The organism is Flavobacterium covae (assembly GCF_001534645.1).
Taxonomy (GTDB): domain Bacteria; phylum Bacteroidota; class Bacteroidia; order Flavobacteriales; family Flavobacteriaceae; genus Flavobacterium; species Flavobacterium covae.
The window spans coordinates 1,723,426-1,781,096 of sequence record NZ_CP013992.1; the positions used below are offsets into that span (position 1 = coordinate 1,723,426).

Sequence of the window (57,671 nt, forward strand, 5' to 3'; positions counted from 1 at the left end):
ACTGGCTACAGCTATCTTAAACAGCAATGAGAACATCCAAAAAGACTTGGTAAAACAAGCTTTAGATATAGCTAAATTATCACAAGGTTTATTAAAGGGTGAAGAATTGACTGCTTTTGTAAAAAGAAGTTTTGAATCTTTAAAATAAAAATACCAAAATAAAAGCCTGATTTTCATCAGGCTTTTAAAAAGTAATTTTATTTATTTTCTTTTCACATTAACAGCTGATAATCCTTTAGCTGTACGCTCAACTTCAAAAACCACTACATCGTTTTCTCTTACGCGTTGTGTTAAACCTGTAGTATGAACAAAAATTTCTTGTCCATCATTAGAAGTAATAAATCCAAAACCTTTTGTTTCGTTAAAAAACTTTACTGTACCTTCTTGCATTTCTATTTATATTTAATTAATAATTATCAAATGTGTAGCCCTAAATCCTTTTGGGGTTGTTTCTTTTTTAAAACTTACTCTTACGTTCTTTTTAAATTTAGTATTAGAAGCCTCAAAATGAAACAATAAATTATCCCTTGTTTCATCCTCCGTAATAAAACCAAAACCTGTATCTTTTATAAAAGTAATAAGACCTGTAGAAAAATCTTTTCTTATCTCGTTAGTATTCTTATTTGTATTTTCAGTATTCTTATCTGTTTCAACAGTTTGTAAATGAGGTGGAACAGACGTTAACTTTCCATTTTTATCCACATATACAAACATTTCCTCTAGGGATTTTCCTTTATTATTATTGACTTTACGCTCGTTTCTTCTAAGCGCTTTATCTTGTTGTTTTTTTACTTTTTTCTTATTATTTTCTTTTTTAGAATAAGAATCTGCCATATATATCTCGATTTACTTGTATCATTAACTATTAATTAACCAAATCAAAATAATTATAGTATTAAACCTTACTATGTAAATCATGATTTGTAATTAAAAAATAGATTTTAAAAAAATGGCAGCTGGAGAGTAATCACTGAGGAAGTCTAAAAAAACTACTTGAACAGAAAATCAAAAAGCAGTAACCTTTAAATTAAAGGGCAAATGTACATCAATTTATTGATAAATAATGTTTTATTTATCTTTTGTTATCATTTTTTATTTTTCTCATAAAAACATCTCTAAAACAATATTATTGATCTTCATTTTATTAAAAATATATTTTATAATAATTATTTTAAAAAAATCAACTCTATTAAAATTTTCGATTTCACTCAAAATAAATAGTTCCATATATTTTTATGTTTTTATAAGTATAAAAATCATTAGGTATTTTAGTAAATTTGACAAAATCTATTCTACGTCAGAGTAGATCATTAGGCTGATACTACCAAATATGAAACAATTAATTACTTTTAAACGAAAGATATTGTCTTTTTATTTTAACTTTAAAAATTTATACGCTGATGATTTCCTTCTTTTTTTATAGTATATAGAAATTTTATTCGTCCTAATTTATATTTATCATCCTATTTTCCTTTCTCTACTACATCTGTAAAGAAACTATTATTTATATGATTGCTTTGCCACATATTCTATATTTTCGATAACATAAGTGTCATTTTTTAATAATACGCCTTGGATATATAGATTTTATATTTTTTACAAAAAATTAACCTCATTTTATATAATAAACAGAAAAAGAATTAACATGACCCTATCAATTGAAACTCCTGCATTACTATTTTCAGCTAGTTCATTAATTTTATTAGCATACACGAATCGTTTTCTAACCATCGCTCAAATTATTAGAAGTTTAAAAAAGAATTATGAAGAAGTTCATCGCAAATCTATTCTTCTTGAAATTAAAAATCTAAATGATCGCTTAACGCTAATCCGTTTTATGCAGTTAATGGGAGTACTTTGTTTATTTTTATCTGTTTTTGCTATGCTGCTATTATTTTTTGATTTACAATATATAGCTATCTATTTTTTTGGATTTAGTTTATTTAGTCTGTTAGTTTCTTTAGGTATTTCTTTTTGGGAAATCAGTATTTCTGTTCATGCTTTAAGACTTCATTTAAGTGATTTAGAAGATTTTTCGAAAAAGCATTAATTTTTTTGATCTAAAATTTTTATAACGAAAGACATTAATACCATTTAAACTTAAAATTTGTCTTTTTATTTATTTTAATTACAAAAAGAGGCTGTTCGAAAAAAATCAAAACAGCCTCTTTTAATACTATTGATAATCTAAGTGTATTTTAATTTCCTATTATATTTCCATTATCTTCTTTCTTTTCTTTGTTTAACATATTAGGATCTTCTTTTGCTATTTTATTTTTGGTAGGAATCTTGTAGTTTAGGGTTAATCCTATTCTACGTGTATCATTTTTATTAGACATATAAAGTGCGGTATTTAAAGCATTGAATGATGACTTATTTAAATTAAATATATCATCAACATTTACTGAAACAGTCAAGTGATTGGATAAAAACTTTTTAGAAAATGTCATATCTAAACTATGATTAAAAGGTCTTTGTGCTACAAAATAAAAATAATTACCTCCTTTTGTAATATGGCTATAATTCGTTACCCATTTTATATCTCCTGGCAATACGACTTGAGACATGATATTAAAAATCCAAAATGCTTTTGTATCAACATTTGGAATATCATGTTTTTGTCTACCTGCATAAATAAACATGAAATTAATTTTATCTGGATTAAAATTAAATTTAGCTGTTTCTTTTAGTCCTTTTGTAAATAACATATAAGGAATGGGTAATCCAAAATTAAATGTATGAATTTTTATTGAAGGTATATTTTCATTTGTACTAACCATTCTGTTTCCATTTAGATACATTCTCTGAGTTACTTGATTAAGTCCTTCGCTGATATTGTATCCTATGAAAGCATATTCAAAAGCTGATAATTTAAATTCAAAATTATTAAAAAGTGTAGGTTGTAATTGTGGGTTTCCTAAATACCCTACATTGGGGTTTTGATAATTTGTATTATTAGGATTAAGAGAGGAGGTACTTGGTAAGGTTATTTTTTTATTATAACTACCTGATAGAATTATGCTGTTAGCTAAACTGTATTGAATACTTCCATTAGGAAATAATCTATATTGTTTAAAAGGATTCAAGGCTTGTGTTTCTGTTTTTCCAGAAATATCATAATTTTCTCCTCTTAGCCCTAAAGTAAATTCAAATTTTCTATATTTAGTCTGTAGTTCTATATAGGTAGAAGCTGTCATCCTTTTGTACTCTAAATTATTAATATTTTTATTAAATGTATTAAAATAGAGTTCTTCGTATAGAGTTCCTATGCTAATTTTTCCTTCTTGTAATAGTTTTACAGATTGAGTATAATCTATTTTAAAATTGTAAAGGCGTTGATCAGATCCGTTACTCAATGTATTTAGGTTTAAACTTCTTGAAAATAAATCAAAATCATTTGTGACACTATTAAAATTAAATTTAAAATCTAATTTTTTATCGGAATCTAAAAACCGCATTTGATATGCTGCTACTGCATCTTGACGTAGTGTTAGTGTTTTACTGTCATCTATTGTAGAAAAAAAGGTTGAATTAGGCAGCAACCCCTTGGCTTCTGTTGTACTAGAATTAGTATTAGAATAAATATCATAATTTAATAATAATCTATTTTTACCTATATCAAATGTAAGTCCTGTTTTAGCAAACAGTGTTCGTAAAATACGATCTGAATCGCTGGAGGTTAATAGTGTAGACTGATCGCCTTCTTTTTTAAGCACTTCAGACCACATACCTCGTTCGGCATAATTTTGTCCAAAGTTTAGCTGCCATCCAAAAAATTTGTTTTTAGCACTTAAAAGTATGCTATTATTAGTACGCCAACGATTTTTATCATAGGAAGTAAAATTACTGCTATTAGTATAGGTAGCGGTTAGGTAGTTCTTTGCTTTTTTATTGGTAACGATGTTTAGTATAGCACCACCAGAGGTAGCAGGAAACTCAGCTCCTGGATTTGTTATAACTTCTATTTTTTCAACTGAATTAGCAGGTAGTCCTTCTAGGAAGGCATTTAATTCGTTTGTCGAAATATTGAGTGGTCTTCCATCTAAGAATACATCTAATTGTTTTCCTTGATACATCATACCTGCTAAATCGGAGGCTACCAAACCGGGTAGTTTTTTTATTCCTTCTAGGACTGATCCTGAATTTAGATGAGCTTGACTTGCAAATTCAAAAATGGTTCTATCTGCTTTTTGTTCAATTGCTTTTTTTTCTTTAACAATTGCCACTTCTTTTAATTCGTTTGTTTTTTCTTTATTTTCTTGTGAATACGTAGCAAACGACAAAAAAGATAATAACAAAAGGGTGAATTTAGTTTTTTTCATGTAATGTGTAAATCATTTATTCTAATAGACCTCTTGTTTTGCTATTTGTTACAGATTTTAACTTTTATTTTAACAAATTTAAAATTTGCATCTTTTAATCTCCGTAGGTTACTAATAAATTGTAAAGCTTATCTATATCAAATGGTTTAAAGATGATGCCTGAGAAGTATTTCTTAAAATTTTGATCTGCATCTGCTAATATATCCGCTGTGAGTGCAAAAATAGGCGTTTGAATATTTAAATTTGGGGTCATTTTTATTTCTTTAGAAACTTCAAAGCCGTTCATTTCGGGCATGTGTATATCCATTAAAATAAAATCAAATTTTTGATATTTCACTATTTCAATTGCTTTTTTTCCTCCATCTACATATTGAATTTCCATGCTCCATTTTCTTAATAATTTAGAGAGTAGCATCCCATTCATTTTCGTATCATCTACGATTAGTACTTTTTTACCTATTAATTGTTGTTTATCATTTACTTTTATTATGATTTCTTCTGATTTTTCTAATTCAAGTTCAAAATAAAAGGAGGTTCCTTTATATAATTTACTTTCTACGGTTATGGTGCTTTTATGTAATTCTATCAAACGTTTTACGATTGCTAATCCTAAGCCTGTTCCTCCATGTTTTCGGGTTAAATATGGTTTTAGTTGTGAAAAGCTATCAAATATACGTGGTAAATTTTCTTGTGATATTCCTTCTCCTGTATCTGTGATTTTAAATGAAATTAGATCTTTTTGTTCTCCACAATCTACTATCTTTATTTCTAGTTGTACGCTTCCTTTATCTGTAAATTTTATAGCGTTGTTTATCAAGTTGTTTAAAATTTGCGTTAGCTTCGTAGGATCTATCAGATAATAATTAGATATATTTACTGTTGAGATGTATTTTAACTCAATATTTTTAGCATTTGCAAAACGTTCAAACACTTCAACTGTGTTTTGGCATAAAAAGTTGATATTGGTTGATACTAATTCTAACTTTACATTTTGTCCATCTAGTCTATTGAAGTCCAAAACATCATTTACGACACTAATTAAATTGTCAGATGCAAATTTTAAATTTCTTATAATCTTTTTACCTTCATTTACGATTTTATCATCTAATAATACTAGTGAAGCTACAATGGCATTTAATGGTGTCCTTATTTCATGACTCATTATAGATAAAAACTCTTGTTTTCTTTTATAATTTTCTAGTTCATCTAAATTTTTCTTTTCTAATATTTTTTGTTTTTCTCTTTGCAAAATGGCTTCGTTTTCTATTTTTTCCATTCTTGCTATTAACTCATAACTTTCAATTACTTTTAATGTTTGAGTATTAATAACTCTTTCTTTTTCTGAAAGGTGATTTTCAAAATAATGTAACGCTTTTTCATAATCTCCTAAACTTTTATATATAAGATAAATTATACGATTTAATTTTATTGTACACATTGAAAACTGTAATGATTCTCCTAAAAGTAATCCTTCTTGTGCAAATTGAAGAGCTTTATCTACTTGTTGCGTTTCAAAATAAAGGGCTGCTAACTTTGTCATAGTCATAACAACTCCTGTATTTTCCCCCATTTTTTTATGAATATCTAAAGATTTATTATATAGTTCTTTAGCTTTAGTATATTCTTTACAGAAATGGTATACTTTTCCTTTTCCGTATAGTGCATAAGCCATCCCTCTCATATCATCAGTCTGGCTCTTAAGTTCTATGGATTTATTAATAATTTGTTTTGCAAAATGAATTTTTCCTTTTTTAGTCAAAATTCCAGAAAGATTATTGTAGACATTCGATTCTAAGTTAAGATCTTTAATCTTTTTAGCGTTTCGAATTGCACTTTTATAAACTTTAAAAGCACTGGTGGCATCTCCTATACATTCAAAAATAGTTCCTAATGATTTTTCCGCACGAGATTGATTATAATAATCATTATATTTTTTATAAATTTTTAAAGCATCACTAAAATGAATGAGACCTAAATGATATTGATTTGTTTTATAGTAAACTCCAGCTAAACCATACTTAGCATCAGCTACTCCTCTTTCGTCTCCTAATTCATTAAAAATTTCTATAGCCCTTTCAGAATATTGTTTTGCTTTTTGCATTTCACCAACTATCATGTGATACAAAGCTAGTTGGCTATAACTTTTTCCTATAAGAGTTTTATCATTAATAAACAAAGAAGCCTTTAAAGCTTGATTTGCTATTATTATACTTTTTGTAAGATTATTAATCCTAATAGAATAAGCTTCTACCAGCTTTTGTTCTATAGTATTAACTGTATTTAGCATAAATTCCCCAATTATTCATACATTACAAATAAACAGAAACTTTTTTATAAAACGTTCATTAAACCTTTTAATTTTTTTTTAGTCATATACAAACGAACTTACAAATTTAATTCCTATGAGAAAATTTCTTTTTATCTATTTAACCTGTCTCTTTTTGACTCCAGAACATGCTCAAAATTCAGAGGTAAACGAAACAAGTCCAGAAAATTTTAGTTTAGAAGGTGCTTTAGCTATCTTTAAAACTTCTAGTTCGTTAGAGGAATTTGAAAAAGCTATAAACGAAGAAAACAACAACGTAAACAATCTTGATTTAAATGATGACGGTACTATTGATTATATTACTGTAGAAGATTTAATCGAGGGTTCAGATCATGTTATCATTCTAAGTGCATTAGTAGGTAATTCTGACAAACAAGATATTGCAACTTTAAATATTGAGAAAGTAGGTGATGAAGAGGCCTATATTCAAATCATCGGAAATGAAGATTTATTTGATAAAAATACAGTTGTAGAGCCTTATAATGTGTCTGAAAAAATAATTGATGATAAGGGACCTTCCATTTTAGATCTAGTTCCAACTCGAATAACCGTTAATGTTTGGTCATGGCCTTGCATTCGATTTATTTATGCTCCAGGATATCATATTTGGGTATCACCTGTACGTTGGTCAATATATCCGCGTTGGTGGAAACCTTGGCGTCCGATGAATCATTCTGTATTTATTACACACATCCATAAACACAGATTTCATTTTCATAGAACAAGATCCCATATTATTAAGCCACATAGAGGATATCTTTCTAGAAAAAAAGCTAGAGCTTCCTTTATAAAACCAAGAAGAGCGGAACATCATAATATTAGAGAAAAAAGACACAGAAGATAATTTTTTTTCTTTATTTCAAATATGTGTTCAAATAGTTTAGAGTTTGTATTGTTGACTCAGAAAGACCTTTTTCATCTAGTTGTCTTTCTACTAAATAAGCTTCAAAGGCACATTCAGAAGTAACCTCACTTTTGTAAAAAAATAAAACAATGACCCATTTTGATTTACAAATTTGGGTCATTTTTGTTTTTTAAAGGATTCAAATGTTTAAAAATAGGTTTTTGGGTCGCAACACGACGCACGTTCCCCTATGATGCTGGTCTTACATTTTTTTTATGCTACTAAAGTTTGCTGTTGTAGATAAATCCGTCTCCCTATTTCTAATGCATTGGCTGTGTGAATGCCAAAGAAAATCCAAAGGATCTCACTTTTTTGGGTTTTGGCTTTGATTTTCTTGAGATGGTAATGTTCCTTCTCCTTGCCAAAACTTCCTTCTAGTCGAGTAGCTCGTTCTTTCTTGATGTGTTGCGCTAAAATTTTGCGTTGTTCTTCATTTTTTCCAGCTTTTCCTTTACGTACAAAATCGGTTTGGATAGTATTGGTAGACGTGAAGGTTCGATTTTTATTGGTAGCATAAATGGCATCGGCTCCAAGTATTTTTACTTTTGTTTTAGTTAAATTCTGAGCGCAAAAAACACTGCTTTGCAGACGAGTTCCTTCGTTGAAAGCTCGATATTGAATGTGTTCGATGAAGTTAATGCCATCGATTTGAATTTTGTTTACTTTGGCTCCAAATTCAACTTGCTTTACTTCTTTCCCGCGAACAATTGGGCGGATATAACTTTTGCTAATACTTACAATCCTGTCTGGAACACTTTTACCAGTTTTAAATATCTGAATTTGTTGTTTGTATACTTGTTTGATAATCAGGCGCTGTTTGCTATATTTTGTAGTGGCTTCAAACGGATTTTGTGCTTCAATACGGCTAAGTTCGCCATTGAGTTTGTATAATAATTTAAGTAAACCTCGGGTAACTTTTGTGCGATGTTTTGATTGTTTTTTTCTCTTTTTTGAATATTGATTGTATCGCTTACACCAATCTAAATATTTAGTTCTTGGTAGTTTTATTTTAAACAAATGACACAAAGCTTCCATTTGCTTATAATTCCACTGTACACACTCCCAAAGCAATTTCTGGTTCGTAGGAAAGCGCACTTCACTCTCGTAACAAGTAGCATCCGTAAGCATTTTATCTAAATCTCCCATATAAGGAATCCAGTTCTTAGCTAGTACTTCTTGAGCTTTGCCAATGGTTAAAGTCTTGGATAGCTCCATTCTGATTTGACTCACGATTTTAAAGTTTTTCAAAGGTTTATCAATCGGAATCAGAATATCACAAAAAAATTGCATAAAGATATTTCCATTGAGAAGTTCAATCAACTTTTTATCCGAACAACCGTAGTAGTTTTTAAGCATCATCAGAGCAATTTTGCCTTTAGGACTAAAATAACAATGAGTCCCTTTTTGAGAATCTTTCAGTTTGAAGGCTTGAGCAAGCTCTGAAAAAGGCATCGAAAGATAAATTTTACCCAAATCTGTTTTTAAAAATTGGGCGTAAAAACCATCAAAATCTTTATTGATAGTAAAAAATGGAATTTGGTATTGAAATTCGCTTAAACGTATTATTTTTGGCATAGCATTTAAAGAAAAACCCCGTTTTTGACTCTTTTTGAGCAATTTCGGGGTTTGTTTCTTCTAAAATAACACTTATTTTGTTGATATGCAAGTGTTTGGGTAATTATGAATGTGCCTTCAAAAAAACCTAATTTTTTAAGATTTTCTATTTGCTTCAAGGCTTTTTCTCTAAAGCCTTGAAGTTCTTTTTCTATTGTATTTAATTTTTCTTTAGAAATTTTCAAATATCTATTTTGATAATTATCTAAATTATAAATAGTTGCTAGCTCCATTTCCTCTACTTGCTGTATTAATACTTTTAAATGATATGGATTTTGAATCGTTGGTAAAATAGATCTAATGGTACGTAAAATTCGTTTTACAATTATTGGATCTTCTTTTCCCCATTGATAAATTTGATCAAAACAAAAATCAATAAACTCGTCATAATTAAATTCATTGATATGAATATCACTTTTAATTAATTGTCGAGCATCTGTAGAAGGAAATTGTCTTTCTGATAAAACTTTTACAATTTCACCTAACTGATCAATACAATTTAAACAAGTTGTAGGATCATTTACTGCTGGTGAAATTGCTTTAATACCTATATCAACTAATTTACGTACACCAAAATTTATATCCTGTGTATGACTTCTAAAACGGTTTACTTTAAACGTTTTAGAAACTAAATTTTGAAAAGTTTCTTTTTGTTTTTCTGAAACTTGATCAACAACAATTTGTAATAAGACTGTTGTATCTTTCATTATAAATTCACCAATCACGGGTTTTTGATATACTTCTTCCCATTGATTTGTTTCTTTTAACTCTAGCAATCCTTTTTGCAACAAAGCATAATCAACACTTTCTAAATAACCTGATTGAAATGGACTCACTATCTTCAATACATTTCTATTATTCAGGCATTGTTGGCGTTCATAGGTTAAATCATTCCCTTTTTCCCATTTTTGACTATATAAAATAGTTATTTCATCTACTACTTCTTTCTTAATATGGTGTGTAATACTCGATACATTCATGTTTACACTTAAATACGTAATCATAGATGGGTAGGACCATACTAAACCTCTAATAGCTAAAAAAGTCCCTACAAATAAGGTTATTAAAAAAGATTGATTAGGATAAAAAACAGACATTATTTGAGGCAATACACATAAGGCTATAGTTCCTACAAACAAGCCTATAAAGGCCTGTATTTTAAAATCATTAGCTAAAAAATGTCTTAAAATTCTGGGAGAAAATTGAGAAGAAGCTAATTGCATTACTACAAATATAACCGAAAATGTTGTTAAGGAAATTCCAATAATAATAGAAACCAAAACATTAGAAACAGGAATTAACCTTGAATAAATTTCTAATGAATGGGTAAAAAAATGATTATTATAATTAATTTGAAAATCTAAAAACAATAAAAAAGCACCTAAAAACAAAGCGTACACACTGCTCATTACTGTTCCCAAATGTTTTATTTTATGCTCTAATTGTTGATATAATTTAAATTTAAAAGTTGACATATTAATTATTCTATTCTGTAAATTTAATTAAAACTCTGCCCAATTTATTTGGTTTTTCAAATTAGATCGCTATTTATTTTTTTATACTTATAAAAATAATTAAAAAACTACACAATAGGTTTTCTAAAATTTAAATTGCCGTATAAAAACAATAAAAATAATGTTAATCAAAAAAAGCGAACATATTTTGTTTTTTGCTACTTTAAAAAAACTAACAAATTTTAATATTTAACATTTAACTTATTGTATCTTTGCCCCCCTTAATTTTGTAAAAATGTTAAAAAATAGTATTTTAAAAGGAGTTTTTTTAGTAGGATTGGGAGCAACTAGCTACGGAATGTTAGCTACTTTTGTAAAATTAGCCTACAAGGAAAACTTTACTACAGCAGAGGTTACATCCTCACAATTTATATACGGAATTTTAGGCATGTTATTAATAAATGCTTTTCAGAAATTCAAAAAGAAAGAAGAAGTTGTAAAAGCAACTTCTGCTAATATTTTACATTTAATGTTAGCAGGGACTTCACTTGGGATGACTAGTGTTTTTTATTACTTAGCTGTAAGATATATCCCCGTTTCTATTGGAATTGTTTTATTAATGCAAACCGTTTGGATGGGAGTATTATTAGAATGGTTTTTAGATAAAAAAGCCCCTTCTATTCAAAAAGCAATTTCAGTTGCAATCGTTTTGTTAGGTACTGTTTTAGCCACAAACTTATTGAGCAAATCAATTGAATTAGATTGGAGAGGAATTATGTGGGGTCTTTTAGCTGCTGCCTCATTTACTACTACTATGTTTACGGCTAATCGAATTGCATTAGGAATATCGTCTGCCCAACGTAGTTTGTATATGCTTTTAGGGGGTGCTGTTATTGTTTTTGGTTTTTCTATAGCCACACAAATAACACCTTTTAATATGACTATTTTTACCAAATGGGGAATCTTTTTAGCTTTATTTGGTACAATCATTCCTCCTATTTTAATGAATGCAGGATTTCCTCACACGGGAATTGGATTAGGCAGTATTGTCTCTTCTTTAGAATTACCTGTTTCTGTTATGATGGCATTTTTTATATTAAACGAAACAGTTGTTACATCTCAATGGATTGGAATAGGACTTATTATAATAGCTATTATAATAATGAACGTAAACCTCAATAAAAAATAACATTATTTATCTACTCCAGATTACTCGTTAGGCTTTCTAATAAAGATGAAGGAAAGAAATACACATATTTTTTTACTATAGCTGTCGTTATCTGTATTAAGAATAAAAAATGAGTGTTTTTTAGTTTCAATTTTTTTTATCTATACTAAATTTCTAATGCGTAATCTGGGGATAATCATATAAAATACACACATCAGAACAATCTTATAAGTATTAATTTATTTTATATTTGTGTAAAATAAAATTTCTTTATTTTACACAAATATAAAAAACTAACAAAATGCTTTTTCCTGATGAAAAAATAGAGTTCTTAATTCCTGATGCAGAACTTATTTATTATCCTTCTTTCTTTTCTTTAGAACAAGCTAACATTCTTTTAAAAAAGTTAGAATCCGAAATCCCTTGGCAACAGGACAAAATAACGGTTTATGGTAAAGAACATTTTCAACCTAGATTAACAGCTTTATTTGGAAACGAGGGAAAACCTTATGCGTATTCTAATATAGTAATGCGTCCGCATCCATGGACTCCTTTATTAACTCATATAAAAGATGAAGTTGAAAGAGTTTGTGATACTCATTTTACAACCGTTTTATTAAACAATTACCGAAATGGACAGGATAGTATGGGATGGCATTCTGATAATGAAAAAGAACTAGGCAGAAATCCAATTATTGCTTCTGTTAGTTTTGGAGCTGAAAGAAATTTTCAACTAAAACATAACTCTATTGAAACTGCTAAACAAAATATACATCTACAACATGGAAGTTTACTAATCATGCAAGGTGCAATTCAGCATTTTTGGAAACACCAAGTACCTAAAACTCAAAAAAACGTAGGAGCTAGGATAAATTTAACATTTAGAGTTATTAAATAGCCTTTATTTCCCAAAGTTTATATCTTTATCTATCTATTCTAGGATTAAATAACTTTTTAATTAAAATCGTCTGGTAAAATTTTCCCTGGATTCATTATATTATTAGGATCAAAAATATATTTAATTTGTTCCATCAACTCTAAATGTATTTTTGAAAAAGCAATATCCATATAATTTTTTTGCACCCATCCTATTCCATGTTCTCCAGACAAAGTTCCTTTTAAAGAAAGTGTTAACTCAAAAATTTCACGGATTCCTTTTGGTATTTCCTCATACCATTGGTCATCTGTTAAATTTCCTTTTATAATATTTACATGTAAATTACCATCTCCTGCATGTCCATAACAAACTGACTGAAAACCGTATTTAGCGCCAATTGATTTAATTCCTTTTAATAATTTAGGTAATTCATATCGAGGAACGACTGTATCTTCTTCTTTATATATCGAATTAGCTTTAACAGCTTCGGCCACACCTCTTCTCATTTTCCATAAAGCATTCTTTTGTTCTTCTGTATCAGCAAAAAGAATTTCGTCAATTTGAAATTTTCCCAAAACATTCATAATTTTTTCTGCCTCTAACATTAATATTTCAGGATAATTTCCATCTACTTCAATCAATAAATGTGCTTGATGGTTTGTTTTTACTTGAACTGCTATTCCTTCTAAATATTTTAAACTCCAGTCAATAGCGTCACGTTCCATAAATTCTAAAGCACTAGGCAATACACCAGCTCTAAAAATAGCGGAAACAGCTTCACAAGCTTGATCTGCCTTATAAAAAGGAACTAACATTAATAGATTAAAAGATACTTTAGGAAGCAATTTAAGAACTGCTTTAGTAACAATTCCTAATGTTCCTTCACTTCCTATCATTAATTGCGTTAAATTATAACCTGTTGCATTTTTTAGCGTATTAGCTCCTGTCCATATAATTTCTCCATTAGGTAAAACGACTTCTAAATTCAGCACATAATCTTTTGTTACACCATATTTAACAGCTCTAGCACCTCCTGAATTTTCTGCTATATTTCCTCCAATAAAACAACTTCCCATACTACTAGGATCTACTGGATAAAAAAGATTTTTTTCTGAAACGGCTTCTCGTAATACTTGCGTTATAACACCTGGTTCAGTAATGACTTGAAGGTTTTTTTCATCTATTTCTATAATTTTATTCAATCGTTCGGTCGAAAGACCAATTCCTTTAAAAATAGACAAAGCTCCCCCACTCAAACCTGTTTGTCCACCTATAGGAACAACCGCTGTATAAAATTCATTTGCTAATTTCATAACAGCTGAAATTTCTTCCGTACAGCTTGGCTTTACTACAACACTCGGAGGAAAGCGAAGATCTTCAGTTTCATCATGTCCATATTTCTCTAATGTTTCTATATCAGTAAAAACATAGGATTCTCCAACAATCGCTATCAGTTTTTGAATTAATTCTTTTGAAACAGGCATAACAATAGACTATTTGTTTATGTAAAATTAAAAATATTTAAATCATCTAATATTTAAATTTATTAACGATAATTTGTTAAAAACAAAAAGTCAAAATGTTTTAAAATACCAACTTTTAAAACTATTTTATAAAAAATGATATTTTTATTTGGTTAATAAAAATTTTTTATTAATTTTATTAACCCAAACGTAATTCTTTAACCTATGAGTACAATGTCCATCTATATCCAGAGAAGATTAGAAAAAGTTAGTTTAAATCCTGAACAATTTAATCAGGAGTTAAATCAGTCTATTAAAATCCTTATTTCATCAGAAATTGATGAATTAGCTAAATGGTTCGTAAATTTCACAAAAGACAAACCCCATTTAAAAAACCCTAAAAACAATACTGCCTATAACAGAAATCTACTTTTTTAATTTTAAGCAAAAGGCTGTCCAATAAGTCCTACTTCTTGTTCTCAAATTTTAACTAGCATACAAAATAGCTAAATTTATTCTGACCCCTAGAACAAAGCAGCAAAACGCCTGAACAGCCTTAAAAACAAAAAATTAACACATTTATTTTACCCAGTAGTTATTGGCTTTTGCTATAGTAGCAAATTCCAAGGCTACCGTCTGACCTATTGCTATCAGCATTGCAGCATCTTCTGCATAAACAGGTCTCAATTTTTCACGAATCAAAGCATCAGGCTGTGTATATTTTATAATCAATCTAGCCATTTTTACAGCCAACAACCTTCCTTCTTCAGGAGTAGCTGTAATTAAAGAATTATTTGGTATTAAAGCATCCATAAAAATTATTTTTTATCAAAAATATTTTAGTAAACCCAAAAGCACTGTGATCTAAATCACAACATTAGCTCTTCTTAGACATAATTCTCGAAACGCTTTCTCTACTAACCCCTAGATCAATTGCTATCTGCTGATGAGTCAATTTAACTCCATTTAACTGCAATTTAGAACTATATTTATCTAAATATTTCTCTAATCTTTTTTCCAAATCCTCGTTTTGTAGACTCACATACAATTGAAGCATATTCTGAAATTCAAAAGTCAATCTTCTCATAAGATAATTTACAAAAACCTGATCTTTTTCCAACAACTCATTTACTATATTCTTTGGTATTAACCATGCCTCTACCTCTGTTAAAGCTTGAGCTGAAAACACCAACTTATCTTTTATATCACAATGCGAAAAACTAACTACACAAGCTTCTCCTGCCACTACATAATCTAACAATACATCTTTTTCAATAGAAGCACAATCTAATCTAACAACTCCAGATTTAACAATTGGCAAATACAAAAAAGAATCTCCTTGAACAACTAAATAATCTCCTACTCTAAATTTTTTTATCATAATTTTATTTTGATATGCTTCCAAATTAAAAAACATATCAACTGACCGACAATCTTCATCTAAGCTTTTTTCATTCATGATAAAATATATTTGAATTTCAACAAAATAACTAAATTAGAAGATATTTTCACAATGTAAATTCTTAAGAGAGATTATTTTTTTCTAAAAAATAATTATCTTTACTTAAAATTAATTACTTTGAATACTTACGGAAAAAAATCAGCTTTAAAAGAAAACAAAGGCATAGAGCAACCTGAAAGTACCAACCCAAAGGCAATTGATCAAATTAAAAAATACAGAAAAACTAGCCTTTCTCCAGAAATACTTACACAAAACATCTTAAAAGGAGATAAAACAGCTCTTAGTAGGGCTATTACATTAGTTGAAAGCACCAATATTGAGCATCAAGAAAAGGCAAATACAATTATTCAAAACTGCCTTCCTTACAGCAATAAATCTATCAGAATAGGTATTACAGGTGTCCCTGGAGTAGGAAAAAGTACCTTTATAGAAGCCTTTGGAAAACTCTTAACTTCTTTAGGAAAAAAGGTTGCAGTATTAGCCATTGATCCAAGCTCTAGCATCAGTCACGGAAGCATTTTAGGCGATAAAACCCGAATGGAAGAGTTAGTAAAGGATCAACAAGCTTATATCCGACCTAGTGCCTCTGGCAAAAGTTTAGGCGGTGTAGCCAAAAAAACACGAGAAAGTATTATCCTATGCGAAGCATCTGGTTTTGACATAATACTTGTAGAAACTGTTGGCGTAGGCCAAAGTGAAACTGCTGTGCATAGCATGACTGATTTTTTCTTATTACTAAATTTAGCTGGAGCTGGAGATGAATTACAAGGTATAAAAAGAGGCATCATGGAAATGGCCGATTTATTAGTAATCAACAAAGCAGATGGTGACAACACAACTAAAGCTAAACTAGCCAAAACAGAATACAATAGAGCATTACATTTATTTCCAGAAAAAAACTCTGGTTGGATTCCGAAAGTCACTACTTGTAGTGCATTAGAAAAAAAAGGAATTGATTCTATATGGCAAATCATAGAAGAGTATACTTTGTTAACAAAAAAAAATGGTTATTTTGACAACAAAAGAAGTAACCAAAATCAATACTGGCTTTTAGAAAGCATAAACGAACAACTTAAAGACCACTTTTTTAATCATCCTACAACTTTATCTCTTCTAGAAATTGAAAAAAAATTAATACAAGACAATCAAAGTACCCCTTTTACCTCTGCACAGAAATTGTTAGATAACTATTTCAAAAGCAGATAAATAAATTAATCATAAAAAAACATAATAATACCATTTAAACTTTAAATTTTCTTTTTAAAAATAGTACATCTACAAAAGCAACAAAATCAATGTTGGTTCTCGATGCACTTCACACTCGAACTAACGATGATTTCAATTATATACTCAACCGTCTGTTTGAGTTGTTTTTAAAATAAAATTATATACATAAACGTATCAAGAACTTTACTTTTTAATCCAGTATATTTTAAGTTTAAATAATATTACATACCCTAGCTGTTTTTGACAAAAGAGGATCACCGGCGTGGTATTTTGGCGATAGCCAAAACTCAAATCCCTGCTAATTTTATAGGTAAGGTGATTTGTGTCCATAAGTGAAGGAAATCACTCAAAAAACCACCTAAAGTAGACTTCAAAAAAAAGAGGCGTTAAATACCTCTTGTATATCCTTAAATTTTTACTTAGCACCCCCCATAGTGCACGGAATCTTAATGGTTCCGTTCAACAGAGGTTTCATTGTTCGTGCTCCGCACGCAACGAAACCTTAGCTGTTAGTACTAGTTGTTTTACTTTCTATTCAAGTATGTTTTAACCTTTATTTTCCAATTAGATTTGTGAAATGTAAGTGATGATTTGTTGTTTTTTAGTCTTGAGTCTGAATGGAATGGAATTTTATCTTTGCTTTCTTTGTGGTTTTCTAGTATTAACAATTCCGTATTTTCAACTGGACAAAAATCATTTGACAAGCTAAATATTGTATTTATGCTATTTTCAATATAATAGTTTTTTCTCTTTTCATATAATTCCATTAGTTTGTTTAAAGAATGATTAGGATTTTCTGTTATATAATCTAAATCATATAAATCTTTTTCTGCGTATCTATTGGTTATAGAGTCTAATTTAAAAAGTCCTATATCGGTCTCGCTAGCGAGTCTTATTTCGTTAATTATTTCAAGTGGATGGAATAATTTAAATCCTTGTATTATTTCAACTTTAAAATTTGTGTTGTTGGTTGAAATAATAGTTCGAAGAAAAACAAGTTCGTCATTTTGTTTTGTAGGATAACCAATATACAAAACTCTATCTTTGAACACCTCTTTTATTTCTTTTTCTATTAATTCAAAGCCATTAATACCGATAATATACTCACAAAATAAATCAATATCTACTGACTCTCTGTGTGAATATCTTAGCACTAAATTTGTACCGCCAGCTAAATAAAAACTACTTAATGAATTTAATTTCTGTAATTCTTTAATAGTTTTCTCTAACTCATTAGAGATATACATATTTGTTGAATTTACTTTTAATAGGAAGATTATATCTTTTTGAAGTAAGTGAACAAATTTCATCCGAAATTCTATCAGTTGAAGCGATAATTGTTCTTTTTATTGTTTCTTCGGTGTATAAACTTTCCAAAAGCAAGATATTATCACTGTAATTTGAAAAATCTGAAAACATAAGAATACGAGATATAATAACATCACTATCCCTTTGAATGTTAAGTTTGGTTACATCCAAATCCCAAAAAATATAATTTGGTATTTTTTCAAATATGTTAACAGTCTTCTTCATAGATAGTTATGACAAAAGTAATGATTATTTTTTATATAATTTCAAATTTTATACCAAAGTTTACTTTTCTAATTCTGTAATCATTTTATTTGCTTTTACAAAGATAGGTTTTTGAAGTTTTTTCTTTCAACGCATAGTTTTTCTTACAATTACCTACAACGTCAGTCTGTGAAAAAACTCACAAACCTCACCAAATATAGCTAAAATAGTTTGTTTGAAAAGAAGTATTTTCTTATTTTTAACAATGCAGCATATCCAAGGGATTTCCCGTAATCAGCTACATGTATCGAGTTTAGAAGACAAAATTACTTCTGAAAACCCAGTTCGATTCATAGATGCTTTTGTTGAACACATAGACTTTCAAAAAGTAGGATTTACACCTGTTGTTTTAAAATCCGAAGGTCGTCCAAGTTTTAAGAATCAAGTGTTTCTTAAAATCTATTTATATGGTTATTTAAATGGCATACGTAGCTCCAGAAAACTAGAAAAAGAATGCATTCGTAACATAGAAATGCAGTGGTTACTGGAAGATATTCGTCCTAATTATCACAGTATTTCTGATTTTAGAAAAGACAATCCCAAAGCTCTTAAACAACTCTTTAAACTATTTGTTTCTTTTTTGAAAGATGCCGATGGGGATACAATCATACCAATTTGATAGGATTAGAAAAAGTAAACGGTGAACATAGCTTGATTATGCTAGTGTACAACATCAAGCGTACCATAAATATTCTTGGAGTCCCTGATTTAATAGCAAAAATCAAAGCTTGGAACTCACCTTACAAGAGAAAGGATTTGTTTTTGATAAAAACGACTTATTTAAACTTCTTTTTAGCGTTTGTATTTTTTGAAACACCTCAAAATAAGTTCAAAATAGCATTGTTTAAAATAAAGTTATGTCAGTTTGGTGGGATGAATTGTATTCAAAAAAGAGGTTTTTTCACGGCCTGACGGTTTTCGGCTTGGCGATGTGGCGGATTTCAAGGCACAAATGTTCAATTTAGCAATAAACTTTATTTGAAAACCAAATGTTCATTTTAGCACTGAACCCGTCATTTTGCCAAACTGCTGTTAGCCGTTCGTTGTTTTTATTCAGTTGGAAATTTAGTCATATCCATAAAAAATACTTCCCAAGTATGTCCATCAAAATCTTCAATAGTGCGCTGTTGCATAAATCCATAATCTCTCATTTCATTGGGTTCAATTCCACCTGCTTTAAGCCCATTTGTCATAAGATTATTCACTTCATCGATACTTTCTAAAGACAATGAGAAAAGTCCTGCAATTTTAGATTTTGTGTCAGCAATTTGTTTAGTAGTAAAAGTTGAAAATTTTTCGTGGTTTAGTAACATCACAAATATGTTTTCACTCCAAACCATACATTTTGCAGTATCGTCTGAAAATTGTGGATTATTTGAAAAACCTAATGCAGTATAAAAATCCATAGATTTTTGAAGGTCTGCTACTGCTAAATTGATAAATACTTGTTTTGCCATTTTTTTGTTTTTTTATTGTCTTAAAATTTTTTCTATTTTTTTTCCTTTTGCTAATTCGTCAATTATTTTGTCCAAATATCTTGCTTTTTTAGTTAATGTATTTTGAATTTCTTCAATTCTGTAACCACAAATTAATCCTGTTATTTTTTCCGAATTTGGATTTAAGGTTGCTCTTTCAAAAAAAGTTTCAAAAGTTACTTTTTCGTCAATGAGTTCTTGAAGTTTACTTTGGTCAAAACCTGTCAACCATTCAATAACTTGAAATAATTCGTCCTTTGTTCTACCCTTACTTTCAATTTTTGTAACGTAATAAGGGAAAACAGAAGCAAAAGTCATTTTCGCAATTCGTTGATTATGTTTTTCTGTTTCTTGCATTGTCAAATTTGTGTTTTAATGTGTCGCTCTACAATGACGGCTGTTAGCGGGTCGTGCTTTATCTATGTGCGTATTTTCACTATTCACGGTAGATTTTTTTTAGGTCTGATTTTTCAAGTTTTACAGTTGAAATCTTTAAAAGTCCGCTACTTAAAGCAGGTCTAAATAATTCTATTATACCATTTAAAAATCTTGTATTATCTCTGTCGTCTTCTGGAATTTCAACTAGAACTAAATTTAAGTAGCAATTTGTCTTTTTGAATTGTCTGTAGTGATGAATTTTACTTAACATCATATAAAGTCTGTCTGTTATCATAGATGCCATCATTGGAGTTGGTCTAATTTCAATAAAAACTTCCCTATCAATCTCGTTAATATATCCGTCATATATTGGACTATTATCACTAATTGGGTCAATTCCTTCAAATGCTTGAAGTTTCACTTCTTTAAACATTTTTGAAACATCAACATTGTTTTCTTTGATGTAATATTGAAGTGCGATTTCTTCTACTTTTCTAAAGTCAATTCTTTTTCTTTCTTGAGTGGTCTTATTTTCTTCTTCTTGTTCTTTTTGCTTTAATGTTTCAATTTCAGGTTCTTCCGCCTTTTGGATTGTAAACTGTTTGATTGTTTCTGGAGTAGCACCGTAAATATTCGTATTTGATTGTCTTTGTGAAAAATTGTTTGATAATGAAATGATTTGAGAAAGAAGCTCTCTTTTTTCATTTTCAACTTGTCTAATTTCAACATTCTTTTTTTCTATTACTGCTTCCTTTTCTTTTACAGCTCGTGATAAGGTTATAATTTTCCCTACAGAGAAATTGTCAAACGACTCAGAAAGTATTAAAACAATAGAAAAAGCTAGTAAAACAATTAATCCTGTTGATATTTCAGCAATAGGTTCATTACAAAAGAATTTGTAAACTATCATTGAAATAATCAATATAGTAAGGATTATTAGTCCTATTCTAGCAAACCAATTAATTTCTTTCTCTTTTTCTTTTTGATTTTCCATATTTTGTCGTTTGTTGTGTTTTAGCATGCCCGCTAACGTTTAGGGTATTGCCGAAGGCGGGGACTTTTAGCACTAAAGTTCAATCGAAGAACCAAACTTGAACCTTGCACAAATGTCCAATCGAAGCCGTTCAGCCCCGCTTTTGGCAATACCTTGTTAGCCGTTCGTTTTTGTTATTATTTCTCTTATTTTTTTTCCTAAGTCTAATCTCATATAATCGTCTTGGGTACGAAATTGCATTTCAATATACCTCTCTCTTACCAAAGTTGTCGGTGGTAATTCTGTTTTAAACTTGCTTTCAGTAATCTTAATATATTCTAGAAGTTCACGTCCCCTAACTGTTAATGGTGCAATAAACGTTGGCTGTAATTGCCTTTCCTTCCAATCAATAAGATAGTCTGAATAGTCAATAGTTGCTAGATTTTGGCTCATCAAAAACTTTGCATACTCATGTAAAAACTCATGCTCACCGTAACCCATTCCTAGTCCAAATTCCGTTTCATTGTAGTAATCCGCAATTACCAAAGCAACATCCATACTGAAATAAACATGTCTGCACAAGTTAGTCAGCCCTTGTGTAAATAAGTCTAGGTAGCTAATATGAAAGGTTGGGTTTGGACATATGGTCTTTGCCATTATAGAAAACACTTGGTCAATTGAATAGTAGGGAACACTTAAATCTCCCGTTGTTTCAAATATATTTTTAGCCGTTAAGTTGTTCAAGAAGGAGCTCTTATCTAATGTTATATAGGTGTGATTTTGCTTTGGAATGTTTAGTTGATATCTTACATCTGTAAAATATATTCTATCGTCATTTGGATAGTACACAAATAAGATTACAGGAAGCGGAAAGACTGACCAGTAATTTTTATGTTTCTCGTGAGGGTAAAATGCAAAATGGTCTCCCTTGTCAACTAGATAAGAATTCCCTGATTTTATTTGTGCAGCAACAATTTTCCCTGTCGCTTCTCCTTGTTCATTTACATGTTCTATTTGTCCGTCAATTCCAATATCACCATTTGAAGTTTCACGAAATACATAACCATTAGAGTTCAACTCTATCGCAACTTTCAAAACGCCTTCACGTTCTTTATAATAATTTTCTGTGACTTTCGGAGTGTTCATAAAATGACGGCTAACGTTTCACGGCTTGGCTTGCCGTTGCGTAAATATAGCACAAAAGTTTGCAGGTACAAAACCAAGATTGGGAAAAACAGAGTTTTTCCAAGTATGCCCAAGCCCAGCAATGGCGCCAAACCGCTGTTGTGTGCAGTGTTAATTTATAATTTTTGTTTTTAATTTTTCAACAAATAATTTCTTTATTTCTTTATTTAAATCTCGCATATTATTGTGCTTCCCAACATTTATTTCAAGAAAAACCTCGTACTTAAATGTGTCGTCTAAAACATTTGCGACATTCTTGTTAAATTTCTTTATTATACTATTAATTCTAAATTCCACGTATTTAAGCTTATCTTGATTTTTTAAAATCGAAAAATATCCTTTATAATCAAATCTTGATCTTAACTCTGGAGAAATTACATTTTTAAAATTATCTTTAGAAATATTAGAAGTAAATATTATAATAAAACCGTTTAAATCAATTTCGTGTACTAATGAGCTAATCATTTTTCCATTTTCAAGAACATCAAGAAAGTAATTGAAAAGCGTAGAATTTGATTTTTCAAATTCATCAATAAGAATTATACCTGTATCTGATTCTGCAACTCTAATAAATATTTCTCCATCTTCACTGCCTATATATCCTCTTGGGCTACCAATTAATGAATTTAAAGAATTGTCACTACTGTAATTTCCAAAATTTATTTTTGCAACTTTATTTTGTCCATTTAATGCTTTATGTATAGCTCTTGCTACTTCTGTTTTACCTACACCTGAATCGCCTAGTAAAAACAATGATAAAATTTTATGTTCTCCAAGTTTATTAAAAACTCTAAAATTATCAACCAAAGATTTGAAATCATCCTTGAATTTATTGTGACCATAAAGTGAGTTATTAAATGAATTAAAAAAGGTTTCTAATTCTTGGGGTTCCAAGTCAATAATTTTCTTATGTTTTTTTGCTAAATGTTTATTATTTGAATCATTTTCACTTGATTCTTTTTCAAAATAAGCTTCAAAAATTTTAAACTCTGAAAAGCAAAATCTTAATTCTTTTTCATAAAAATTTCTATGTTTTTCATCTGCAATGAATACGAAAGATTCATCAAATAAGCTGATAATTCTTTCAGAATGATATTGTGTTATTACTGCTAAAGCAGACACATCTATTACTGTCTCGAAAGCATAGTGCTCATTTATTAATTCTTCATCCATTATGAAGTCAGTTATACTTAATATGGATTTTTCTTGAACATCAAAAAACGCTTTTAATTCTTTATATTTAGATGTTGTATATAGTAATAATTCACTTTTTTTAATCATTCTTTTTTTGCGTTTTAATGATTTGAACTATTGACAAAATATCAATATAATGGTATTCTGTATTATCCTTTAAGCTACTTACGAAAGGATTAAAGGAATTTGTTTGTAAATTATCCTCATACTGACTATTTTGTATTTCTTCATCTTCATTTTTATTAAATGATTGTTGAAAATTTCCAATTTCTTGAAAGAATTCTAGCGAGTTTTTTAATTCACTTAATTTTATTTTTCCTTTATATAAGCCTAACAAAGAAACCTTTCCAATAAATAAATCATCGACACTGTATGAACTTTCAAATTCACTTTCAAAAGTTAGTGGGATTTTGACAAGTATTTTATCAGTTGAATTTGTTAGTTCTCCTTTAAGTTTGTATGCATAATCTTTGAACATTGAATTGAATAACCCTCCCATATCAAAACCATTTGCTCCTGGTATGGATAAACCTTTAAAAGCATCGCTTGTCATAAGTTTTACAATTCTCAATTCTGGCTCATTCTCCAATGAAAGTGAAACATTATCAACTCTAATTATTTCGCCTTCATTTAAGTCTTCAAAGTTTTGTATTGCTTTAGAATTTTCAATAATATCATTAAGAATAACGGATTTTGTTGTTTTTACTTCGAATGTTTCTAAAACCTTTTGTGCTGAACTTCCTGCGACTCTTGCTTTTCCTTCAGCCTCAACATTAAAAAGATTCAAAAATTTTGTTCCAAAATCAAATTTTGCTCTTAACTCTGTATCTCCTTCAATATTTTTATTGCTTTCAAGCTCTTTGTTTAGTAAAATAATGTTGCTTAACATCATTTTAATTTCGTAAACTTTTGGAAAATTTATGTAGTAAATGTTAAATATCATATTTTAGGCTTGTTATTCTGTAGATTTCGCGAAACATTGCACACAACGTTCCGGCGCTTGGCGAGGTTGCGAACTTCGGAACCGATTATTTTCTGTTAAAGATAAAATTTCTTGCGAAATGTAAACGTGAATTTACTACAAAATTCGCAATCTTGCCAAACGCCTGTTATGTGCTGGCTTTTTAATCATTATTATTTAGTTCACTCCAAATCAATCTAAATGCTGAATAATATTCAATATCATCATAAAAATTCAATTCCATATGTTCCAATTCATCTAAGACAATTTTATTTTCTACACATTTTAATTTTAGAGTACTTCCAAAATGACTAAAATCTCTCAGATTTCTCTTTGTTGCGAGTTTTCCAAGTTCGTAATTATATGTTACAGGTATTACGTTATTTTCAGTTTTTGTTATTTTTGACGTATCAATGAATTTTATTATATCCAAATTTAAAGCAGGCCTTTTAATTTCATATTCTTCAAAAACTTTTTTTGCCTGAAAAACTTCTATTGCAGAATCTTTTTTCTCTTTGAGAGAACTTTTCAAGTCTCTGTAAAATTTGTCAATTAGGTTTTGATATCTTTTATGTTCACTTCTTCGTGCGTAAATTTTAAGCAAAGATTCTTTATCATAAATAAAATCATATTTAAAAATTGATTCAAAGAAGGCAGATGAGATATTAAGAACTTCATTGAAACTTTTAGTTTGTATGAATGATTCCAATTTTTCTATTTCTTTTACAAAACTTGTCAGAATACGTTTTAACTTATTTAAGATTTCGTCAAAGTATTTTATTAAAAAATTATTATGGCGTAAAATAATATCTGATACTTCAAATTCCATTGACTCGAATTCATAATTATTGTCTTTATGATATCTTAAGTAGGTAATTTTATCACTTCCACCATTATAACCAAATAAACAAGAAGAGATAAATTGTCCACTTTGTTTTCTAATTGGATGTCCGACTAATTCATTTCTTATGTCTCTATTTATAATGTAGTTATTATCTTTCTTTAAATCTCCTTTATTTGTTTTGCATTTAAAAATTAAAAGTAATTCCTCAATAAAATCTTGTTGAACATATATACTTTGTAAAAAGCTAATTTGATTTGAAAATCTGTCTGAATAAGACTTTGATTCTCTGTTATCAAATATTATGTCAAATGTATCCCCAAAATATCCTAATATATCTCCAAAATAATTACTCCTTACTTCCGGTGTGAATTTTATAGTACGCTTACAAAAATCATATTCCCAAATGAAATCATTCCAAACACTTGCTATTTGGTCAAGTTTGTATTGAAGATTTTCTTTCATATTTTAGGTTTTAAGCTAGCACATAACGTTTTGCAGCTACAAGAAGTTGACGATTTCGAAGCACAAATGTTCATTAAATCACTGAACCGCCAATTTCTTGTAGGTGCTGTTATGTGCCGTTCTTCTATTCTTCGTCATCTTCTGTGTCCGAATCGTCATAATTAAATTCAACCTTACTTTGTAAAATTATTTCGTCAAGTATAGGTTTTAGATACCCTTGTTGATTTGCGATATTAAATCTCTCACGTAAAACTTGTATATTGATTACTTCTTCAATGCAACTCATATATTTCTCGACAATAGATTTTATTGAGTAAGTTTTGTTTGCATTGTCTCTTATTTTTTGAAGCAAATCTTCTGTGCTTTCTTCTGATTTGATTACAAATGAAATCGGGTATTTCTGAATTTTGTCAATGTCAAGGAAATACTTTTTAAAGTCAATTGTTTCAGTGACTTGAAAAAATCTACCTAATGGCTTCATTACAAAATCAATTCCACCATCGTTTGCATTTGTTCTGCCTGTTTTATATAACTGTAAAGATTCAGTTGTCAAATTATCCATATCAAATCCCCAAATAATGTTTTGGTCGTGATAATGGAATTTTAAAATCGAGTAGCTCACGATTTCAAATAGTCTTGCATCAACATTCGGAGCTAATAAACCAATAATAAAATCTTCAATGTTCTTAGTTTTATCTTCTTCAAACTTTTGAAGTTCTTCACAAGCTTTAATAAAACCCATAAAAGCTTCTTGCTTTGCGGCAAAATAAGAGTTGATTATCTCAATTACCGCTTTTGCGATATTCTGTTCTTTTACTCGAAGTAAGTTCTCATTAATCCAATATTTTTTTGTCTCAAGATTTCTAATAACCGGAATGAATTCAATTTCTTCCTTAAAAAACTTCTCAAATTCTGAGTTTACTCTATTGTTGAAAGAGTGGTTTTGAATTTTCTTACAAAATGGCAATTCGGTAGCTCTCGATTTTATTACTGTGAAAGTTGCCCCGTCATAATCTTTATAACTGTCATTTGTATCGAATCCTTTTGAAATGTAATCTTCAATAAGAACATATAAAACTGCAAGAGGGTGAAAACTCCCCCTTGATTTTGACCCTTTATTTGCCGACCTAGTTTTTAAATTTATGTAGCGAATTAAATAGCTATTATTGAATACGTCTTCAGCTAAGTCTCCGAAGTGACTTTGTAAAACTTGTTTAATGTTTTGCGTGAATATATGTTCCATTAGGTTCAAATAATGTTTGTTGATTAATGTTTGCAATCTTTTGTGTTTCAAAGGTGCGGATTTCCTTTTCTAATTTTTCGCCTTTAAACTCATTGGCTAACTGTAATCTCCGTAAACCGATTTTTACATACTCGTCTTGAAGCTCTATACCAATGGAATTTCTTCCAAGTTCTTTTGCAACAAAGCAAGTAGTAAATGTTCCCGAGAATGGGTCTATAACTAAATCTCCTTCGTTTGAACTTGCTTTGATAATTCTTTCGAGTAATGCGATTGGTTTTTGTGTCGGGTGATTTTCGTATTCATCCATACGATAACGAACCCTTGCAAACTCCCAAACATTGCCAGGAACTTTCTCTGAGCTGTAAACTGTTGGAACTGCTTTGCGATAGTCAATAAGTTTACGTTTTGCTCCTGTTTTGGCTTCTACTAAAATGTCATTCGTGTTAAAAGTGTAGTTGTTTTTGTCTTTTACGCAAAACAAGATTGGTTCATACATCGAACCGTAGTATTTTTTAGCTTGAACACCTGAACTGTCGTAATACCAAACAAGTCTGGAAAGTATGTCTAACTTTTTACGAAGATAAATGTCGAAAAACGGCATAAACTGTGTCGCTGTCATTACATAAAAACTGCCGTTGGGTTTAAGTTTTTGTATGCACAAGTCTAGCCATTCGTAACACCAGTCAAGGTAGGCTTCTTCAGTTTTCCATTTTTCAATGTGTCCGTTGAAGTTTTTGCCAATGTTGTAGGGTGGGTCAGCAAAAATTAAGTCCACAGAGTTGTCAGGAAGTATTTTTAATGCTTCCAAAGCGTCTCCGTGAATAATTTTATGTTGTTCGTTTCCTAATATTTCCATTTTCAAATTCAATTAAAAGTCGTTTCAAATTTAGTCAAAATAACAGGTCGTTCGATTGAAAGTTGTCTGTTTTTGTTCACAGTCATTTCGTTGTAGCACGGTCTTTTAGAATGGCACATAACACACAAATATACGCAACTCAGCGATGATTACAAAGAACAACAAACAAAACTAAGTTCATCTAGCTAATGCCTTTAAAATCAATACTTTTAAAAGATACATCAAATACGTATTTTATGTATCTTTATATAGTTTTATTGCGAAAAATAATATTTAAATATTTAAAATGCGCAGTTATGGATTTATCACAATATCAATTTTCATTCGGCACACATCAAGGTCGAAACATCATTTGGATTCAGTTTAAATATCAGCTTAGTTTGAAAGACGCACTCCGCGAACGCTTTCCATCAGCCCGTTATAGTAGTACACATAAAGCATGGTATTTACCTGACTTAGCTGCCGTTCGTAAGGAGCTAAAACTGCCTCTTAAAACTTTGAAAGAGCAAACTTTTAGTCATATTTCAGAAAATAATCGCTTGGCTGTAATTCAATATAGTAATCAGTTAGATTTAATAGCTTACAGCCCCCACACCAAGCGTACCTATCTGCAAGAGTTTATGCAATTATTGTCACTACTGGGGAACGTTTCTGTAAATTCTCTAACACCAGATAGATTGAAAGATTACTTTCTGTACTGTTTGCAAAAAAATGAACTTAAGGAGCAAAGTATGAACTCTAAAATTAATGCAATCAAATTTTATTTTGAAAAAGTCTTGCATCGCGAGCAAATGTTTTTTGATATTCCCAGACCCAAAAACCCTTTAACATTACCCAAAATGTTATCCAAAAATGAAATTGTGAAATTATTCTCAGTTTTGGAAAATAAAAAGCATCGGCTTATTTTAAAATTATGTTACGGGATGGGACTACGCGTGAGTGAAATTGTTAATCTAAAAGTAGAACATATTGATAGTCAGTCTATGCGGGTTTTGATTGTAAATGCAAAAGGAAAAAAAGATCGTTATACGAATCTTCCTGAATCGGTTTTAGAAGACCTCCGAGCTTATTATTTAGAATATCGTCCTAAGACATGGTTGTTTGAAGGGGCTTACGGTGGCAATTATTCGATTCGTAGTATTCAAGCTGTTTTTAAAAGTGCTATGAAAAAAGCTAAGATTACTAAAACTATTGGAATACATGGATTGCGACATAGTTATGCTACACATTTAATTGAAGGAGGGGCAGATATTCGTTTTTTGCAAAAGCTTTTAGGACATAGCAATATTAAAACAACTCAAATTTACACGCATGTTACCGATGTGACACTTTCTAAAATAAAAAGTCCTCTAGATGGATTATTTTTGTGATACCATTTGAAAACCTTAGATTTTCTGGATTTTTTAATATATATTGCTATTTTGTGGTTTAGAATTGGGCGGATATAACTTTTGCTAATACTGACCATTCTGTCTGGAACGTTTTTGCTCTTTTTAATTTCTTTTTTTCTCTTTTTTTGAATATTTATTGTATCGCTTACGCTAATCTAAATATTTAGTTCTTGGTAGTTTTATCCATTTAAACTTAAAATATACTGGATTAAAAAATAAAGTTCTCGATCTGTTTTTTTCATTTTAAAATAACTCGAACAAAGAGTTGAGTATATAATTGAAATCATCGTTAGTTCGAGCGTGAAGCGCATCGAGAATCAAGACTAATTTTTATTTCTTTTATAGGATAGTCTCTAAATCAACATGTAGTTTGTCACTCCTACACAAGGAGGAGTCTCATAATCAATAGTATGTGATTTCTCCCTTTGGTCGAAATGACAAGATTGCGAACTTTTTGGACAGTCTCAGGGTTAAAAAAAGTATTATAAGGAAATTTCAAAGTTTAAATCGTATAAATCAACATGCGGTTTGTCACTCCTACGTAAGGAGGAGTCTTATAATCAATAGTATGTGATTTCTCCCTTTGGTCTAAATGACAAGATTGCGAACTTTTTGGGCAGTCTAAGGGTTAAAAAAATAGTATTATGAGGAAATTTCAAAGTTTAAATGGTATTTTTTTAAAACAAATGACACAAAGCGTCTCCATTTGCTTATAATTCTACTGTACTCACTTCTAAAGCAATTTCTGATTTGTGAGAAAGCGTACTTTGCTTTCATAACAAGTAGAGCTGTAGTAGTTTTCATCATCAGAGCAATTTTGCCTTTAGGTATAAAATAACAATGAGTTCTTTTTTGAGAGTCTTTTAGTTTGAAGATGCTTGAACAAGCTTTGAGGAAGGGATTGAAAGATAATTTTTTCTAAAATCTGTTTTTAAAAATTGGGCGAAAAAATCATCAAGATCTTTATTGAGGACAAAAATGGAATTTGATATTGAAATTCTCTTCAACGTATTATTTTTGGCATAGTATTTAAAGAAAAACCCCGTTTTTGACTCTTTTTGAGCAATTTCGGGGTTTGTTTCTTCTAAAATAACATTTATTTTAAGATATGCTAGTGTTTGTATCATTATGAATGTACCTTAAAAGAAAGCACGATGAAAAAACGTAAGCGTTTATTTTCAATCAATAAGTAAAAGCTAGACACTCAAAATCAGTATATTTTGGGTATATTTTTAAGGTTTAATTTATCTCTTCAGTAATTGGAGAAACGACACTATATACATTTTATCTGATTTCTCTTGATGGCTGGCTAGAGTGAATCAATTAGGCAAATTGACAGAACTAACTGCATCTAATTTTCAGGGAGTCTTTTCTTTATTTACAAAACGCTTTATTTTATTGATAAATTTTAGCATATAGATCTTTATATTTTTCTAAAACGACTTTGCGTTTTAGTTTTAGAGTGGGTGTAAGCTGCCCACCATCTATTGACCAAACGTCAGGTGTTAATTCAATTTTCTTTACTTGTTCCCAATTTCCAAATTTAGCATTAAAATGATTTATTTCTTGGTAAATTCTTTTTATTACTTCTGGGTTTTGAACAAGTTCTTCATTAGTCGAGCCAATATTTACATGATGAATATGAGCCCATTCTCTTATAAATTCAAAAGCTGGCTGAATGATTGCTGCTGGCATTTTTTGTCCTTCTCCAACCACCATAATTTGTTCAATAAATCGAGATTGTTTAAATATATTTTCTAAAATCTGAGGAGCTACATACTTACCTCCGGATGTTTTAAACATTTCTTTTTTACGATCTGTTATACGTAAAAAACCATCTTTATCAAATTCTCCTATATCTCCTGTATGAAAATAACCGTTTTTAATTACTTCGTCTGTTTGGTCTTGATCTTTATAATACCCCATCATTAAGTTGGGTCCTTTAAAAAGAATTTCGCCGTCTTCTCCTATTTTTATTTCTACATTATTTATAGGCTTCCCTACCGTTCCTATACGAAATAAACCATTTCGCATGTCATTTACACTTATAACAGGTGATGTTTCAGTAAGACCATATCCTTCCATTACAGGCATTCCAGCTGCAGAAAAGACACGGGTTAAACGAGTTTGTAAGGCAGCACTTCCTGAAACCATTATTTTTACATTTCCTCCTAAAGCTTCTTGCCATTTACTAAATATTAATTTACGTGCTATTTTTAATTGAAATTCATACCACCAACCATTTTTACCGTATGGTTCATATTTTAAACCTAGTTCAACTGCCCAAAAGAAGATTTTCTTTTTGATTCCTGTTAATTCGGTTCCTTTTGCATAAATTTTATCATAAACTTTTTCTAATAGTCTAGGAACAACGGTAAATACATCAGGTTTTACTTCTTGAAAATTATCTGAGATTTTATCAATAGATTCAGCGAAATAAATTGAAATTGAATAATATTGATAAATATATAAAATAACTCTTTCGAAAATATGACAAATAGGAAGAAAGCTCATTGCTTTTGCTTTACCTGCTACTAATGGAATTCTGTCAGAACTATTTAAAACATTCGATACAATGTTATGATGAGATAACATTACTCCTTTAGGCTTACCAGTGGTTCCTGAAGTATAAATAATGGTGGCTAAATCATTTGGTTTTACATTATTTTTTCGTTCTTCAACAAAATTTTGAGTGCTTGTGTCTTTTCCTATAGTCAATAGGTCTGTCCAATTTTTTTCACTAGGTATCTCATCGAATGTAAAAACATCTATTAAATTAGATAAATTAGCTTTTATGGCGTTTAGTTTATTCAAAACTTCCTTATCAGATACAAAGCAATACTTTGACTCAGAATGATTTAGAATATATTCATAATCTTGTTCTGATATGGTGGGATAAATAGGAACTGTTTGAGCTCCAATTTGCAACACTCCTATATCCATAATATTCCATTCTGTTCTATTATTAGATGAAATAATGGCTATTTTATCATCTCTTTGCACCCCCATAGCGATAAGTGCTCTTGAAACGGCATTTGCTTTATCTAAATATTCTTGGGTAGAGGTTTTAACCCATTTTCCGTTATATTTTGTAACTAACGCGTCTGGTAAGTTATTCTGTTCTAGCTGATAATAAGGAAAATCAAATAATCTTGTAATGTTCGTCATTATTAAATGTGGGTAAAGTTATAGTGCAAATTAAATAATTTAAACTTAAAATACAATTTTAATTTATTTTTTAAAATTAATTAGCAAAATTTTACACAAAAAAGTTTTTTTGTTTGAATAAAAGTATTCTATCTAAGCCTGTTTTTAAACAATAACAACGAATCTATTAAATGATTTTTGTCTTTTACAGACTGAATGTATAAAAGTTAATTTAAAAGGAATTTAAATTCAAATTATCTGATAAATTTTTATTGTAGGTAAAATAATTTCAAAACTAAAGAAGTACTCTTTTTTGTATTTTATACCATTTAAACTTAAAATGTATTGGATTATAAAATAAAGTTCTAGATATGTTTTTTGATTTTAAAACAACTCGAACAGATGGTTGAGTATATAATTGAAATCATCGTTAGTTCGAGCGCGAAGCGCATCGAGAACCAACATTAATTTTTATTGCTTTTATAGGATAGTCCCTAAATCAACATCCAGTTTGTCACTCCTACGCAAGGAGGAGTTTCATAATCAACACTATGTGATTTATTTCTTTGGTCGAAATGAAAAGATTGTGAACTTTTTTGGATAGTCTCAGTGTTAAAAAATTATTATTATGAGGAAATTTCAAAGTTTAAATGGTATTATTTCATAAAACTACGTCGCGTAATCTGGGGTTAAATGGATTCTTTAAAAACGAAAAAGGAATCCATGCTTTGGATTCCTTTTTATTTAGTTTTGGGTCATCTAAAAATTAAATATCCCTATTATTTTAAGTATTTTGTGTATAAAAATTTACCCTAATACTTCTTTTACTTTTTTACCAATTTCAGCTGGCGAATCTACAACGTGAATGCCATTTTCTCTCATAATTCTTTTTTTAGCTTCAGCTGTATCATCAGCTCCACCTACGATTGCTCCTGCATGCCCCATTGTACGTCCTTTTGGAGCCGTTTCGCCTGCAATAAAACCTACAACTGGCTTACGATTACCGTCTGCTTTAATCCATTTAGCCGCATCTGCTTCTAATTGACCTCCAATTTCACCGATCATGATGATACAATGTGTTTCAGGATCATTCATCAATAATTCAACAGCTTCTTTTGTAGTTGTTCCTATAATTGGATCTCCTCCAATACCAATAGCTGTAGTAATTCCAAATCCTTGACGAACTACTTGATCTGCTGCTTCATAAGTAAGGGTTCCTGACTTAGATACAATTCCAATATTTCCTTTTTTGAAAACAAATCCTGGCATAATTCCTACTTTTGCTTCTTCTGGAGTAATTACACCTGGACAGTTAGGACCTACTAATCTACAACCTTTTCCTTTGATATAATCATATGCTTTAATCATATCTGCTACTGGAATACCTTCGGTAATACAGATAATCACTTTAATACCTGCGTCTGCTGCTTCCATAATAGCGTCTGCGGCAAATGCTGGCGGCACAAAAATAATAGATGTATCTGCACCTGCTTGATCTACTGCATCTTTAACGGTATTAAATACGGGACGTTCTAAGTGTGTAGAACCGCCTTTACCAGGAGTTACTCCTCCTACCACATTAGTTCCGTACTCTATCATTTGAGAAGCATGAAAGGTTCCTTCACTTCCTGTAAAACCTTGTACGATTATTTTTGAATCTTTATTTACTAAAACACTCATAATATGTGTATTGTTTGTTATAAAATATATGACGCAAAAGTAAACCTTTTACTTTTACTTTAAAATTATTTTTTGAAAAGAATATGTGATTTTTTTAGAATATTTAGTTCTTATTTATTCTTCATTTTGATTAAGTTTATTCAGTATTTCAGGCATTTTTTTAAGGTTTGCTAACTGCTTAAATTTTTCACGAGATTCTTCTGCTGGTGTTCCAAAATAGGCTTTAGATCCTTCAAGTGATTTTGTAACTCCTGTTTGTCCCATTATTACTGCTTTTTCACCTATTTTTATACCACTAGTAATACCTACTTGCCCCCACAATGTAACTTCGTCTTCTATAACAACACAACCCGCAATACCTGTTTGTGAAGCGATTAAACATTTTTTACCTATTACGGTATCATGTCCTATATGTACTTGGTTATCTATTTTAGTTCCTTCTCCTACAGTGGTATCTCCTGTTACTCCTTTATCAATTGTACATAATGCTCCGATTCCTACGTTATCTTCGAGTATCACTCTTCCTCCTGACAATAATTGATCGAATCCTTCGGGTCTTTTTTTATAGTAAAATGCGTCTGCTCCAATAATTGTTCCTGAATGGATAATAACATTATTTCCAATAACGGTATGATCATAAATAGAAACATTTGAATGAATCAAACAGTTTAGGCCTATTTTTACATTATTTCCAATAAAGCAATTGGGTTGTATTATAGTTCCTTCTCCTATTTGAGCGGTAGAAGCTATAGAGGTATTAGAAGCCTGAAAGGGCTTAAAATATTTTGTAAGAAAATTAAAATCTCTAAAGGGATCTTCTGAAATCAATAGAGCTTTTCCTTCTGGACATTGAACTTCTTTATTGATTAAAATAATTGTAGCTGCGGATTGCAAAGCTTTATCGTAGTATTTAGGATGGTCTACAAAGACAATATCTCCTGATTGAACTACGTGTATTTCATTCATCCCTAAAACAGGAAAATTAGCATCCCCTATAAATTTACAATTTATGATGGATGCTATTTCTTCTAAACTATATTGCCTAAGAAATCTCATTATTCCTTAACACGCTCCATATAAGCGCCTGTTGCTGTATCAATTTTAATTTTATCTCCTTCATTAATAAATAAAGGTACATTTACTTGAGCTCCTGTTTCTACAGTAGCAGGTTTCGTAGCATTTGTTGCGGTATTTCCTTTTACTCCTGGTTCGGCATAGGTTACTTCTAAAACTACTGAAGCTGGCATATCTACAGACAGAGGCATTTCTGTTTCTGTATTGATTTGCACCATTACGTTAGTTCCTTCTTTTAACAAATCAGGAGCGTCTAAAATATCTTTATTTAAAGTTATTTGCTCAAAAGTTTCTTGGTTCATAAAATGAAACTCTGATCCTTCGTTATATAAATATTGAAAAGTGTGTGTTTCAACTCTCACTACTTCAATTTTATGACCTGCTGAGAATGTATTATCTAGTACTTTTCCAGAAGTTAATGATTTTAATTTGGTTCTAACGAAAGCAGGTCCTTTCCCTGGTTTAACGTGTAAAAATTCAACGATTTTAAAAATATCGTTATTATACTTAATACATAATCCGTTTCTAATGTCTGCCGTACTTGCCATTTTATTTTACTATTTTTTTTAAATATTTCCTGTATAACCTTTCATAATACCTCTAGATGAATTTCTAATAAAATCAAGAATTTCATCTCGCTCTGGGGTGGCTGTCATTTCAGCTTCAATGATTGCTAGTGCTTGAGTTGTATTATAATTTTTTTGATATAAAATTCTATATATATCTTGAATTTCTCTAATTTTTTCTGTAGAAAACCCTCTTCTTCTGAGTCCAACTGAGTTAATTCCCACATAAGACAATGGTTCTTTAGCTGCTTTTGTATAGGGTGGTACGTCTTTTCGAACTAATGATCCTCCTGAAATCATGGCGTGATCTCCTATGGATATAAACTGATGAACTGCGGCTAATCCTCCTATTACGGCATGATCTCCGACTGTAACGTGACCTGCTAATGCTACGCCATTTACTATTATGGCATTATTTCCGATATGACAATCATGAGCAACATGGGCTGTGGCCATAATCAAACAATTATCGCCTATTATTGTCTGTCCAGAAGCTACTGTTCCTCTATTAATTGTAACACATTCTCTAATGGTGGTGTTATTACCTATAACGGCTAAGGAATCTTCTCCTCCAAATTTTAAATCTTGCGGAACAGCCGATATAACGGCACCAGGAAAGATATTACAGTTTTTACCTATACGAGCTCCTTCCATAATTGTTACATTAGAACCTATCCAAGTCCCCTCTCCTATTACCACATTATTATGTATCGTTGTAAAAGGCTCAATTACAACATTTTTTGCAATCTTAGCCCCTGGATGTACATATGCTAATGGTTGATTCATTTCTAATTTATTATAAGTTTAAATTAACTAGTGTTTTTTTTAAAAACACTATACACTTATTGGTTTTTAACAATTTGAGCCATTAATTCAGCTTCTGCTACTAATTTCCCATTTGCGAACGCATATCCTTGCATGTGACAAATACCTCTTCTTATTGGTGATAATAATTCTAATTTAAAGATTAAAGTATCACCTGGTAAAACTTTATGTTTAAACTTAACATTATCTATTTTCATAAAATAAGTAAGATAGTTCTCAGGATCTGGAACGGTACTTAAAATCAGTATTCCTCCTGTTTGTGCCATTGCTTCAACAATTAAGACTCCTGGCATTACTGGAGCTCCTGGAAAATGTCCGACGAAGAAATCTTCGTTCATAGTAACGTTTTTGAGACCTACCACTTGGGTATCGCTCATACTCAAAATTCTATCTACTAATAAAAAGGGCGGCCTATGTGGAAGCATGGACATTATTTTATGAATATCCATTAAAGGTTCCTTGTTTAAATCATAAACGGGGACATTATTACGTTGTTCATTTTTAATGATTTTTGCGATTTTTTTTGCAAATTGTGTATTGACGAAATGTCCTGGTTTATTAGCTATGATTTTACCTTTTATCTTGGTTCCTATCAAAGCTAAATCACCTACTACATCTAATAGTTTATGACGTGCTGCTTCGTTTGGGTAATGCAAGGTTAAATTATCTAGTACTCCATTAGGTGTAATTGAAATTTCATCTTTACCAAAAGCAACTCTTAGTTTGTTCATTGTTTCATTTGATAATTCTTTATCTACATAAACAATGGCATTATTAAGATCTCCTCCTTTAATTAGACCGTGTTCTAATAACATTTCTAATTCATGTAAGAAACTAAAAGTTCTACAAGATGCTATTTCTGATTTAAATTCAGAAATATTTTTCATTGAAGCATTTTGCGTACCTAATACTTTTGTTCCAAAGTCAACCATTGTGGTTACAGAATACTCATCAGATGGAATCACGGTAATCTCACTACCTGTTGACTCATCTAAATAGGAAATAACTTCTTTTACTACATAAACATCGCGTTCTGCATCTTGATCTATTAATCCTACTTTTTCAATAGCTTCTACAAAATGTTTTGAGGAGCCATCCATAATGGGTAATTCTGAGGCATCTAATTCAATAATTACGTTATCTAAGTCACATCCTACTAATGCTGCCAAGACATGCTCAGGAGTTTGAATCATAACTCCTAATTTTTCTAGATTTGTACCTCTTTGGGTATTTACAACATAATTTGCATCTGCTTCAATAATAGGTTGTCCTTCTAAATCAACACGTATAAAAGTAAACCCGTTATTTATAGGAGCGGGTTTAAAAGTCATTGTAACTTCTTTACCTGTATGTAAACCAACTCCTTTTAGTGTAATTTCTGACTGAATGGTCTTTTGTTTAACCATGACTACTACTTCTTTATATTTCTTTTTAGTTCTGTTATTTCTGATACAATTTTTGGTAAGTTTTTAAAATGTACATAGGATTTATTAAAATCATTATAACCTAAAGCTGGACTTCCTTGTACAACTTCTCCGTCTTTTAAACTTCTACCAATACCTGATTGAGCCTGTATTTTAACATTGTTGCCAATAATAATATGTCCTACAATACCTACCTGCCCTCCTATCATGCAATTTTCTCCAATTTTAGTAGAACCTGCTACTCCTGTTTGGGAAGCTATTACTGTATTTTTGCCTATTTCTACATTATGGGCTATTTGAATTTGGTTGTCTAACTTAACTCCTTTGCGTATAATGGTAGATCCTAAGGTTGCTCTATCTATGGTAGTTGCTGCTCCTATGTCTACGTTATCTTCTATAACAACATTTCCTATTTGAGGTACTTTGGTATATTCTCCATTTTCATCAGGAGCAAAACCAAATCCGTCGGCTCCTATAACTGTTCCTGAATGAATTGTGCAATTTTTTCCTATTATGGTTTCTGAGTAAATTTTTGCTCCTGCAAAGATCATTGTATTATCACCAATAACAACATTATCTCCTATGAATGTGTTTGGAAAAATTTTTACATTTTCACCTATTGTCACATTTTCACCTATATAACTAAAAGCTCCTAAGTAAAATTTATCTCCGTATTTAGCACTTTTTGATAATAGAGAGGGTTCCTCTATACCTATTTTATTGTGTTTTATTTGGTTATAAAATTCTAATAATTTTGAAAATGATTTGTAAGCATCTTCTACTTTAACTAAAGTCGTAGTCAATTCATTTTCGGGTTGAAAACTTTTATTTACGATGGTTATGGTTGCCTTCGTTTCATATATATAATTTAGGTATTTAGGATTGGCTAAAAATGTTAATGATCCTTCTGTACCTTCTTCTATTTTAGATAGCTTAGAGACTTCTGCATTAGGATTCCCTACTACTTGTCCATCTAATATTGCTGCAATTTGTTCTGCTGTAAACTTCATAATTCTTGCAAAAGTATAAAATTTTGCGGAAATTTTAACTTTTATTTAGTTGTTTTGGATAACACAAATAGTATTTTGTTACTTGTTTTGACAAAGCTTTTAAGGATAATTGATCTGACAAAACGGCTACGTCTTCCAATATTCCGTCTTTTTTTAGTATTCTAATGGGTTCTGCTATTTTACTATAGGCTTGATTTTTTATTTTCCCTTTAAAAACAAAATATTTTGCTTCTAAAGTTGATATTTTTTTTAGTCGAGCAAAATCATCTATTAATTGATTTACTTCTTCTGAAGGAAATTTCTCTTCTCCTAATTTTATTTTTAATAAATCTCTATTAATTATAATTCTACTTAATTCACTTAAGGTGTAATCTTCATGATATTGCCAATTTTTAATGGCTCCTACTATGTCTGCATCATCTAATTTTGAAAATTCTTCTAATATGGAATCATTAAATTTTTCAAAGTAGACTTTATTTTTTATAAAAAAGTATAGGGGTTTACTACATTCTACTTCTATTCCTTTTTGATATAATTCTTTAGCTCTTTTTAATATTTTGGTTAAAATCTCTTCTGCTACTAAATTTGTTTTATGCAAATATACCTGCCAATACATGAGTCTACGAGCCATTAAAAATTTTTCAACTGAATAAATTCCTTTTTCTTCTATAACCAAAACATCATCTACTACATTCATCATTTGAATTAAACGATCGGAATTAATTTTTCCTTCTTCTACTCCACTATAAAAACTATCTCTTTTTAAATAGTCCATTCGATCCATATCTAACTGGCTTGAGATCAATTGAAGCATAAACTTTCTATGATATTCTCCTTTAAAAACTTGAATGGCTAGGGTTAGCTTCCCTTCAAATTCCTTATTGAGTTTATTCATAAATAAAAGCGATATTTCTTCATGATGAACATTTTCTACTATACTATGTTCCATGGCGTGTGAAAATGGTCCATGCCCTATATCATGTAATAATATGGCGATATAGAGTGCATTTTCTTCTTCTTCTGAAATTGCCACATTTTTAAACCGAAGTACGCTTACTGCTTTTTGCATTATATGTAAACATCCTAATGCGTGATGAAAACGAGTATGATGGGCTCCTGGATAAACTAAATATGACATTCCCATTTGAGTGATCCTTCTTAATCTTTGAAAATAAGGGTGTTGTATTAAATCGTAGATAAAGGGATTTGGAATGGTTATAAAACCATATATTGGATCATTGAATATCTTAAGTTTGTTTGTATTACTCACAAATGTAGATTTAGTATAACAAAGATAAAAAAACCTGAGAATTTTCATCCACTATCAGTTTTTTTTTAATCATAGCTATATTATTACCAAATAATTACTCTATCGTCTTTAGGAATAAACATCTTTGTTCCTTCTTTTATTTTAAATGTTTCATAAAATATATCTATATTACTTAAAGGACCATTGATTCTGTAACGTGCTGGAGCATGAACATCTTCTATTAATTGTTGTGCTAATGCTTCTGGTTTAACATTAACCATCCAGGCATAAGCATAAGCTAAAAAGAAGCGTTCATTTGGATTTAAACTGGCTATTTTTTGTTTATTTTTAAACTGTTTTGTTTTTTTAAATGCTTCATATCCCATAATTACTCCTCCTAAATCCGCAATATTTTCTCCTTGGGTTGCTTCTCCATTAACGTATTTTCCGGGTAATGCTTCATATTTATTATATTGTTTTACGATGGCTTTAGTTTTAGCTTTAAATTTCTTTAAATCTTCAGTTGTCCACCAATTTTTTAGATTTCCTTTTTCATCATATTGACTTCCTTGATCATCAAAACCATGTGTCATCTCATGTCCGAAAGTTGACCCTCCTATTATTCCATACAATACTGCATCATCTGGCATACGTCCTTTAAAACCAGGAACGATTATATTGCAAGCAGGAACACATATTTCGTTATTACTTGGATTATAATAGGCATTGTAAGTTTGTGGATACATACCCCATTCTGTACGATCTACAGATTTACCGTATTTAGAAGCCATTTCATTATAATTCCATTGATTTACTGCCATTACATTAGCTAAATAATGATGTTTATCAATTAAAATGGAACTTAAATCTTTCCATTTATCTGGATATCCTACTTTCATAACGATTTTAGATAATTTGAAGAGGGCTTTTTTCTTAGTTTCTGGACTCATCCAATCTAATTTTTTGATTCGTTCTGCATAAACTTCTCGAATAGCATTCCCTATTTCTAATAATTTTTCTTTTGTCCCTTTTGGCAAGTATTCTTCCACATACACCTGACCAATAAGTTCTCCAAGTGCTTCATCTGTTTGCTCTACTACTCGTTTCCATCTTGGTTTTTGTTCTTTTACACCGCTCATAACGGTTGAATAGAAATAAAAATGTTCTTTTTCAAAATTGTTGCTTAGATAAATTGCGTAGGAATTAACTAAATTCCATTTTAAATACACTTTCCATTCTTGAAGTGTGTATTTTTTGACTGTTTCATTGAATGCTCTATAAAATTCGGGCTGTCCTACAATAACAGAATCTACTTTTTTAATTTTTAATTGTCCTAACATTTTATCCCACATTAAGTTAGGTGTTAACTCTTTAAACTTTGCCAAAGTCATTTTATTATAATTTAGTCTAGGATCTCTAAGTGATTCTAACTTTCTGGATTTTTTAGCTAATTCTGTTTCTAGTCTTAGAACTGTTTGAGCATCATTTAAGGCTGTTTTTTCAGTTCCTATTAATTTAAATATTTTCTTTAAATGTTCTAAATATGCTACACGTATTTTTACTGTTTCTTTATCTGTATTAAAATAATAATCACGGTTTCTCATGCCTAACCCTCCTTGACTAAAAAAAAGAGCATATTTAGCACTATTTTTATCATCTTGAGCAATATAAAAATCAAAACCTGGATTTGTTCCTATGGTGTGCATATATGCTAAATGTTCTAGCAATGAAGTTGGATTTTTTATGTTTTCAATTTTAGATAATTCTTTTTTTAAAGGATTGATTCCTATTCTATTTATGGTTAAAGTATCTATTCCTGAAATATAAAAATCGCCAATTTTTTGTTTGTTACTTCCTCTTTCTGCATCTTCTTTAGCTGATTTTTCACAAATCTGTTTAATCTGATTATTTATTGTGTCTTGAATAGTTCTAAAAATACCATTACTTCTTTCTGATGATGGAATTGGATTTTTTTTAAACCAGCCTCCATTAGCGTATTCAAAAAAGTCTTTTGAAAGAGCGGTTGTAGTATCTCTATTGCTAACTAAAACATCAGGAGTATTAACATTTATCATTTCTTTTTTACAACTTCCTATAAAAAGAGTAATGATCAATGATAAAATGAATAGTTTATTGATTTTCATATTATTTCTATATTTTTAAAGGTCAAATATATTTTAAATGTAAAAAAAATACTATAATTTATACTATTTTTAAGAAACGATAGTTTTTAAAATAGTAAATTGCATTGATTCTGCAGCAATAGAATCTAAAAATCATTACCTAATACAAAAAAAGGAGACCATGAAAATACTTTGGGTTGACGACGAAATAGACTTATTAAAACCACATATATTATTTTTAGAAAAGAAAAATTATCAAGTTACGACTTGCAATAATGGTAGAGATGCCTTAGATCTTTTTCAGGAAGAGAATTTTGACATCATTTTTTTGGATGAAAATATGCCTGGAATGACTGGACTTGAAGTTCTTTCTGAAATGAAAGAAAAAAAACAGGCTATTCCTATTATTATGATTACAAAAAGCGAGGAAGAATACTTAATGGAAGAAGCAATTGGTGCTAAAATTGCGGATTATTTAATCAAACCTGTTAATCCCAATCAAATTCTTTTAAGCTTAAAAAAGAACTTAGATCATTCTCGTCTAATATCCGAAAAAACTACATTAGACTATCAAAAAGAATTTCGTAAAATAGCCTTGGATATGGCTATGGTTGATACTTATGAAGAATGGGTAGATTTATATAAGAAATTAATGTTTTGGGAAATGGAACTAGAAAATATAGATGACCAAAATATGTTTCAAATTTTAGAATCTCAAAAAGCTGAAGCTAACTCACAATTTGGCAAATTCATTGAAAAAAACTATGAAGATTGGTTTACAAAATCTCATGATCGCCCCATTTTATCTCATGAAGTCTTCAGAAAGCTTGTAGTACCCGAATTAAGGAAAGATGAAAATATACTCTTCGTTGTAATTGATAATTTACGATATGATCAATGGAAATCTTTCGAAACGGTCTTAGGAAATCATTATAAATTAGAAGATGAAACTCCTTATTTTGCGTTATTACCAACAGCTACTCAGTATGCTCGAAATGCGCTATTCTCAGGATTGTTACCAATAGAAATGGAAAAAATGTACCCTCAATACTGGAAAAATGATGTAGACGAAGGTGGTAAAAATTTATATGAAGCTGAATTTTTAACAGAACAGCTCAAACGACTTAGATTAAATATTTCGCATGAATATTTCAAAGTAACTAATTTTGCCAATGGTAAAAAATTAGCCGAAAACTTCAAAGGATTAAAAGATAAAAAATTAGTAGCCGTTGTTTACAACTTTGTTGACATGCTTTCACATGCTAAAACAGACATGGATGTGGTAAAAGAATTAGCTTCTGATGATAAAGCATATCGTTCTTTAACATTAAGTTGGTTTAAAAATTCGCCTCTTTTAGAAATCATTCAACAAGCACAACGTTTAGGTTTTAAATTAATCCTAACAACAGATCACGGAACTATTAATGTTAAAAACCCTTCTCAAGTCATTGGCGATAAAAACACTAGTTTAAACTTACGTTATAAAACAGGAAGAAGTCTTACTTATGAATCTAAGGACGTTTTAGCTATCAAAGATCCAAAAAAAATAGGGTTGCCTGCTATTAACATGACAAGCTCTTTTATTTTTGCAAAAAGTGATCATTTCTTAGCTTACATAAACAATTATAATCACTATGCTAGTTACTATCGAAATACTTACCAACATGGAGGTATTTCATTAGAAGAAATGATTATTCCTTTTTTAGTATTTAGCCCTAAGAAATAAATTTTAATACACTTTTTTGTGTTACCATTAACTAATCCAAAAAATCATAATTTAACTGAAATTATGGGTAGAATTTTGTAAAGGAAAAACATACTCTGCTTTTTTCTACATTGAAAAAAAAGTACTCTTATAAATTTAAAGCCATTTCTACCTGTAATATTTTTCTATGGCGTAATTTATATTTTAAAGAAAACAAAAAACGTAAATGTCCTTGATTTTAACAAAAAAGGACACCTTAAAAGACTCTAATTTTATCATTTAAACGAGAGGAAAAATCATATATATAATCCTATAACTTTTCCTCTCGTAAAGGTGACAAACTGAATGTTTAGTTACTCCCTATTAGAATTTTGTACTTTATATTTTTAAACTAATTTACTATTCTTCTGCCTTAGGCATAAGAATTGATAAAAGTACAGATAATACTAAAACAGTTCCTATTATAAGGAGTGATACAATTGAATCAACATGATAAAAAGGTGCTATAATCATCTTAATTCCTATAAAACTCAAAATAATAGCCAAACCATAAGGCAGTTTATGAAATAAGTATATAAAATTATCTAACAGAAAAAATAATGCTCTCAATCCTAATATAGCAAAAATATTAGAGGTGTATAAGATAAATGGATCTGTTGAAATAGCAAAAATAGCGGGAATAGAATCAACTGCAAATAGCAAATCTGTAAATTCAATAACTGCTACTACAACTAATAAAGGTGTTGCTATTTTCTTTCCATTTTCAATTGTAAAAAAATTATTTCCATCATAATCATCACTAACATTAAAAAACTGACGAACTAAACGTGCTCCCTTGGTATCATTATAATCTTGATTTTCATCCTCTTCATTGGCAAACCAGGACTTAACACCCGCATACACTAAAAACACGCCAAAAAGTGTCATTACTAGATTAATATCGTATTTAAGCCCTTGCAACCCTATAAGTCCTAAAATTTTATTCAAATAAGTTAACTCTATTAAAAAGGCTCCTGAAAATATGAATATTGCTCTTAAAACCAATGCTCCAATAACTCCCCAAAATAAAACTTTGTGCTTATTTTGATTGGCTACATCAAAAAACTTAAAGACCATAATAAACACAAAGAGATTATCTACTGAAAGTGCTTTTTCTATCCAATATGCTGATTGAAATTCATAGAATTTAATTGCTCCTGCAAAATGATATACTAGCCCACTAAATCCCATTGCTAAGGCTATCCAAACAAATGACCAAGTTACAGCTTCTTTACTAGATACTTCATGGCTCTTTTTATTAAAGATTCCTAAGTCTAACAACAGCATAAACAATATTACAATTGCAAATGTGACAATTAACCAAGGATGCTCTGCAAAAATTGGGTGTTCATTCATATTAAACTATTTTATTTTTTTATTTACTTTCTTTTCTCTTACTTTTGAAAATATATTTTATCTTTTAGGAATCTTACACCTAAACATTCCTTGATAGAATTAAAAAACGAACAAAGCTATCTAAAAAAGGATTGCGATGTTATTTTAACTAACAGTAAAACTATTGATCATTTAACCTCTGTTTTACAGAAACAACAAACTAAACACCAGATCATTATTTTTTAGATAGTCTTTTTCATAAATAAACTTATTTCTTATTATTCTTCATAGCGCTCCATTTCGCGATCATAAAATTCACCTGCTAAGATAATTAAATGCTCCATTTCTCTTGCTATTTCTGTTTCATCTTCATCATCTAATTCTTCTATAAATTCTACAGAATCATCTTTTAAATTAATTAAAAAGCGAGGAAATTCTAAATGAATGATAAAAATATCATCTGGAAAATCAGAATTATCTGCTAAAACAAATTTTGGTAATGTCATCTTATAATGGTTTTAAATATTAAGTTTTAAGGCTTTGAAAAATCATTTGTTTTGATAATTTTTCAAACCTATAATATAAAAGTAATGCTGCTGCAATAAGCCCTGATAATAATCCGATCCATATTCCTATAGCTTTTAAAGAAGTAAATAAACCTAAATATATTGATATAGGAAAACCAATAATCCAATATGCAACAAATGTAAGGTACATAGGTACTTTTACATCTTGAATTCCTCGTAATGCTCCGAGCATTGTTACTTGTATGCCATCAAAAATTTGAAAAACAGCTGCTATTAAAATTAAATTAGAAGCAATTGAAACTACTTCTAAATTATCTTTTATTGTTAATGTATTTTGAGAATCTATAAAAATTTTAGGTAACCAATTATTTGTCAACACAAAAATAAGTGCAAAAAATCCTTGGATTAGAATTGCTAATAAAAAAATAGAACGTGCAATAATTTGTAACTTTTTATAATCTTGTATTCCTTTCTGATTTCCCACTCGTACCATCCCTGCAACACCTAAACCTGAAACGAACATAAAAGTAAAAGTGGCTAAAGTTAGTGCTATTTGATTAGCAGCTTGACTAGTGGTACCAATACTTCCACATAACCAAACGGCTCCCGTAAACAAAGCAACTTCAAAAAACATTTGCATTGCAGAAGGCAATCCTAAATTTACAATTTTTTTGGTCATTGTTTTCCCTATACTTTTAATGCTAAATCCTTCGAAATAAGGTTTAAACTTTTTCTTAGATTTTAGAGCAAAATGAATATAAACCACCATGATAATTCTAGACAAAACAGTCCCAACCGCAGCTCCTAGCATTCCCATTTTTGGAAAAATCCAAACACCATAAATCAATACTATATTGAAGAATAAATGCACTACATTACAAAGTAAATTGGCCCACATACCATATTGAGTTTCACTTTTACCATCAGCAAATTGCTTATATCCCTGAAAAACAATCAATGGTATTAATGAAAATGCAACCAAATCTAAAAAAGGTTTAGCTAACTCAACCACTTCTTCAGGTTGCCCCATATATACAATCAAAGGTTTAGCAAAATAAATAATTCCAAACAAAATGATCCCCAATCCTGTACAAAGCCATAATCCATGATGAAAAACACTACGTCCTTTAATTAGATTATTTTCTCCATCAGCTTCCGCCACCAAAGGAGTTATAGCTGTTGAGAAACCTAATCCTAACGACATTCCTATAAATACAAAACTATTTGCAAGAGAAACTGCCGCTAACTCTTTAGCTCCTAGTTTCCCTACCATTATATTATCTACAATAGAAACTAAAGTATGACCTAACATACCCAAAACAATAGGATAAGCCAATTTAATATTTTCTTTGAATTCGCGAGTATAAGTTGAAAGCTTCATAATATGCAAAGATAATTCATTCAATGGCAATTACAATAATAATTCCTAATTACGACTACTATTCTTAACAAAAGTCACACTCAGCTATCAGCTAATCTAATTCATTTCAAAAAACATTTTTCAGAATACCTAAAGCTACAAAACAGAATTTATAAGTTTAGTAGTTTTTTATTAAGTGATTATTTATTTTAAAAAATCTCCTCAGAAATTACCCTATTCTTTTTACACATATTTTAACATAATAACAAAAAACAAGGCACATAATTTGTTATAAACTAAAAAACAATTAACAAAAAAACAATTATCTCTATGAAAAAAACATTTTTGGTACTATCAATATTCGTATTATCATTCACCGCATGCAAACAATCTCCTGACATGATGACCGAAGAAATGGCCAGCGAAGCCGAAATTAACAACCTAATGATAAACAATCCGGAAATAGAAACTCCAGAAGAAAATAGAAGCGAAGAAAGTTACGCTGAAATAGAAGAAAATAAATTTGAAACCCCAAACACTAAACCTTTATCTACTTTTTCCATTGATGTTGATAATGCCTCTTACACCAACATTCGTCGTTTTATCAATAACGGTCAAGAAATTCCAAAAGATGCTGTACGTTTAGAAGAAATGATTAATTATTTTTCATACTCTTATCCTCAACCTAAAGATAATCACCCTTTTTCTATTAATACAGAGTACAGCGAATGTCCTTGGAACTCCAACCATAAATTATTAAAAATTGGTCTTCAAGGTAAAAAAATGGACAAAAACAATCTCCCTCCTTCTAACATTGTTTTTCTTATTGATGTATCAGGCTCTATGGAAGAAGAAAACAAACTTCCTTTACTAAAAGAATCCATGAAAATACTGGTAAAAGAATTACGTCCTCAAGATAAAGTTTCAATGGTTGTATATGCAGGAGCGGCAGGAATGATACTACCTCCTACTTCTGGAAATGAAAAAAATAAAATAATGAATGCTCTTGATAAACTAACGGCTGGAGGAAGCACTGCTGGAGGTGAAGGAATAGAATTAGCGTATAAAATTGCCGAAGAAAACTTTATTAAAGAAGGCAATAATAGAATTGTTTTAGCAACTGATGGCGACTTTAATGTAGGGGCTTCAACAGACAAAGAAATGGAACACTTAATAGAAAGAAAACGTAAAACAGGGATCTTCTTAACCTGTCTAGGATACGGCATGGGAAATTATAAAGATAGTAAGATGGAAACCCTTGCTAATAAAGGAAACGGAAACTATGCTTATATAGACAATATGCAGGAAGCTACTCGTTTTTTAGGCAAAGAATTCAACGGTTCTATGTTTACTATAGCTAAAGATGTTAAGATTCAAATTGAATTTAACCCAAATCAAATACAGTCCTACCGATTAATAGGATATGAAAATAGAAAATTAAATAATGAGGATTTTAAAAATGATGCTATTGATGCAGGCGAATTAGGAAGCGGGCATACCGTAACTGCTCTATATGAAATTATCCCTACAGGCGTTGAAAGTTCTTACTCTCCTACCCAATTAAAATACACATCGAAAGAAGGTTCTCAAAATTTAATTTCAAAAGAATTGGCTACCGTAAAATTTCGATACAAAAGGCCTGATGGTGAAAAAAGTATAGAGATGATTCAAACTGTTTCTAATTTAAGCAAACCTTTAAAAATTTCTAGTTCCGATTTTAAATTTGCTTCTTCTGTGGCTTGGTTTGGCATGAAATTAAGAGACTCTAAATATATTGAAAACAAACAAACAGAAGACATCATAGCTCTTGCTAACAAAGGTATACATAACGATTTGGAAGGTTATAAAACGGAATTTATTCGACTCATTAAAAGTGCCAAATTATAATCCTTTTTTTTAAACCCAAATTATATGTTAGCCTTTAAAATAAAGATTAAAAGAACAAAGAAGGTAGAAATACACGGCTTTTTTACAACAGTTGTAGATTTATTATATTGAGAGTATTTTTTTTAAAAAAATTCAAAGTTTTTATCTGTAATAAATTTTCAATGCGTAATCTGGATTTAAAAGAGGCTGTCCAAAAAGTAATAAATCAACATTATGTGATTTTTCCCTTTGGTAGAAATGAAAAGATTACAAACTTTTTGGACAGCCTCCTATATATGTTTGTTTTATTTAGGATAGGATTAATTAAAAAACAATTCGCTAATATGAAAATATATATTTTTTAGAATCTGAACTATCAGATTTTTTTTCAACAGGGTAGCCATTTAAATCATATTTATAAGTATATTTCTTAACATCAGTAATATTATTATAATTTGATTTAAATGTCGATTTATATTCAACAATATTATTTTTAGAAACATAGTCAGAGTCTTCAAACGACAAAAGTTTATCAAAACCTAAGATATTTTTAAATGGATTATTTTTATCATCATAAGAATATTCAAGTGTTCTAGTTGATGAACCATCATTTATCTCGTGTCTAATTAAATTCTCATTTAAAAAGAATAATTTACCATTACATAATGGATCTAAATCTCCATTATATTTTACTCTATAAGTAACATAAGAAATAGAATTATCAGCATTATAAGTAAAAACCGTTTTATTCGTAATATTACCACTAGGAGTATTATATATAACTGCTAAATAATATTCTAACTTATTATTAACATATTTATACTCATGTTTATTTAACAAGGTATTATCCGTTAGCAAAACTTCCTTTCTAACGATATTATCTCCGTCATAGGTATAAACTTCTTTATTATATCCTACTACAACACATTGTTTAATCTTTTTGCCATCATAATCAAAAATTAAAGTATATGGGGCATATTTACTCTCTACATTTATTTTTTTTGGCAAAACTGTTGATTGTACAACTGTTCCTCCTCCATCAGTTACGACTGAAGTTGTATTTTTATCATCATCCTTTGAACATGATAATAAAAAAAGAAATGAAAATATTAAAAAAAAATCCTTCACAAAACAAACGTTTAAAAATTAAAAAAATGAATTTTTAAAACAACAAATCTAAGTTTTTTTTAAGATTTCACAAAGAAACTAGAAATTATAATGAGCTATAAAAATTAGAATTAAAATTATATCTTTTCATAGAAAATAAACTACAAAGATATCTATTTACTTCTCCATTCCATCCTCAATCAAATCTCAAATAAAGGTTTTTATTTTGATCATACTTATAACCATCTATAATCAACACTAAGAATATTATGGCTTCTAGAAAAAACAACTGGTTTAGTTTTTTCAACTCTTCAATTATTGTTTTTTTATTACCATCAAAAACGTCGCCTTAGAATTAGGCAAACTCAAGCCTTTTTCATATTCGAGATAACCAAAAAGATCACAAGTGCTTACAAAAATTCCAGTACAAGTACATCTTAGATTTCAAATATCTTCAACTAATTTGATTAATTTGCAATTTCTTTTGCACAGAATTGATTTTTCACATAAAAAAAGAGGCTCTTTCTAAAATTGAAAAGAGCCTCTTTTAGGTATGTAATCATTTTATTTCTCAATTTCCTTTAGATTTTCCATTTTCTTGAAAGCCAAGAAACCTTTAATATCTTCAAAATGTTCTCGAACTCTTTTATTTCCAAATTCAAATACTTTAGTTACTAAACCATCTAGAAAATCACGATCATGAGAAACTAAAATTAATGTACCATCAAAATCTTTTAAAGCTTCTTTGATAATGTCTTTCGTTTTCATGTCTAAGTGATTCGTAGGCTCATCTAGAATCAATACATTTACGGGTTCTAACAATAGTTTAATCATAGCTAAACGTGTTTTTTCACCCCCCGAAAGGACTTTTACTTTCTTTTGAATATCGTCTCCTTTAAACATAAAGGCTCCTAAAATATTTTTAATTTGGGTACGAATATCTCCTTCTGCAATTCGGTCTATAGTTTCAAAAATGGTCAAATCGCCATCTAATAATGCTGCTTGATTTTGAGCAAAATATCCTACTTGTACATTATGTCCTATTTCTAATTTACCACTATCATGATTAATTTCTTTCATAATAGCTTTAATCATTGTTGATTTTCCCTCTCCATTTTTCCCTACAAATGCTACCTTTTGACCTCGCTCAATTACCATATTGGCATTATTAAACACTATATGGTCATCATATTTTTTTGTAAGCTCTTCTACAACAACAGGATATTGTCCTGAACGTGGTGATGGTGGGAATTTTAGTTTTAAAGCGGATGTATCAACTTCATCTACTTCTACTAAAACTAATTTTTCTAACATACGTACACGAGATTGCACTTGTTCTGTCTTTGAAAAAGTTCCTCTAAAACGCTCTATAAAAGCCTGATTTTCAGCAATAAATTTTTGTTGTTCATCATACGCTTTTTGTTGTTGTATTCTTCTATCTTGACGTAAAACTAAATAATCTGAATATTTTGCTTTATAATCATAAATTCTGCCCATCGTTACTTCAATGGTACGGTTAGTAATGCTATCTACAAAAGCACGGTCATGGGAAATAACCATTACTGCTTTGGCCTGAGTAACTAAGAAATCCTCTAACCATTGAATACTTTCCATATCCAAGTGATTGGTAGGTTCGTCTAACAATATTAAGTCTGGTTTTTTTAATAAAATTTTAGCCAACTCAATACGCATACGCCATCCACCAGAAAATTCGGAAGTTTTACGGGTAAAATCTTCACGAACAAAACCTAGTCCTTTTAATACTTTTTCAACCTCTGCTTCGTAATTAACTTCTTCTATAGAGTAATATTTTTCAGAAAGCTCCGAAACGCGTTCAATTAACTTCATATATTCATCACTTTCATAATCTGTACGAATAGTTAACTGCTCGTTAATTTCATCTATCTCCGCTTTCATTCCTAAAACAGAAGCAAAAGCTTTTGAGGTTTCTTCCATTACTGTACTATCATCATTTAATAACAAATGCTGAGGCAAGTATGCAATTACAGCATCACTAGGTGCTGAAATACTACCTCGTGTAGGCTTGTTTTCACCTGCAACGATTTTTAACAAAGTAGATTTTCCTGCCCCATTTTTACCCATTAAGGCAATTTTATCATTTTCATTAATTGCAAAAGTCACATCGCTAAAAAGCGTAGTTCCGCCAAACTCTACGGCAATATCATTTACTGTAATCATAATTGAAGTTTAGAAGTTTAAGGATTTAAAAATATTCCTTAAATTTTTGAAGATGCAAAGATAAAATTAATGAATAAATTAAATAATTTGAAAATGAGAAAATTAAAAATTAATCATTTTTTCTATCAATAATTTTGCTTGCATTACATCTTTTTTGTTCACCAGAACATCAACACCTGAATAAGGGCTCCAAAATCCAGCCATAGCTGCAGCTTGAATTTCATTTTTTAAAATTGCCAAAATCCCATTTATTTCTAATTCTGCTTTTATAGCTAAAGCACTTATTTCATTCCCAGAAAAAACAGTCACCAGACTCATATTTTTTATTCTTTAAAACCCCACAGCTTTATCATCTCCTCTATAATCTGCCCCTCCTTCCAATTTTCCTTCAGGCTGAACTAATATTGCATCTACTTTTCCTATTATCTTATTTTGTTTTTCATTAATTATATAACCTTTTCTTCTTAGACCATCAATCAGGTCATTTGAAAATTTATTAGGTTCAAAAACTACCTCATCAGGCAACCATTGATGATGAAAACGAGGGGCATCTACAGCCTGTTGCATATTCATTCCAAACTCCGTAACATTTAAAAAAGTTTGTAATACAGACGTAATAATTGTTGATCCTCCTGGTGTACCCAAAACCATAAATAATTTACCTTCCTTTTCTACTATTGTAGGTGTCATAGAACTCAACATTCTTTTTTTAGGTTGAATTTCATTAGCTTTAGCCCCTACAAGTCCGTATAAATTAGCAACTCCAGGTTTTATACTAAAATCATCCATTTCATTATTAAAGAAAAAACCTAATTCATCTGAATAATACTTACTTCCAAAATTATCATTTAATGTTGTAGTAGCCGCAATCGCATTACCTAGAGAATCCACTATAGAATAATGGGTTGTTTCAGTGCTTTCTTTAGAAAAATGAACTGTTCCGTGTTTTATTTCGGTTGAAGGAGTTGCTTTATCAAAAGAAAACGTACTCATCCTTTCTTTTAAATAATTTTCATTGGATAATTCGTCTTGAGGAATCTTTACAAAATCAGGATCTCCTAAAAAATAATTTCGATCTGCATACGCTCTTCGTTCCGCCTCTACAATTACCTGAATCGTTTTTTCTGAGTTATACCCGAGATCTTTTAAAGAATAAGGTTCTATCATTTTTAAGATTTGAGAAAGAGTAATCCCTCCACTACTGGGAGGAGCCATTGTTATTAAATTATATTTTTTATATTTAAAGACTATTGGTTTCCTCCAAACAGGGGTATATTCCTTTAAATCTTTTAGAGAAATTACCCCTCCTCTTTCCTTAATAAAACGAACGATTTCTTTGGCTATTTCTCCTTCATAAAATTCTTTTCTTCCTTTCTTAAGAATTTTTCTTAATGTTTTAGCCAATTGTATTTGTTTTATAGTATCTCCTTCTTTATAAATCTTAGAATATAAACTTTTAATTCCATTCATCTTTACGAAATCATTTCTATAATGCGCAAAAGTAATCTCATTTTTTGATGTAACTAAAAACCCTTTTTCTGCTAAATCTATAACTGGTTCAAAAATTTCTTTTAATGGTAAAGCCCCCATTTTTTCATGTACTTCTAATACTCCTGCTATCGTACCTGGCACACCTATAGCCTTGCCAGAAGCCGTACTTAAACCATCTATCACATCCTTATTTTTATCTAAAAACATATCTTTATTAGCCATTAGAGGTGCCTTTTCTCTATAATCAAGACTTCCAATGGCACCATTAGCTTTTCTATATACCATGAATCCGCCTCCACCAATATTTCCTGCTTGTGGATAACAAACAGCCAATGTTAATTCAGTTGCTACCATTGCATCAAATGCGTTTCCTCCTTTCTTTAATATTTGAACGCCTATTTTTGAAGCTTCCTCTCTTGCAGATACCACCATTGCTTTTTCTGATATCAATCCTTTTGTATTTTGCCCTTTTAAATAGGTTAATTGAAAGAAAATTAAGATTGTAAAAATTATTTTATATTTTCTCATACTTTTAGTATTTATCATTTTTTTGACACAAGTTACCTATAAAACAGAAAATCTCCTAAAGACATAAGGGTTTTTCTAATAATTTTTAAAACAAAAGTGTATTTCTTTTTATTTTAAAGCTCTTTTTCGTTTTCTATTTTCGATATATTCCTGAAGTGCTTTTTTTGTAGTAACCCAAGTTTTTCCTTCTTTATGAGCATCTATCTTTCCTTGTCTAGCCAATAAACTAACATATTCTTGAGTAAAGCCATACGATGATGACGGCTCACTAACAATATTCGCTATTGGTAAATAATCATTATCATTATCAGGCAAAGCTGTTAAATAAATATTTAATGTTCGCTCTACTGCTTGACACATCAATAAGACAAGTTTTTGATAGTTTCCATTATTAGCTTGATTTAGGGCTTCATAATATTTCTTCCTATCATTTTTTAAAATAATAGCTGGAGGAAAACCTCTTCGCATTAATAATAAATTCATACATAAACGAACCGTTCGTCCATTGCCATCAAAAAATGGGTGTATCCAAACAAATTTATGATGAAATATGGCAGCTAACTCTATGTCATTCAAACTTAATGGATTTTTATTAACAAATTCTACTAACTCATCTATTAAATATGAGACTTTATTAGCATTGGGAGGAATAAAATTAGCACCTGATATACGAACACCTCCATTACGTAAACGTCCTGCAAAATCATCTTCTATAGATCTTAAAACATACCCGTGTAAAGCAAGCATATCTATACTCCTAAAAATATATTCTTCATTTACTATTTCATACAAATAATCTATTGCTTTTTCATGATTCTTTGCTTCAAAATGTTCTCTAAGTGAAACTCCTTTTATTGTAATTCCTTCTTGAAGTACCATTTGTGTTTCTCTTAAAGTTAAGGTATTTCCCTCAATACTATTAGAATTATAAGTCCATTCGATCGAAAGCGATTCTTTAATTTTTTCAATAGCCATTTTAGGTAATGGTCTGGCTTTTACCAACATTTCCTTTTTTTCATATAATCTTTCAAAAGTTGTTTGAAATTCTTTTCGATATGACAAATCTATATTCCACATATCACAAATTTATTAATATCGTTTAAATTTTAAAAAAAAATATCCGATATTAAAAATTAAAATAAAAAAATAAGACTATCCAAAAAGTAATAAATCAACATGCAGCTTGTCACTCCGATAACTCTGGTTTCATAATCACATTATGTGATTTCTCCCTTTGGTCGAAATGAAAGATTGCGAACTTTTTAGACAGTCTCTTTTTAATTTATGATCTAATTATTCTTCATTATATTCATCTTCATCATATTCTACTCCAAAAAGATATGGTTCAATCATTATCTTATCAGCTAAAATTTCAACACGCTCTGTTAATTCAGTAGTAAAAAATAATCTTTGTGTTTTTTCTACACTCAAAGACAAACGTTGGACAATAGGCTCTAAACGTTGTTTAAAAATAAGATCTGCATCGTCTACCACAAAAATTTTAACTGTGTTCATATTAAATCCAGCCCCTGAGAACATTGCATTAATCTTATTTGGAGTTCCTATTAAAATATCCATTCCTGCGGAAATCACATTTTTTTCTTCATCTATATCTGTTTTATCATTGACTCCTATTACCCTAAGATCATTGTGTTTTCCAAATTTTTGAAAATAATCTAACATTTGTAAAACAGATTCTTTATCTTTTACAAGAATCAATGCTCGTGTAGATTCTCCTATTGGTTTTTCTAATTTTTGAATAACTGTATAAGCTATAGTAGATGATTTTCCTTCTCCTTGATTCATTACTACAATAGCATCAGCCCCTCCTTTTAAAGTTCCCCAACAATCCGATTGAAGTTCTGTGGGTTCAATAATATTATTTTCTATTAACGCTTTTTGAAGGTTTTGGTTTATTTTTTTTAAATTCATAATATATTTAGTCCTTAATTAATAGTGCTAAGCATCAGATAATAAGCACTAAGTTTAAAAAATTGACTTTACTTTGATGCAAATAATTTCACATCTGTTTCTGAAATTTCACTTCCTCCTAAAATAATTAAACGTTCAACAACGTTTCGCAACTCACGAATGTTTCCTGTCCAATCATAATCTTGTAATAACTTGATGGCTGAATTTGAAAAGGATTTAGTTGCACTTCCTTGTTCTTGAGCTATTTTATTAGTAAAATGTTTAATTAAAGCAGGTATATCGTCTCTTCTATCATTTAGTGAAGGAACTTTTATTAAGATAACTGCCAAACGATGATATAAATCTTCTCGAAAACGACCTTCTTCAATTTCTTTTTTCAAATCTTTATTTGTTGCCGCCACAACACGTACATTAACTTTTATGTCTTTATCAGCTCCTACACGTTGGATTAAATTTTCTTGTAGTGCTCTCAACACCTTAGCTTGTGCTGGCAAACTCATATCTCCAATTTCATCTAAAAAAATTGTACCTCCATCTGCTGCTTCAAATTTACCTGCTCTATCTTTCACAGCGGAAGTAAAAGCTCCTTTTACATGTCCAAATAATTCGCTCTCTATCAGTTCTGATGGTATAGCAGCACAATTTACTTCAATCATTGGGCCTGAAGAACGCTCACTTCTCTGATGAATTTGATGAGCTACCAATTCTTTACCGGTACCATTGGGTCCTGTAATCAAAACACGAGCTTCTGTAGGAGCTACTTTTTCAATCATCTCATTTATCTGTAATATAGAGACACTTTCACCTATCATTTCATAATTCTTGGATACTTTCTTTTTAAGAATCTTATTTTCTACGACTAATTTTTTTTTGTCTAAGGCATTACGAACCGTATTTAACAAACGATTTAAATCGGGTGGTTTTGAAATATAATCAAAAGCACCTAAACGCATGGTATTAACGGCTGTTTCTAAATCACCATGTCCCGAAATCATAACCATCGGGATTTCTGGTTTTATTTTTTTTATAGCTTCTAATACTTCTACGCCATCCATTTTAGGCATTTTAATATCACAAAGGATTAAATCGTAATCTTCATTCTTAGCCTTTTCAAGTCCTTGCGCTCCATCTTC

General features: G+C 29.9%; 49 protein-coding genes and 1 pseudogene (2 of these 50 only partly in view). 11 read left to right on the forward strand and 39 right to left on the reverse strand.

All coding sequences use genetic code 11. From position 1 onward, the window contains the following. On the forward strand, positions 1 to 148 hold the 3' end of the coding sequence (gene htpG / locus AWN65_RS07640; RefSeq protein ID WP_060382618.1) for a molecular chaperone HtpG. The gene continues 1,736 nt to the left of window position 1, outside the view; the window shows 148 of its 1,884 coding nt (coding positions 1,737–1,884); its start codon lies off the left edge, out of view; the stop codon is at positions 146 to 148. A gap of 53 nt (positions 149 to 201) precedes the next feature. On the opposite strand, the gene AWN65_RS07645 is transcribed toward htpG, so the two are convergent. Continuing rightward, positions 202 to 390: a cold-shock protein gene (locus AWN65_RS07645; RefSeq protein ID WP_060382619.1), complete on the reverse strand. Its 189-nt coding sequence runs from the start codon at positions 388 to 390 to the stop codon at positions 202 to 204. Positions 391 to 402: 12 nt separating this feature from the next. Further along, positions 403 to 834, reverse strand: a complete 432-nt coding sequence (locus AWN65_RS07650) for a cold-shock protein (RefSeq protein WP_060382620.1) — start codon at positions 832 to 834, stop codon at positions 403 to 405. Positions 835 to 1,645: 811 nt separating this feature from the next. Here AWN65_RS07650 and AWN65_RS07655 point away from each other — a divergent pair. Continuing rightward, positions 1,646 to 2,050, forward strand: coding sequence for a DUF2721 domain-containing protein (locus tag AWN65_RS07655; protein WP_060382621.1), 405 nt, complete (start codon positions 1,646 to 1,648; stop codon positions 2,048 to 2,050). Between the two features lie 148 nt (positions 2,051 to 2,198). Here AWN65_RS07655 and AWN65_RS07660 read toward each other — a convergent pair whose 3' ends face one another. Together AWN65_RS07660 and AWN65_RS07665 are read right to left on the reverse strand one after the other, a co-directional pair. Continuing rightward, a complete protein-coding gene (locus AWN65_RS07660) occupies positions 2,199 to 4,322 on the reverse strand; it encodes an outer membrane beta-barrel protein (RefSeq protein ID WP_060382622.1) in 2,124 nt (707 codons plus the stop codon). 94 nt (positions 4,323 to 4,416) lie between these two features. Next, positions 4,417 to 6,609 carry a tetratricopeptide repeat protein gene (locus AWN65_RS07665; protein ID WP_060382623.1) on the reverse strand — a complete coding sequence of 731 codons (2,193 nt, stop codon included), beginning with the start codon at positions 6,607 to 6,609 and terminating at the stop codon, positions 4,417 to 4,419. 115 nt (positions 6,610 to 6,724) lie between these two features. Here AWN65_RS07665 and AWN65_RS07670 point away from each other — a divergent pair, with 115 nt between their 5' ends. Next, a complete protein-coding gene (locus tag AWN65_RS07670; protein ID WP_088420410.1) occupies positions 6,725 to 7,492 on the forward strand; it encodes a hypothetical protein in 768 nt (255 codons plus the stop codon). A 273-nt stretch (positions 7,493 to 7,765) separates the two neighbouring features. Here the strand turns inward: AWN65_RS07670 and AWN65_RS15215 are convergent, their stop codons facing one another. Both AWN65_RS15215 and AWN65_RS07680 read right to left on the reverse strand, forming a co-directional pair. Continuing rightward, positions 7,766 to 9,127: a hypothetical protein gene (locus AWN65_RS15215; RefSeq protein WP_063744209.1), complete on the reverse strand. Its 1,362-nt coding sequence runs from the start codon at positions 9,125 to 9,127 to the stop codon at positions 7,766 to 7,768. A 5-nt stretch (positions 9,128 to 9,132) separates the two neighbouring features. Next, complete coding sequence (locus AWN65_RS07680; protein ID WP_060382625.1) at positions 9,133 to 10,641, reverse strand: DUF2254 family protein; 1,509 nt, start codon at positions 10,639 to 10,641, stop codon at positions 9,133 to 9,135. A gap of 274 nt (positions 10,642 to 10,915) precedes the next feature. Between AWN65_RS07680 and AWN65_RS07685 the strand changes: the two genes are divergently transcribed. Beyond that, entirely contained in the window at positions 10,916 to 11,809 is an 894-nt protein-coding gene (locus tag AWN65_RS07685) for an EamA family transporter (RefSeq protein WP_060382626.1), read from the forward strand. A 280-nt stretch (positions 11,810 to 12,089) separates the two neighbouring features. Beyond that, positions 12,090 to 12,686: an alpha-ketoglutarate-dependent dioxygenase AlkB family protein gene (locus AWN65_RS07690; RefSeq protein WP_060382627.1), complete on the forward strand. Its 597-nt coding sequence runs from the start codon at positions 12,090 to 12,092 to the stop codon at positions 12,684 to 12,686. A gap of 56 nt (positions 12,687 to 12,742) precedes the next feature. Here AWN65_RS07690 and AWN65_RS07695 read toward each other — a convergent pair whose 3' ends face one another. Beyond that, entirely contained in the window at positions 12,743 to 14,149 is a 1,407-nt protein-coding gene (locus AWN65_RS07695) for an FAD-binding oxidoreductase (RefSeq protein WP_060382628.1), read from the reverse strand. Between the two features lie 213 nt (positions 14,150 to 14,362). Between AWN65_RS07695 and AWN65_RS07700 the strand changes: the two genes are divergently transcribed. Next, the gene (locus tag AWN65_RS07700; protein WP_060382629.1) at positions 14,363 to 14,566 is read left to right on the forward strand and encodes a hypothetical protein; all 204 of its coding nucleotides are present in this window, start codon (positions 14,363 to 14,365) and stop codon (positions 14,564 to 14,566) included. A gap of 141 nt (positions 14,567 to 14,707) precedes the next feature. Here the strand turns inward: AWN65_RS07700 and AWN65_RS07705 are convergent, their stop codons facing one another. Next, on the reverse strand, positions 14,708 to 14,941 hold the full coding sequence (locus AWN65_RS07705) for a hexameric tyrosine-coordinated heme protein (protein ID WP_060382630.1): 234 nt from the start codon (positions 14,939 to 14,941) through the stop codon (positions 14,708 to 14,710). Between the two features lie 64 nt (positions 14,942 to 15,005). Continuing rightward, positions 15,006 to 15,587: a Crp/Fnr family transcriptional regulator gene (locus AWN65_RS07710; RefSeq protein WP_060382631.1), complete on the reverse strand. Its 582-nt coding sequence runs from the start codon at positions 15,585 to 15,587 to the stop codon at positions 15,006 to 15,008. Between the two features lie 120 nt (positions 15,588 to 15,707). Here AWN65_RS07710 and meaB point away from each other — a divergent pair, with 120 nt between their 5' ends. Beyond that, positions 15,708 to 16,796: a methylmalonyl Co-A mutase-associated GTPase MeaB gene (gene meaB, locus AWN65_RS07715; protein ID WP_089047278.1), complete on the forward strand. Its 1,089-nt coding sequence runs from the start codon at positions 15,708 to 15,710 to the stop codon at positions 16,794 to 16,796. 545 nt (positions 16,797 to 17,341) lie between these two features. Here the strand turns inward: meaB and AWN65_RS07720 are convergent. Together AWN65_RS07720 and AWN65_RS15435 are read right to left on the reverse strand one after the other, a co-directional pair. Next, entirely contained in the window at positions 17,342 to 18,127 is a 786-nt protein-coding gene (locus tag AWN65_RS07720) for a nucleotidyl transferase AbiEii/AbiGii toxin family protein (RefSeq protein ID WP_081078408.1), read from the reverse strand. Then, on the reverse strand, positions 18,051 to 18,350 hold the full coding sequence (locus AWN65_RS15435) for a DUF6922 domain-containing protein (protein ID WP_060382634.1): 300 nt from the start codon (positions 18,348 to 18,350) through the stop codon (positions 18,051 to 18,053). The genes AWN65_RS07720 and AWN65_RS15435 overlap by 77 nt, the downstream gene beginning before the upstream one ends. A 244-nt stretch (positions 18,351 to 18,594) precedes the next feature. On the opposite strand from AWN65_RS15435, the pseudogene AWN65_RS07730 reads away from it, so the two are divergent. Further along, positions 18,595 to 18,996 (forward strand): annotated as a pseudogene (locus tag AWN65_RS07730) (transposase); the annotation flags it as partial. A 442-nt stretch (positions 18,997 to 19,438) separates the two neighbouring features. On the opposite strand, the gene AWN65_RS07740 reads toward AWN65_RS07730, so the two are convergent. The 9 genes from AWN65_RS07740 to yhdJ form a co-directional block, all read right to left on the reverse strand. Next, positions 19,439 to 19,846 (reverse strand): VOC family protein, encoded by a 408-nt coding sequence (locus AWN65_RS07740; protein ID WP_060382637.1) that lies wholly within the window; start codon positions 19,844 to 19,846, stop codon positions 19,439 to 19,441. Between the two features lie 12 nt (positions 19,847 to 19,858). Next, positions 19,859 to 20,221 (reverse strand): DUF2200 domain-containing protein, encoded by a 363-nt coding sequence (locus AWN65_RS07745; protein WP_060382638.1) that lies wholly within the window; start codon positions 20,219 to 20,221, stop codon positions 19,859 to 19,861. Between the two features lie 79 nt (positions 20,222 to 20,300). Further along, the gene (locus tag AWN65_RS07750; protein WP_060382639.1) at positions 20,301 to 21,236 is read right to left on the reverse strand and encodes a hypothetical protein; all 936 of its coding nucleotides are present in this window, start codon (positions 21,234 to 21,236) and stop codon (positions 20,301 to 20,303) included. 156 nt (positions 21,237 to 21,392) lie between these two features. After that, positions 21,393 to 22,361, reverse strand: a complete 969-nt coding sequence (locus tag AWN65_RS07755) for a DUF4365 domain-containing protein (protein ID WP_060382640.1) — start codon at positions 22,359 to 22,361, stop codon at positions 21,393 to 21,395. Between the two features lie 150 nt (positions 22,362 to 22,511). Further along, positions 22,512 to 23,681, reverse strand: coding sequence for an AAA family ATPase (locus tag AWN65_RS07760; protein WP_060382641.1), 1,170 nt, complete (start codon positions 23,679 to 23,681; stop codon positions 22,512 to 22,514). Continuing rightward, positions 23,674 to 24,537 carry a hypothetical protein gene (locus AWN65_RS07765; RefSeq protein WP_235588302.1) on the reverse strand — a complete coding sequence of 288 codons (864 nt, stop codon included), beginning with the start codon at positions 24,535 to 24,537 and terminating at the stop codon, positions 23,674 to 23,676. Before AWN65_RS07765 ends, AWN65_RS07760 begins: the two co-directional genes overlap by 8 nt. 181 nt (positions 24,538 to 24,718) lie before the next feature. Next, complete coding sequence (locus tag AWN65_RS07770) at positions 24,719 to 25,861, reverse strand: hypothetical protein (RefSeq protein WP_060382642.1); 1,143 nt, start codon at positions 25,859 to 25,861, stop codon at positions 24,719 to 24,721. Between the two features lie 124 nt (positions 25,862 to 25,985). Then, positions 25,986 to 27,104 (reverse strand): hypothetical protein, encoded by a 1,119-nt coding sequence (locus AWN65_RS15220; protein WP_060382643.1) that lies wholly within the window; start codon positions 27,102 to 27,104, stop codon positions 25,986 to 25,988. Further along, positions 27,076 to 27,960 carry an adenine-specific DNA-methyltransferase gene (yhdJ, locus tag AWN65_RS07780; RefSeq protein ID WP_060382644.1) on the reverse strand — a complete coding sequence of 295 codons (885 nt, stop codon included), beginning with the start codon at positions 27,958 to 27,960 and terminating at the stop codon, positions 27,076 to 27,078. The genes AWN65_RS15220 and yhdJ overlap by 29 nt, the downstream gene beginning before the upstream one ends. A gap of 203 nt (positions 27,961 to 28,163) precedes the next feature. On the opposite strand from yhdJ, the gene AWN65_RS07785 reads away from it, so the two are divergent. Then, positions 28,164 to 29,330 (forward strand): tyrosine-type recombinase/integrase, encoded by a 1,167-nt coding sequence (locus AWN65_RS07785; RefSeq protein ID WP_201025147.1) that lies wholly within the window; start codon positions 28,164 to 28,166, stop codon positions 29,328 to 29,330. Between the two features lie 1,416 nt (positions 29,331 to 30,746). Here the strand turns inward: AWN65_RS07785 and AWN65_RS07795 are convergent. The 9 genes from AWN65_RS07795 to AWN65_RS07835 all read right to left on the reverse strand — a co-directional run bounded on the left by AWN65_RS07795 (position 30,747) and on the right by AWN65_RS07835 (position 42,470). Beyond that, the gene (locus tag AWN65_RS07795; RefSeq protein WP_060382646.1) at positions 30,747 to 32,519 is read right to left on the reverse strand and encodes an AMP-dependent synthetase/ligase; all 1,773 of its coding nucleotides are present in this window, start codon (positions 32,517 to 32,519) and stop codon (positions 30,747 to 30,749) included. Between the two features lie 786 nt (positions 32,520 to 33,305). Next, positions 33,306 to 34,178 (reverse strand): succinate--CoA ligase subunit alpha, encoded by an 873-nt coding sequence (sucD, locus tag AWN65_RS07800; RefSeq protein ID WP_060382647.1) that lies wholly within the window; start codon positions 34,176 to 34,178, stop codon positions 33,306 to 33,308. A gap of 114 nt (positions 34,179 to 34,292) precedes the next feature. After that, complete coding sequence (locus tag AWN65_RS07805) at positions 34,293 to 35,234, reverse strand: UDP-3-O-(3-hydroxymyristoyl)glucosamine N-acyltransferase (RefSeq protein WP_060382648.1); 942 nt, start codon at positions 35,232 to 35,234, stop codon at positions 34,293 to 34,295. Beyond that, on the reverse strand, positions 35,234 to 35,800 hold the full coding sequence (efp, locus tag AWN65_RS07810) for an elongation factor P (protein WP_060382649.1): 567 nt from the start codon (positions 35,798 to 35,800) through the stop codon (positions 35,234 to 35,236). The genes AWN65_RS07805 and efp overlap by 1 nt, the downstream gene beginning before the upstream one ends. Before the next feature lie 18 nt (positions 35,801 to 35,818). Further along, complete coding sequence (gene lpxA / locus AWN65_RS07815; protein ID WP_060382650.1) at positions 35,819 to 36,604, reverse strand: acyl-ACP--UDP-N-acetylglucosamine O-acyltransferase; 786 nt, start codon at positions 36,602 to 36,604, stop codon at positions 35,819 to 35,821. Between the two features lie 56 nt (positions 36,605 to 36,660). Beyond that, positions 36,661 to 38,049, reverse strand: a complete 1,389-nt coding sequence (locus AWN65_RS07820) for a bifunctional UDP-3-O-[3-hydroxymyristoyl] N-acetylglucosamine deacetylase/3-hydroxyacyl-ACP dehydratase (protein WP_060382651.1) — start codon at positions 38,047 to 38,049, stop codon at positions 36,661 to 36,663. A 5-nt stretch (positions 38,050 to 38,054) separates the two neighbouring features. Further along, a complete protein-coding gene (gene lpxD, locus AWN65_RS07825; protein ID WP_060382652.1) occupies positions 38,055 to 39,077 on the reverse strand; it encodes a UDP-3-O-(3-hydroxymyristoyl)glucosamine N-acyltransferase in 1,023 nt (340 codons plus the stop codon). 34 nt (positions 39,078 to 39,111) lie between these two features. Beyond that, positions 39,112 to 40,347 (reverse strand): HD domain-containing protein, encoded by a 1,236-nt coding sequence (locus AWN65_RS07830; RefSeq protein WP_060382653.1) that lies wholly within the window; start codon positions 40,345 to 40,347, stop codon positions 39,112 to 39,114. Between the two features lie 83 nt (positions 40,348 to 40,430). Further along, positions 40,431 to 42,470, reverse strand: a complete 2,040-nt coding sequence (locus tag AWN65_RS07835) for a M13 family metallopeptidase (RefSeq protein WP_060382654.1) — start codon at positions 42,468 to 42,470, stop codon at positions 40,431 to 40,433. 160 nt (positions 42,471 to 42,630) lie between these two features. On the opposite strand from AWN65_RS07835, the gene porX reads away from it, so the two are divergent. Then, positions 42,631 to 44,175 (forward strand): T9SS response regulator signal transducer PorX, encoded by a 1,545-nt coding sequence (gene porX, locus AWN65_RS07840; protein WP_060382655.1) that lies wholly within the window; start codon positions 42,631 to 42,633, stop codon positions 44,173 to 44,175. Between the two features lie 378 nt (positions 44,176 to 44,553). Here porX and AWN65_RS07845 read toward each other — a convergent pair whose 3' ends face one another. The 3 genes from AWN65_RS07845 to AWN65_RS07855 all read right to left on the reverse strand — a co-directional run bounded on the left by AWN65_RS07845 (position 44,554) and on the right by AWN65_RS07855 (position 47,436). Continuing rightward, positions 44,554 to 45,549, reverse strand: coding sequence for a TerC family protein (locus AWN65_RS07845; RefSeq protein ID WP_060382656.1), 996 nt, complete (start codon positions 45,547 to 45,549; stop codon positions 44,554 to 44,556). 257 nt (positions 45,550 to 45,806) lie between these two features. After that, entirely contained in the window at positions 45,807 to 46,034 is a 228-nt protein-coding gene (locus AWN65_RS07850) for a hypothetical protein (RefSeq protein ID WP_014165363.1), read from the reverse strand. 19 nt (positions 46,035 to 46,053) lie between these two features. Next, positions 46,054 to 47,436, reverse strand: coding sequence for an MATE family efflux transporter (locus AWN65_RS07855; protein ID WP_060382657.1), 1,383 nt, complete (start codon positions 47,434 to 47,436; stop codon positions 46,054 to 46,056). Between the two features lie 309 nt (positions 47,437 to 47,745). Between AWN65_RS07855 and AWN65_RS07860 the strand changes: the two genes are divergently transcribed. Beyond that, the gene (locus AWN65_RS07860; protein ID WP_335338722.1) at positions 47,746 to 49,302 is read left to right on the forward strand and encodes a vWA domain-containing protein; all 1,557 of its coding nucleotides are present in this window, start codon (positions 47,746 to 47,748) and stop codon (positions 49,300 to 49,302) included. Between the two features lie 318 nt (positions 49,303 to 49,620). Here the strand turns inward: AWN65_RS07860 and AWN65_RS07870 are convergent, their stop codons facing one another. From AWN65_RS07870 to AWN65_RS07900, 7 genes are all read right to left on the reverse strand, one after another. After that, entirely contained in the window at positions 49,621 to 50,409 is a 789-nt protein-coding gene (locus tag AWN65_RS07870) for a hypothetical protein (protein ID WP_060382660.1), read from the reverse strand. Between the two features lie 543 nt (positions 50,410 to 50,952). Beyond that, the gene (locus AWN65_RS07875; RefSeq protein WP_060382661.1) at positions 50,953 to 52,587 is read right to left on the reverse strand and encodes an ABC-F family ATP-binding cassette domain-containing protein; all 1,635 of its coding nucleotides are present in this window, start codon (positions 52,585 to 52,587) and stop codon (positions 50,953 to 50,955) included. Between the two features lie 102 nt (positions 52,588 to 52,689). Then, entirely contained in the window at positions 52,690 to 52,905 is a 216-nt protein-coding gene (locus tag AWN65_RS07880) for a putative signal transducing protein (protein WP_060382662.1), read from the reverse strand. A 12-nt stretch (positions 52,906 to 52,917) separates the two neighbouring features. Continuing rightward, positions 52,918 to 54,606 carry a gamma-glutamyltransferase gene (ggt, locus tag AWN65_RS07885; protein ID WP_060383860.1) on the reverse strand — a complete coding sequence of 563 codons (1,689 nt, stop codon included), beginning with the start codon at positions 54,604 to 54,606 and terminating at the stop codon, positions 52,918 to 52,920. A 108-nt stretch (positions 54,607 to 54,714) separates the two neighbouring features. Beyond that, positions 54,715 to 55,683, reverse strand: coding sequence for a Fic family protein (locus AWN65_RS07890; RefSeq protein ID WP_060382663.1), 969 nt, complete (start codon positions 55,681 to 55,683; stop codon positions 54,715 to 54,717). A gap of 216 nt (positions 55,684 to 55,899) precedes the next feature. After that, positions 55,900 to 56,538: a DEAD/DEAH box helicase gene (locus tag AWN65_RS07895; protein ID WP_060382664.1), complete on the reverse strand. Its 639-nt coding sequence runs from the start codon at positions 56,536 to 56,538 to the stop codon at positions 55,900 to 55,902. Positions 56,539 to 56,606: 68 nt separating this feature from the next. After that, on the reverse strand, positions 56,607 to 57,671 hold the 3' portion of the coding sequence (locus tag AWN65_RS07900; RefSeq protein ID WP_060382665.1) for a sigma-54-dependent transcriptional regulator. 99 nt of this gene lie beyond the right edge of the window; only the last 1,065 of its 1,164 coding nucleotides appear in the window; its start codon lies off the right edge, out of view; it ends in the stop codon at positions 56,607 to 56,609.

Coding starts and splice junctions, on each gene's coding strand:
- AWN65_RS07680 (WP_060382625.1), bottom strand. CDS start 10,641: ATGTCAACTTTTAAATTTAAATTATATCAACAATTAGAGCATAAAATA.
- AWN65_RS07765 (WP_235588302.1), bottom strand. CDS start 24,537: ATGATATTTAACATTTACTACATAAATTTTCCAAAAGTTTACGAAATT.
- AWN65_RS07650 (WP_060382620.1), bottom strand. CDS start 834: ATGGCAGATTCTTATTCTAAAAAAGAAAATAATAAGAAAAAAGTAAAA.
- AWN65_RS07700 (WP_060382629.1), top strand. CDS start 14,363: ATGTCCATCTATATCCAGAGAAGATTAGAAAAAGTTAGTTTAAATCCT.
- AWN65_RS07710 (WP_060382631.1), bottom strand. CDS start 15,587: ATGAATGAAAAAAGCTTAGATGAAGATTGTCGGTCAGTTGATATGTTT.
- AWN65_RS07845 (WP_060382656.1), bottom strand. CDS start 45,549: ATGAATGAACACCCAATTTTTGCAGAGCATCCTTGGTTAATTGTCACA.
- AWN65_RS07855 (WP_060382657.1), bottom strand. CDS start 47,436: ATGAAGCTTTCAACTTATACTCGCGAATTCAAAGAAAATATTAAATTG.
- AWN65_RS07795 (WP_060382646.1), bottom strand. CDS start 32,519: ATGACGAACATTACAAGATTATTTGATTTTCCTTATTATCAGCTAGAA.
- AWN65_RS07705 (WP_060382630.1), bottom strand. CDS start 14,941: ATGGATGCTTTAATACCAAATAATTCTTTAATTACAGCTACTCCTGAA.
- AWN65_RS15220 (WP_060382643.1), bottom strand. CDS start 27,104: ATGGAACATATATTCACGCAAAACATTAAACAAGTTTTACAAAGTCAC.
- AWN65_RS15435 (WP_060382634.1), bottom strand. CDS start 18,350: ATGAAGAAGACTGTTAACATATTTGAAAAAATACCAAATTATATTTTT.
- AWN65_RS07820 (WP_060382651.1), bottom strand. CDS start 38,049: ATGGTTAAACAAAAGACCATTCAGTCAGAAATTACACTAAAAGGAGTT.
- AWN65_RS07745 (WP_060382638.1), bottom strand. CDS start 20,221: ATGCAAGAAACAGAAAAACATAATCAACGAATTGCGAAAATGACTTTT.
- AWN65_RS07645 (WP_060382619.1), bottom strand. CDS start 390: ATGCAAGAAGGTACAGTAAAGTTTTTTAACGAAACAAAAGGTTTTGGA.
- lpxD (WP_060382652.1), bottom strand. CDS start 39,077: ATGAAGTTTACAGCAGAACAAATTGCAGCAATATTAGATGGACAAGTA.
- AWN65_RS07895 (WP_060382664.1), bottom strand. CDS start 56,538: ATGAATTTAAAAAAAATAAACCAAAACCTTCAAAAAGCGTTAATAGAA.
- AWN65_RS07890 (WP_060382663.1), bottom strand. CDS start 55,683: ATGTGGAATATAGATTTGTCATATCGAAAAGAATTTCAAACAACTTTT.
- AWN65_RS07880 (WP_060382662.1), bottom strand. CDS start 52,905: ATGAGTCTGGTGACTGTTTTTTCTGGGAATGAAATAAGTGCTTTAGCT.
- AWN65_RS07695 (WP_060382628.1), bottom strand. CDS start 14,149: ATGCCTGTTTCAAAAGAATTAATTCAAAAACTGATAGCGATTGTTGGA.
- AWN65_RS07770 (WP_060382642.1), bottom strand. CDS start 25,861: ATGAAAGAAAATCTTCAATACAAACTTGACCAAATAGCAAGTGTTTGG.
- AWN65_RS07860 (WP_335338722.1), top strand. CDS start 47,746: ATGAAAAAAACATTTTTGGTACTATCAATATTCGTATTATCATTCACC.
- AWN65_RS07690 (WP_060382627.1), top strand. CDS start 12,090: ATGCTTTTTCCTGATGAAAAAATAGAGTTCTTAATTCCTGATGCAGAA.
- sucD (WP_060382647.1), bottom strand. CDS start 34,178: ATGAGTGTTTTAGTAAATAAAGATTCAAAAATAATCGTACAAGGTTTT.
- AWN65_RS07740 (WP_060382637.1), bottom strand. CDS start 19,846: ATGGCAAAACAAGTATTTATCAATTTAGCAGTAGCAGACCTTCAAAAA.
- yhdJ (WP_060382644.1), bottom strand. CDS start 27,960: ATGGAAATATTAGGAAACGAACAACATAAAATTATTCACGGAGACGCT.
- AWN65_RS07655 (WP_060382621.1), top strand. CDS start 1,646: ATGACCCTATCAATTGAAACTCCTGCATTACTATTTTCAGCTAGTTCA.
- AWN65_RS07805 (WP_060382648.1), bottom strand. CDS start 35,234: ATGAGATTTCTTAGGCAATATAGTTTAGAAGAAATAGCATCCATCATA.
- AWN65_RS07835 (WP_060382654.1), bottom strand. CDS start 42,470: ATGAAAATCAATAAACTATTCATTTTATCATTGATCATTACTCTTTTT.
- AWN65_RS07760 (WP_060382641.1), bottom strand. CDS start 23,681: ATGATTAAAAAAAGTGAATTATTACTATATACAACATCTAAATATAAA.
- AWN65_RS07875 (WP_060382661.1), bottom strand. CDS start 52,587: ATGATTACAGTAAATGATATTGCCGTAGAGTTTGGCGGAACTACGCTT.
- AWN65_RS07850 (WP_014165363.1), bottom strand. CDS start 46,034: ATGACATTACCAAAATTTGTTTTAGCAGATAATTCTGATTTTCCAGAT.
- AWN65_RS07670 (WP_088420410.1), top strand. CDS start 6,725: ATGAGAAAATTTCTTTTTATCTATTTAACCTGTCTCTTTTTGACTCCA.
- AWN65_RS07755 (WP_060382640.1), bottom strand. CDS start 22,361: ATGAACACTCCGAAAGTCACAGAAAATTATTATAAAGAACGTGAAGGC.
- AWN65_RS07665 (WP_060382623.1), bottom strand. CDS start 6,609: ATGCTAAATACAGTTAATACTATAGAACAAAAGCTGGTAGAAGCTTAT.
- AWN65_RS07720 (WP_081078408.1), bottom strand. CDS start 18,127: ATGAAATTTGTTCACTTACTTCAAAAAGATATAATCTTCCTATTAAAA.
- ggt (WP_060383860.1), bottom strand. CDS start 54,606: ATGAGAAAATATAAAATAATTTTTACAATCTTAATTTTCTTTCAATTA.
- AWN65_RS07660 (WP_060382622.1), bottom strand. CDS start 4,322: ATGAAAAAAACTAAATTCACCCTTTTGTTATTATCTTTTTTGTCGTTT.
- AWN65_RS07685 (WP_060382626.1), top strand. CDS start 10,916: ATGTTAAAAAATAGTATTTTAAAAGGAGTTTTTTTAGTAGGATTGGGA.
- lpxA (WP_060382650.1), bottom strand. CDS start 36,604: ATGAATCAACCATTAGCATATGTACATCCAGGGGCTAAGATTGCAAAA.
- AWN65_RS07750 (WP_060382639.1), bottom strand. CDS start 21,236: ATGGAAAATCAAAAAGAAAAAGAGAAAGAAATTAATTGGTTTGCTAGA.
- porX (WP_060382655.1), top strand. CDS start 42,631: ATGAAAATACTTTGGGTTGACGACGAAATAGACTTATTAAAACCACAT.
- AWN65_RS15215 (WP_063744209.1), bottom strand. CDS start 9,127: ATGCCAAAAATAATACGTTTAAGCGAATTTCAATACCAAATTCCATTT.
- efp (WP_060382649.1), bottom strand. CDS start 35,800: ATGGCAAGTACGGCAGACATTAGAAACGGATTATGTATTAAGTATAAT.